At 60.6% G+C, this 55,441-nt stretch carries 56 protein-coding genes and 1 riboswitch (1 of these 57 cut by a window edge); of the genes, 20 read left to right on the top strand and 36 right to left on the bottom strand.

Going from position 1 to position 55,441, the window contains the following annotated elements; all coding sequences use genetic code 11:
* The 12 genes from ACUN0G_RS06825 to cobO all read right to left on the bottom strand — a co-directional run.
* A protein-coding gene (locus ACUN0G_RS06825; protein ID WP_445575526.1) for an MFS transporter crosses the window boundary here: on the bottom strand, positions 1–603 show its 5' portion. It extends 597 nt beyond the left edge of the window; 603 of the gene's 1,200 nt are visible here — the first part of the coding sequence; the start codon lies at positions 601–603; its stop codon lies off the left edge, out of view.
* Positions 604–665: 62 nt separating this feature from the next.
* Positions 666–1,070: a MarR family winged helix-turn-helix transcriptional regulator gene (locus ACUN0G_RS06820; RefSeq protein ID WP_063032418.1), complete on the bottom strand. Its 405-nt coding sequence runs from the start codon at positions 1,068–1,070 to the stop codon at positions 666–668.
* Positions 1,071–1,112: 42 nt separating this feature from the next.
* Entirely contained in the window at positions 1,113–1,841 is a 729-nt protein-coding gene (locus ACUN0G_RS06815; RefSeq protein ID WP_445572972.1) for an adenosylcobinamide-GDP ribazoletransferase, read from the bottom strand.
* A gap of 2 nt (positions 1,842–1,843) precedes the next feature.
* Complete coding sequence (gene cobC / locus ACUN0G_RS06810) at positions 1,844–2,419, bottom strand: alpha-ribazole phosphatase family protein (RefSeq protein ID WP_445572971.1); 576 nt, start codon at positions 2,417–2,419, stop codon at positions 1,844–1,846.
* Positions 2,416–3,471, bottom strand: coding sequence for a nicotinate-nucleotide--dimethylbenzimidazole phosphoribosyltransferase (gene cobT, locus ACUN0G_RS06805; protein ID WP_445572970.1), 1,056 nt, complete (start codon positions 3,469–3,471; stop codon positions 2,416–2,418). The genes cobC and cobT overlap by 4 nt, the downstream gene beginning before the upstream one ends.
* Positions 3,468–3,989, bottom strand: a complete 522-nt coding sequence (cobU, locus tag ACUN0G_RS06800) for a bifunctional adenosylcobinamide kinase/adenosylcobinamide-phosphate guanylyltransferase (RefSeq protein ID WP_445572969.1) — start codon at positions 3,987–3,989, stop codon at positions 3,468–3,470. The genes cobT and cobU overlap by 4 nt, the downstream gene beginning before the upstream one ends.
* Positions 3,990–4,740: 751 nt before the next feature.
* Positions 4,741–6,192 carry a cobyric acid synthase gene (locus ACUN0G_RS06795; RefSeq protein ID WP_445572968.1) on the bottom strand — a complete coding sequence of 484 codons (1,452 nt, stop codon included), beginning with the start codon at positions 6,190–6,192 and terminating at the stop codon, positions 4,741–4,743.
* Positions 6,189–7,178 carry a threonine-phosphate decarboxylase CobD gene (cobD, locus tag ACUN0G_RS06790; RefSeq protein WP_445572967.1) on the bottom strand — a complete coding sequence of 330 codons (990 nt, stop codon included), beginning with the start codon at positions 7,176–7,178 and terminating at the stop codon, positions 6,189–6,191. The genes ACUN0G_RS06795 and cobD overlap by 4 nt, the downstream gene beginning before the upstream one ends.
* Positions 7,171–8,079, bottom strand: a complete 909-nt coding sequence (gene cbiB, locus ACUN0G_RS06785; protein ID WP_421524999.1) for an adenosylcobinamide-phosphate synthase CbiB — start codon at positions 8,077–8,079, stop codon at positions 7,171–7,173. The genes cobD and cbiB overlap by 8 nt, the downstream gene beginning before the upstream one ends.
* On the bottom strand, positions 8,076–8,726 hold the full coding sequence (gene bluB, locus ACUN0G_RS06780) for a 5,6-dimethylbenzimidazole synthase (protein WP_177026428.1): 651 nt from the start codon (positions 8,724–8,726) through the stop codon (positions 8,076–8,078). The genes cbiB and bluB overlap by 4 nt, the downstream gene beginning before the upstream one ends.
* Positions 8,723–10,114 carry a cobyrinate a,c-diamide synthase gene (locus tag ACUN0G_RS06775; RefSeq protein WP_258344281.1) on the bottom strand — a complete coding sequence of 464 codons (1,392 nt, stop codon included), beginning with the start codon at positions 10,112–10,114 and terminating at the stop codon, positions 8,723–8,725. The genes bluB and ACUN0G_RS06775 overlap by 4 nt, the downstream gene beginning before the upstream one ends.
* On the bottom strand, positions 10,111–10,722 hold the full coding sequence (gene cobO / locus ACUN0G_RS06770) for a cob(I)yrinic acid a,c-diamide adenosyltransferase (protein WP_445572966.1): 612 nt from the start codon (positions 10,720–10,722) through the stop codon (positions 10,111–10,113). The genes ACUN0G_RS06775 and cobO overlap by 4 nt, the downstream gene beginning before the upstream one ends.
* 79 nt (positions 10,723–10,801) lie before the next feature.
* A riboswitch (cobalamin riboswitch) is annotated at positions 10,802–11,038 on the bottom strand.
* 99 nt (positions 11,039–11,137) lie between these two features.
* Here cobO and ACUN0G_RS06765 point away from each other — a divergent pair.
* Positions 11,138–12,451, top strand: coding sequence for a PQQ-dependent sugar dehydrogenase (locus ACUN0G_RS06765; RefSeq protein ID WP_258344278.1), 1,314 nt, complete (start codon positions 11,138–11,140; stop codon positions 12,449–12,451).
* Positions 12,452–12,584: 133 nt separating this feature from the next.
* Here the strand turns inward: ACUN0G_RS06765 and ACUN0G_RS06760 are convergent, their stop codons facing one another.
* From ACUN0G_RS06760 to ACUN0G_RS06740, 5 genes are all read right to left on the bottom strand, one after another.
* Positions 12,585–13,127: a C40 family peptidase gene (locus ACUN0G_RS06760; RefSeq protein ID WP_445572965.1), complete on the bottom strand. Its 543-nt coding sequence runs from the start codon at positions 13,125–13,127 to the stop codon at positions 12,585–12,587.
* A gap of 144 nt (positions 13,128–13,271) precedes the next feature.
* Positions 13,272–13,901, bottom strand: coding sequence for a C40 family peptidase (locus tag ACUN0G_RS06755; RefSeq protein ID WP_258344275.1), 630 nt, complete (start codon positions 13,899–13,901; stop codon positions 13,272–13,274).
* A 213-nt stretch (positions 13,902–14,114) separates the two neighbouring features.
* On the bottom strand, positions 14,115–14,819 hold the full coding sequence (hda, locus tag ACUN0G_RS06750; protein WP_076014749.1) for a DnaA regulatory inactivator Hda: 705 nt from the start codon (positions 14,817–14,819) through the stop codon (positions 14,115–14,117).
* Positions 14,820–15,036: 217 nt separating this feature from the next.
* Positions 15,037–16,110: an AI-2E family transporter gene (locus ACUN0G_RS06745; RefSeq protein WP_076014750.1), complete on the bottom strand. Its 1,074-nt coding sequence runs from the start codon at positions 16,108–16,110 to the stop codon at positions 15,037–15,039.
* Positions 16,111–16,163: 53 nt separating this feature from the next.
* Positions 16,164–17,204, bottom strand: a complete 1,041-nt coding sequence (locus ACUN0G_RS06740; protein ID WP_421525002.1) for a DUF2066 domain-containing protein — start codon at positions 17,202–17,204, stop codon at positions 16,164–16,166.
* Positions 17,205–17,563: 359 nt separating this feature from the next.
* Between ACUN0G_RS06740 and purM the strand changes: the two genes are divergently transcribed.
* From purM to ACUN0G_RS06720, 4 genes are all read left to right on the top strand, one after another.
* Positions 17,564–18,622 carry a phosphoribosylformylglycinamidine cyclo-ligase gene (gene purM / locus ACUN0G_RS06735; protein ID WP_063032448.1) on the top strand — a complete coding sequence of 353 codons (1,059 nt, stop codon included), beginning with the start codon at positions 17,564–17,566 and terminating at the stop codon, positions 18,620–18,622.
* Positions 18,622–19,272 (top strand): phosphoribosylglycinamide formyltransferase, encoded by a 651-nt coding sequence (gene purN / locus ACUN0G_RS06730; RefSeq protein ID WP_063032450.1) that lies wholly within the window; start codon positions 18,622–18,624, stop codon positions 19,270–19,272. The genes purM and purN overlap by 1 nt, the downstream gene beginning before the upstream one ends.
* 8 nt (positions 19,273–19,280) lie before the next feature.
* Complete coding sequence (locus ACUN0G_RS06725) at positions 19,281–19,994, top strand: DUF3108 domain-containing protein (protein WP_258344272.1); 714 nt, start codon at positions 19,281–19,283, stop codon at positions 19,992–19,994.
* A 253-nt stretch (positions 19,995–20,247) separates the two neighbouring features.
* Positions 20,248–20,436, top strand: coding sequence for a hypothetical protein (locus ACUN0G_RS06720; protein ID WP_008438187.1), 189 nt, complete (start codon positions 20,248–20,250; stop codon positions 20,434–20,436).
* 154 nt (positions 20,437–20,590) lie between these two features.
* Here ACUN0G_RS06720 and ACUN0G_RS06715 read toward each other — a convergent pair whose 3' ends face one another.
* From ACUN0G_RS06715 to ACUN0G_RS06685, 7 genes are all read right to left on the bottom strand, one after another.
* A complete protein-coding gene (locus ACUN0G_RS06715; protein WP_017479129.1) occupies positions 20,591–21,136 on the bottom strand; it encodes a DUF2058 domain-containing protein in 546 nt (181 codons plus the stop codon).
* Positions 21,137–21,161: 25 nt separating this feature from the next.
* Complete coding sequence (gene mazG, locus ACUN0G_RS06710) at positions 21,162–21,995, bottom strand: nucleoside triphosphate pyrophosphohydrolase (protein WP_445572964.1); 834 nt, start codon at positions 21,993–21,995, stop codon at positions 21,162–21,164.
* A gap of 139 nt (positions 21,996–22,134) precedes the next feature.
* Positions 22,135–24,378 (bottom strand): GTP diphosphokinase, encoded by a 2,244-nt coding sequence (gene relA, locus ACUN0G_RS06705; protein ID WP_010176475.1) that lies wholly within the window; start codon positions 24,376–24,378, stop codon positions 22,135–22,137.
* Positions 24,379–24,514: 136 nt separating this feature from the next.
* Positions 24,515–25,867, bottom strand: coding sequence for a 23S rRNA (uracil(1939)-C(5))-methyltransferase RlmD (gene rlmD / locus ACUN0G_RS06700; RefSeq protein WP_421552363.1), 1,353 nt, complete (start codon positions 25,865–25,867; stop codon positions 24,515–24,517).
* Positions 25,867–26,769 (bottom strand): cysteine synthase CysM, encoded by a 903-nt coding sequence (cysM, locus tag ACUN0G_RS06695; protein ID WP_445572963.1) that lies wholly within the window; start codon positions 26,767–26,769, stop codon positions 25,867–25,869. Before cysM ends, rlmD begins: the two co-directional genes overlap by 1 nt.
* Before the next feature lie 258 nt (positions 26,770–27,027).
* Positions 27,028–27,630 carry a tRNA-uridine aminocarboxypropyltransferase gene (locus ACUN0G_RS06690; protein ID WP_445572962.1) on the bottom strand — a complete coding sequence of 201 codons (603 nt, stop codon included), beginning with the start codon at positions 27,628–27,630 and terminating at the stop codon, positions 27,028–27,030.
* 6 nt (positions 27,631–27,636) lie between these two features.
* Positions 27,637–28,530: a LysR family transcriptional regulator gene (locus ACUN0G_RS06685; RefSeq protein WP_003210734.1), complete on the bottom strand. Its 894-nt coding sequence runs from the start codon at positions 28,528–28,530 to the stop codon at positions 27,637–27,639.
* Between the two features lie 244 nt (positions 28,531–28,774).
* Here ACUN0G_RS06685 and speB point away from each other — a divergent pair, with 244 nt between their 5' ends.
* The 4 genes from speB (at position 28,775) to ACUN0G_RS06665 (ending at position 33,171) form a co-directional block, all read left to right on the top strand.
* Positions 28,775–29,725 carry an agmatinase gene (speB, locus tag ACUN0G_RS06680; protein WP_003210733.1) on the top strand — a complete coding sequence of 317 codons (951 nt, stop codon included), beginning with the start codon at positions 28,775–28,777 and terminating at the stop codon, positions 29,723–29,725.
* Complete coding sequence (locus ACUN0G_RS06675) at positions 29,725–30,150, top strand: YybH family protein (RefSeq protein ID WP_445572961.1); 426 nt, start codon at positions 29,725–29,727, stop codon at positions 30,148–30,150. Before speB ends, ACUN0G_RS06675 begins: the two co-directional genes overlap by 1 nt.
* 21 nt (positions 30,151–30,171) lie before the next feature.
* Positions 30,172–31,677, top strand: a complete 1,506-nt coding sequence (locus ACUN0G_RS06670; protein ID WP_445572960.1) for a purine-cytosine permease family protein — start codon at positions 30,172–30,174, stop codon at positions 31,675–31,677.
* 111 nt (positions 31,678–31,788) lie between these two features.
* Positions 31,789–33,171 carry a sodium:solute symporter gene (locus tag ACUN0G_RS06665; protein WP_445572959.1) on the top strand — a complete coding sequence of 461 codons (1,383 nt, stop codon included), beginning with the start codon at positions 31,789–31,791 and terminating at the stop codon, positions 33,169–33,171.
* Positions 33,172–33,232: 61 nt separating this feature from the next.
* Here the strand turns inward: ACUN0G_RS06665 and ACUN0G_RS06660 are convergent, their stop codons facing one another.
* From ACUN0G_RS06660 to ptrR, 3 genes are all read right to left on the bottom strand, one after another.
* Positions 33,233–35,332, bottom strand: coding sequence for an FAD-dependent oxidoreductase (locus ACUN0G_RS06660; RefSeq protein ID WP_445572958.1), 2,100 nt, complete (start codon positions 35,330–35,332; stop codon positions 33,233–33,235).
* Between the two features lie 438 nt (positions 35,333–35,770).
* Positions 35,771–35,893 carry a PA1414 family protein gene (locus ACUN0G_RS06655; protein ID WP_003210728.1) on the bottom strand — a complete coding sequence of 41 codons (123 nt, stop codon included), beginning with the start codon at positions 35,891–35,893 and terminating at the stop codon, positions 35,771–35,773.
* A 137-nt stretch (positions 35,894–36,030) separates the two neighbouring features.
* Entirely contained in the window at positions 36,031–36,924 is an 894-nt protein-coding gene (gene ptrR / locus ACUN0G_RS06650) for a putrescine utilization regulator PtrR (protein WP_017479137.1), read from the bottom strand.
* Between the two features lie 104 nt (positions 36,925–37,028).
* On the opposite strand from ptrR, the gene ACUN0G_RS06645 reads away from it, so the two are divergent.
* Positions 37,029–38,237 (top strand): MFS transporter, encoded by a 1,209-nt coding sequence (locus ACUN0G_RS06645; protein WP_445572957.1) that lies wholly within the window; start codon positions 37,029–37,031, stop codon positions 38,235–38,237.
* On the opposite strand, the gene ACUN0G_RS06640 is transcribed toward ACUN0G_RS06645, so the two are convergent.
* The 3 genes from ACUN0G_RS06640 to ACUN0G_RS06630 all read right to left on the bottom strand — a co-directional run bounded on the left by ACUN0G_RS06640 (position 38,149) and on the right by ACUN0G_RS06630 (position 41,199).
* The gene (locus tag ACUN0G_RS06640; protein ID WP_445572956.1) at positions 38,149–39,591 is read right to left on the bottom strand and encodes an NCS1 family nucleobase:cation symporter-1; all 1,443 of its coding nucleotides are present in this window, start codon (positions 39,589–39,591) and stop codon (positions 38,149–38,151) included. The genes ACUN0G_RS06645 and ACUN0G_RS06640 overlap by 89 nt on opposite strands.
* Before the next feature lie 221 nt (positions 39,592–39,812).
* Complete coding sequence (locus tag ACUN0G_RS06635) at positions 39,813–40,220, bottom strand: DUF2177 family protein (RefSeq protein ID WP_445572955.1); 408 nt, start codon at positions 40,218–40,220, stop codon at positions 39,813–39,815.
* A gap of 142 nt (positions 40,221–40,362) precedes the next feature.
* Entirely contained in the window at positions 40,363–41,199 is an 837-nt protein-coding gene (locus tag ACUN0G_RS06630) for a CvfB family protein (protein WP_017479141.1), read from the bottom strand.
* A gap of 324 nt (positions 41,200–41,523) precedes the next feature.
* Between ACUN0G_RS06630 and ACUN0G_RS06625 the strand changes: the two genes are divergently transcribed.
* The 3 genes from ACUN0G_RS06625 to ACUN0G_RS06615 all read left to right on the top strand — a co-directional run bounded on the left by ACUN0G_RS06625 (position 41,524) and on the right by ACUN0G_RS06615 (position 43,569).
* Positions 41,524–41,703, top strand: coding sequence for a hypothetical protein (locus tag ACUN0G_RS06625; RefSeq protein ID WP_003210722.1), 180 nt, complete (start codon positions 41,524–41,526; stop codon positions 41,701–41,703).
* Positions 41,704–41,910: 207 nt separating this feature from the next.
* Positions 41,911–42,636, top strand: coding sequence for a TorF family putative porin (locus tag ACUN0G_RS06620; RefSeq protein ID WP_093200590.1), 726 nt, complete (start codon positions 41,911–41,913; stop codon positions 42,634–42,636).
* Positions 42,637–42,702: 66 nt separating this feature from the next.
* Complete coding sequence (locus tag ACUN0G_RS06615; protein ID WP_445572954.1) at positions 42,703–43,569, top strand: DUF6279 family lipoprotein; 867 nt, start codon at positions 42,703–42,705, stop codon at positions 43,567–43,569.
* A 3-nt stretch (positions 43,570–43,572) separates the two neighbouring features.
* Here ACUN0G_RS06615 and ACUN0G_RS06610 read toward each other — a convergent pair whose 3' ends face one another.
* Positions 43,573–43,962: a transcriptional regulator gene (locus tag ACUN0G_RS06610; RefSeq protein ID WP_421552367.1), complete on the bottom strand. Its 390-nt coding sequence runs from the start codon at positions 43,960–43,962 to the stop codon at positions 43,573–43,575.
* A 153-nt stretch (positions 43,963–44,115) separates the two neighbouring features.
* Here ACUN0G_RS06610 and ACUN0G_RS06605 point away from each other — a divergent pair, with 153 nt between their 5' ends.
* The gene (locus ACUN0G_RS06605; RefSeq protein ID WP_445572953.1) at positions 44,116–44,391 is read left to right on the top strand and encodes a hypothetical protein; all 276 of its coding nucleotides are present in this window, start codon (positions 44,116–44,118) and stop codon (positions 44,389–44,391) included.
* Positions 44,392–44,437: 46 nt separating this feature from the next.
* Here ACUN0G_RS06605 and ACUN0G_RS06600 read toward each other — a convergent pair whose 3' ends face one another.
* Complete coding sequence (locus ACUN0G_RS06600) at positions 44,438–45,784, bottom strand: DEAD/DEAH box helicase (protein WP_063034035.1); 1,347 nt, start codon at positions 45,782–45,784, stop codon at positions 44,438–44,440.
* A 193-nt stretch (positions 45,785–45,977) separates the two neighbouring features.
* Between ACUN0G_RS06600 and ACUN0G_RS06595 the strand changes: the two genes are divergently transcribed.
* Positions 45,978–47,276: a mechanosensitive ion channel family protein gene (locus ACUN0G_RS06595; protein WP_063032480.1), complete on the top strand. Its 1,299-nt coding sequence runs from the start codon at positions 45,978–45,980 to the stop codon at positions 47,274–47,276.
* A 49-nt stretch (positions 47,277–47,325) separates the two neighbouring features.
* Here ACUN0G_RS06595 and ACUN0G_RS06590 read toward each other — a convergent pair whose 3' ends face one another.
* The gene (locus ACUN0G_RS06590) at positions 47,326–47,970 is read right to left on the bottom strand and encodes a hydrolase (protein WP_063032481.1); all 645 of its coding nucleotides are present in this window, start codon (positions 47,968–47,970) and stop codon (positions 47,326–47,328) included.
* Between the two features lie 153 nt (positions 47,971–48,123).
* On the opposite strand from ACUN0G_RS06590, the gene ACUN0G_RS06585 reads away from it, so the two are divergent.
* Positions 48,124–49,029: a LysR family transcriptional regulator gene (locus ACUN0G_RS06585; RefSeq protein WP_421552370.1), complete on the top strand. Its 906-nt coding sequence runs from the start codon at positions 48,124–48,126 to the stop codon at positions 49,027–49,029.
* Here ACUN0G_RS06585 and ACUN0G_RS06580 read toward each other — a convergent pair.
* The 3 genes from ACUN0G_RS06580 to ACUN0G_RS06570 form a co-directional block, all read right to left on the bottom strand.
* Positions 48,974–49,855, bottom strand: a complete 882-nt coding sequence (locus ACUN0G_RS06580) for a carboxylate/amino acid/amine transporter (protein WP_445572952.1) — start codon at positions 49,853–49,855, stop codon at positions 48,974–48,976. The genes ACUN0G_RS06585 and ACUN0G_RS06580 overlap by 56 nt on opposite strands.
* A 203-nt stretch (positions 49,856–50,058) precedes the next feature.
* Positions 50,059–50,658, bottom strand: coding sequence for an FMN-dependent NADH-azoreductase (locus ACUN0G_RS06575; protein WP_421552371.1), 600 nt, complete (start codon positions 50,656–50,658; stop codon positions 50,059–50,061).
* A 151-nt stretch (positions 50,659–50,809) separates the two neighbouring features.
* The gene (locus ACUN0G_RS06570; RefSeq protein ID WP_421552372.1) at positions 50,810–51,124 is read right to left on the bottom strand and encodes a 3-phosphoglycerate kinase; all 315 of its coding nucleotides are present in this window, start codon (positions 51,122–51,124) and stop codon (positions 50,810–50,812) included.
* Between the two features lie 49 nt (positions 51,125–51,173).
* On the opposite strand from ACUN0G_RS06570, the gene ACUN0G_RS06565 reads away from it, so the two are divergent.
* From ACUN0G_RS06565 to ACUN0G_RS06550, 4 genes are all read left to right on the top strand, one after another.
* Positions 51,174–52,097 carry a LysR family transcriptional regulator gene (locus ACUN0G_RS06565; protein WP_003210710.1) on the top strand — a complete coding sequence of 308 codons (924 nt, stop codon included), beginning with the start codon at positions 51,174–51,176 and terminating at the stop codon, positions 52,095–52,097.
* 13 nt (positions 52,098–52,110) lie between these two features.
* Positions 52,111–52,914: an alpha/beta fold hydrolase gene (locus ACUN0G_RS06560; protein WP_445572951.1), complete on the top strand. Its 804-nt coding sequence runs from the start codon at positions 52,111–52,113 to the stop codon at positions 52,912–52,914.
* Between the two features lie 3 nt (positions 52,915–52,917).
* Positions 52,918–53,481: a peptidylprolyl isomerase gene (locus ACUN0G_RS06555; RefSeq protein ID WP_063032494.1), complete on the top strand. Its 564-nt coding sequence runs from the start codon at positions 52,918–52,920 to the stop codon at positions 53,479–53,481.
* A gap of 83 nt (positions 53,482–53,564) precedes the next feature.
* The gene (locus ACUN0G_RS06550; RefSeq protein WP_445572950.1) at positions 53,565–55,397 is read left to right on the top strand and encodes an ABC transporter ATP-binding protein; all 1,833 of its coding nucleotides are present in this window, start codon (positions 53,565–53,567) and stop codon (positions 55,395–55,397) included.
* The last annotated feature ends 44 nt before the right edge of the window (positions 55,398–55,441 follow it).

Genomic DNA, 55,441 nt, shown 5'->3' with positions numbered 1-55,441 from the left:
CAAGGCTTCGCGCAGAGTCTGTTGACCGGCTACCGCGGGCAGCGGACGGTCCTTGAGCATGGTTACCAACGGCACGATCAGCGCCACCATCACACCCAGCACCAGCAGCGCGGCGGACCAGCCGAGCCAGCCGATCAAACCGAGGGTGCCTGGCAACATGGCGAACTGGCCGAAGGAGCCGGCGGCGCTGGCGATACCCATGGCCATGCTGCGTTTTTCCGGCGCCACGGCGCGCCCTACCACGCCAAGGATCACCGAGAACGAGGTGCCCGACAGACCAATGCCGATCAGTAATCCGGCACTCAGGGACAGCGACCACGCCGAATCCGACAAGCCCATGAACACCAGGCCCAAGGCATACAGCACACCACCGATCATCACCACCTTGGCAGCGCCGAAGCGGTCGGCCAAAGCGCCGGTAAACGGCTGCGCCAGGCCCCAGATCAGGTTTTGCAAGGCGATGGCAAAGGCAAAGGTTTCACGGCCCCAGCCGAACTCGGCACTCATGGGCGCCAGGAACAGGCCAAAGCCATGCCGCACGCCCAAGGACAACGCGAGGATCAGCGCACTCCCCACAAGAATCCAGCCGCTGGTGCGCCACATCGAGGTCATTTCTTATTCTCCGGTCGCGGGTATATACCCGCTTGTCATCGAACAAACTCGCGTCAAGCGAGTTCATCCAGCAAGGCCAACAGGGTTTCGCGCTTTTCGGCGCCCAACTTATCAATCAATTTCTGCTGCGCCGCTTCCCAGGCCGGCAATGCCGCCGCCAGCCGTTCGTTACCTGCCTCAGTCAGCAGAACCAGGCGGTTGCGCAGGTCATCGCCCTCCACCAGTTGCACCAGGCCCTCGCCCTCCAGCACCCGCAAATTACGCCCCAGCGTGCTGCGATCCAGGCCCATGGCGTCGGCCAGGCTGGAAATACTCGGTTGATCGAGGCGCTGCAGGTTACACAGCAAAGAATACTGGGCAACGTTGATCCCGAAGCCGTCGAGAGCGCCGTCGTAATGCCTGCTGACGCCACGAGCGGCGCGACGCAGGTTAGTGCATAAACATTGGGAAGCAAGCATAGAGCGTGTATATACCCGGGATTAATGAAATGCAAGAAACTGTTACAGCGCCAGACCGACCAACACAGCCACTTCCAGCAACTCCAACAGCGCGCCGGCGGTGTCGCCGGTGGTGCCACCGAGGCGATTGACCATCAGTTGGCGCAAGCCGATAAAGCAAAGGGCCGCCAGCAACACGGCAATCCCGCCGCTGAAACCGCCGATCAGGATACACGCCAGACCGCTGAGGATCAGCACCTGTTGGCCGACGATGCGTGGCAAATGATCCGCCAAGGCCTGCCCCAACCCACCGGCACGCACATAGCGCGTGGTGAGAAACAGCGCCAGCATCGAAGCGCGGCCAATCAACGGTGCGAGGATCAGCGCGGCGCCGTTGTGCTGCTCGATCAACGCCACCAGCGCGGTGAACTTAAGCAGCAAAACCAGGCCCAGGGTGACCACCGCAATCGGCCCGCTGCGCGGGTCTTTCATGATGGTCAGGGTGCGCTCGCGGTCGCCGAAGCCACCGAGCCAGGCGTCGGCGCTGTCGGCCAGGCCGTCCAGATGCAAGCCGCCGCTAAGCAACACCCACGCAGTCAACAACAACGCGGCGTGCAGCAGCAATGGCGCGCCCATCAATACGGCGTTCAAGCCCCACAGCAGCAGCCCGAACAGCAGCCCCACCAGCGGATAAAACAGCAACGAACGCCCCAGTTCCTGGGACTGCGGCATACCCGGCAAGCGAATCGGCAGGCTGCTGAGAAACTGCAAGGCGATCCAGAACGGCAACATACTCAGATTCCTTCCCTTAATACGCCATCAGCCTCGACCTGCAGGCTGAACAGGCCACCGTGGCCGACTTCGACATTCAGCAGTTGCTCACGCGGCAAACCGCGCGCCTGGGCCAGCAGCAAACGCATGACTCCGCCGTGGCTGATCAGCAGCACTCGCTGGCCGTCATAGGCTTGATGCAAGCGCGCGACAGCACCCAATACACGCGCGGAGAACTGCGAAACCGGCTCGCCCTGGGGCGGTGTGAAACGGTAGGGATCAGCCCAGAACAGGCCCAGCGCGTCGGCGTCGGTCTCCATCAGGGCAGCGGCGCTCTGCCCTTCCCAGGCGCCGAAGTGTAGCTCCTGCAGGTCTTTTTCCAGGGTGACCGGCAGGTTCAGGCGCGCGCCCAGCTCATCAGCAAACCGTGCGCAACGTTGCAGCGGCGAGCTGACCAGTCGGTCCCACGGGCCCTGCTCCACCACCGCCCCACGCATCTGCTTCCAGCCCTTGGCCGTGAGCGCATCGTCCAGGCTGCCGCGCAAGCCGCCGCCCAGTTCGGTTTCGCCGTGGCGCAGCAGGTCCAGGTGCAAGGTCATGCCGGACGGTCCGCCACGGCCGCTTCGGCAAAGGTCGCCATCTGCCCGTGCAGCGCGCAGGCCAGGCGCAGCAACGGCACAGCCAGCGCGGCGCCACTGCCTTCGCCCAGGCGCAGGCCGAGCTCCAGCAGTGGTTCGGCATTGAGGCTTTGCAGCACGTGGCGATGACCAGGCTCGGCACCGCGGTGGCCGAACAGCAACCATTCACGGCAGCCGGGATTCAGGCGCGTGGCGACCAGCGCGGCGACCGTGCAGATAAAGCCGTCCACCAGCACCACGACCCCTTCTTGAGCACAGGCCAGGTAGGCGCCGACCAGCGCGGCAATTTCAAAGCCGCCGAGGTTGAACAGGGTTTTCAGGGCGTCACCACGGTCGCCTGCGTGCAGTGCCAGGGCGCGCTGGATGACGGCGACTTTGTGGCTGACACCCTGGGCGTTCAAGCCGGTACCGGGGCCGGTCAGGTCGCTGACCTCGCAATCCAGCAGCGCGCAGGCCAGGGCACTGGCGGCGGTGGTGTTGCCGATGCCCATTTCGCCGCCGATAAACAGTTGCGCTCCGCTCGCGGTGGCGCGGTGCACGCTGTCGCGGCCGGCTTGCAGGGCCAGGCGCCCCTGGGCTTCGGTCATGGCCGGGCCATTGACGAAGTTGGCGGTGCCAGCGCCGAGGTTGAGGTGGAGTACGCCGGGCAGGTTCAAGGTGGGGGTGATGGTGCCGAGGTCGACTACCTCCAGTTTCGCGTCCAGTTGGCGCGCAAGTACGCTGATGGCAGCGCCGCCGGTGACGAAGTTGTGGAGCATCTGGCCGGTGACTTCCTGGGGGAAGGCGGAGACACCTTCGGCGACTACACCGTGGTCGCCGGCGAAGATCGCGATCCACAGGTGGTCGACGCTGGGTTTGACCTGGCCCTGGAGGCCGGCCAGTTGGACGGCCACGGCTTCCAGTTGGCCGAGGGAGCCGGCGGGTTTGGTCAATTGCTGTTGGCGGGCCAGGGCTTGTTCGTGGGCTTGGGTGTCGATTGCTTTGCAGGGGTTGAGCCACCAGGTGTCGGTCATAACGCAGTACCTTTTAAAGTCAGGGGCAGGCCGGCGACGGTCAGGACAACGCGCTGACAACGTTCGGCCAAGGCTTGATGCAGCCATCCGGCTTCATCGACATAGCGGCGAGTCAATTCGCCCAGCGGGACGACACCCAGTCCGGTCTCGTTGCTGACAAAAATGATTTCTCCTGGGAGGGTGGCCAGGGTGTGTAGCAAGGCCTCGCGCTCGTGGTTGAGACGGTCGGGGTCTTCGAGCATCAGCAGGTTGGTGAGCCATAAGGTCAGGCAGTCGATCAGCAGGCAATGGTTCGGGCTGGCGTTTTCCTTGAGGACACGGGCCAGTTCGACGGGCTCTTCGATCAGGCCCCATTCGGATGGGCGGCGTTCGCGGTGGTGGGCGACGCGTGCGGCCATTTCGCCGTCCAGGGGTTGGCTGGTCGCTATGTAGGTGACGCTTAGGCCGCTGTCGGTGGCGAGTTTTTCAGCCAGGCGGCTTTTGCCGGAGCGGGCGCCGCCGAGGATCAACTGGAGCATGGGGTGTGCCTGTTTTTGACTGTGTGTATATCCGTTATTTAGGTAACGGCGACTATGGGTTCCGCTCTTACAGCGGCTCACTTTTGAACAGCGCAAAAGTAAGCAAAACGCTCTTGCCCCACCACTCGGCACCTCGCCTAGGCTCGGTGTGCCCTCACTCCGGCTTTGGACCGTGGGCCGCCGCGATGGGCCATCCTTGGCCCAGCGCGGCTAACCTGGCGTCCTGCCAGGTTACCCACGCTCCAAAGCCTGCGTTCGGCCAGCGTGGTTTAACGGGGCGCCTAAGATCAAAATCAAAAGCAAGAGCACAGCGGCCTACCGGCCGGCTTGAGTGTTAAAAGCAAAATCAAAATCTAAAGCGGGCACGGTCCAAATGTGGGAGCGGGCTTGCTCGCGAAGGTCGTTAACGATGACGCGGGCATCCTGATTCAACGCGGCGCCCTCAGGTTTTTCGCGAGCAAGCCCGCTCCCACAGAAAAGCAGAGCCACCCCGCTCGTAGCAGCTGTCGAGCGCCAGCGAGGCTGCGTGCTTTTGATCTTGATCTGCGGGCCCCATTAACCACGATGGCCGTGCCGGAGTGCGGGTATGCCGAGCCTAGGCGAGGCACCGAGTGGTGGGGCAAAGACCTTTTGGTTACTTTTGGCTGGGCCGGCATTCCGGGCGTTTGCCAAAAGTGACCCGCTGTAAGAGCGGAACCCTAAGCGGCCGTTACCGCAGCAACGGATATGTGCACGGTCCATTACAACCAACTCAAACCCCACACAACGAACGCAACAACCCGGTATCCAGATGCTGCTCTACCAAATCCGCCAACCGCTCAATATCCCGCTCCCGCAACCCGTGATAATCCACCGATTGCACATCTTCCAACCCAGCCCACCGCAACAACGCCCCACACGCCGCTGGGTTCTCAAACACCCCATGCAAATAGGTCCCAAGAACCTGCCCATCCTCACTCTGCGCCCCATCCCGACGCCCATCGTCCAACTGCACTGCAGCCCGCACCAAACCAGCGCCACTGGTTACGCCCGCGTGGATCTCATACCCACTCACCTCGGCATCCTCCAGCAACAACCGCCCTCGCACGTTACGCAGCTGCTTCTCCTCCTCCAGGGTCGTACTGAGCGCCAACAACCCCAACCCCGCACTCGACCCGCGAGGCCCTTCCAGCCCCAGCGGGTCATGCACCTGCTCCCCGAGCATCTGCAACCCACCACAAATCCCCAACACCTTCCCGCCATAACGCAGATGCCGCGCCACCGCCGTGTCCCACCCATTGGCCCGCAAATACGCCAAATCACTGCGCACACTCTTCGAGCCCGGCAAAATAATCAGGTCCGCCGCAGGAATCGCCTGCCCCGGCCCCACAAACTGCAAATCCACCTGCGGATGCAACCGCAACGGATCAAAATCCGTGTGATTACTGATCCGCGGCAACACCGGCACCACCACCTTGAGCACCTGCGCCGCCTTGTCGATCTGGCGCTGGTCGATACCGTCCTCCGCCTCCAGATGCAGGTCCATCACATACGGCAACACCCCCACCACCGGTTTGCCGGTACGCGCTTCCAGCCAATCCAGCCCCGGCTGCAACAGCGCAATATCCCCGCGAAACCGGTTGATGATGAAGCCTTTGACCCGCGCCTGTTCGGTGGGCGACAACAATTCCAGCGTGCCCACCAGGTGCGCAAACACCCCGCCGCGATTGATGTCGGCAATCAGCAGCACCGGGCAGTCCACCGCTTCGGCGAAGCCCATGTTGGCAATGTCGTTCGCCCGCAGATTGATCTCGGCCGGCGAACCTGCACCCTCGACCATCACCACCGGATACGCCGCACTCAACCGCGCATGAGAGGCCAGCACCGCTTGCATCGCGATGGCTTTGTAATCGTGATAAGCCACCGCATTCATGGTGGTCACGGCGCGCCCGTGGATGATCACTTGGGAGCCCGTGTCGCTGTTGGGTTTGAGCAGCACCGGGTTCATGTCGGTGTGGGGCGCCAGGTTCGCGGCCTGGGCCTGCACCGCCTGGGCTCGGCCGATTTCGCCGCCTTCGGCAGTCACGGCGCTGTTGAGTGCCATGTTCTGGGGTTTGAAGGGCACCACCGGGATGCCCTGGCGCACCAGCCAGCGACACAGCGCGGTCACCAACGTGCTTTTGCCTGCGTCGGATGTGGTGCCCTGCACCATCAAGGTACTCATGGGGCTTCCCTGTAGGCGCTCAGCGCCTGTTCCAGCCGTAACCAGTCGGCCTCGGTATCCGGCAGGCCGAAACGCAAGCTGCTGTTGTCGACAAACAGGCGCAGCAAAATACCGCGCTGGGCCATGAATTCATGCAGCTGCTCCGCCCGGTCCGTGATCATCCACTGGAACAACCCGCAGCCGCCCTGAGGTCGCAAGCCATGGCGTTCAAGTACGTCAAACAGACGCTGGCTGGCCGACTCGCAACGCAACCGCTGTTGCGCATGGCCGACGGTATCGCGCAGGCACACTTGCCCAAGCACCCGCGTCGGCCCGCTGACGGCCCATGGCCCTACCTGTTCGGCGAGCAGCTTGAGCAGATTGCGCTCGGCCAGCACGAACCCCAGCCGCACGCCGGCCAGGCCGAAGAACTTGCCGAACGACCGCAGCACGATCAGGCCGACTTGGTGGGCCTGACTTGCCAGGCTCAACTGCGGGGTGATGTCCATAAAGGCTTCATCCACCACCAGCCAGCCGCCGCGCTGGGCCAGGCGCGCATGCCAGTCCAGCAGGCGTTGCGGCGTCAGGCTCAGGCCGGTGGGGTTGTTGGGGTTGACCACCACCAGCACGTCGAGGCTCTCGAGGAAGAAGTCGACTTCCTGCTCCAGTACTTCGCGCACGATGTACCCGGCGCGACGCCAGGCTTCGGCGTGTTCGGCGTAACACGGCGACAGCACACCGACCTTGCCCGTCCGGCGCAGTCGCGGCAATAACTGGATCGCGGCCTGGGAGCCGGCCACTGGCAGTATGTGGGTGGCGCCGTAATATTCGCAGGCGGCCTGTTCCAGGCCGTCATCGGTTTCAGGCAGGCGCGCCCAGGCCCGCAGCGGGATGTCCGGGATCGGAAACGGCCATGGCGCCAGGCCACTGGACAGGTCCAGCCAATCGCCCTCTGCAATGCCGTATTGCAACGCCGCCTTGCGCAAGCGGCCACCGTGCTCAAGCATAAAATTCAGCCCCCACACACAGGATCAGCAACCAAAGCCACACGCCGCGTTGCACCAGTTGCCAGCCACGCTCGATGGAATCCGCATCCGCAGGCGGGCCTTCGCCCAGTTGCGGGCGCTGGTGCAGCTCGCCGTGATAAATCGCCGCGCCACCCAGCTCCACGCCAAGGGCACCAGCGCCTGCCGCCATCACCGGGCCGGCATTGGGGCTGTCCCAGGTCGGGCCCTGAGTGCGCCAGCATTTGAGGGCCAGGCGGGTTTTGCCCAGCAGCGCGTAGGTCAACGCCACCAGGCGCGCCGGAATGTAGTTGAGCACGTCGTCGATCTTCGCAGCAGCCCAGCCGAAACGCTCAAAGCGTTCATTGCGATAGCCCCACATGGCATCCAGGGTGTTGCTCAGACGATAGAGCACCACGCCGGGCACGCCAGCGACCACAAACCAGAACAAGGCAGCAAATACCGCGTCGCTGCCGTTTTCCAGCACCGATTCGGTGGCCGCGCGGGCGACTTCCGTATGGTCCAGTTCGCTGGTCTGGCGGCTTACCAGATAGCTGACACGCTTGCGGGCCTCGTCCAGGTCATCGCTGCGCAGCGCCTGCGCCACCGGCAGCACGTGTTCACCGAGGCTGCGCATGCCCAGGGCGCAATACAGCGCGAGGATTTCCAATACCCAGCCGATATACGGCGCCCACGACAGGGCCGTGGCCAGCAGCGTCAGCGGCACCACTGCGATCACCCACGCGGTGACGCCATGACTGCGCCAGCCACGGCCGCCGGAGTTGAAACGCTGCTCGATACGCCCGGCAAAATTGCCGAACGCTACCAGCGGATGCCAGCGCCTGGGCTCGCCCAGCAGCGCATCCAGCGCCACCGCAGCGACACTCAGCAAGGCCACACTCATTGACTCACTCCCCAAACATTCTCGTACAACATGTCACTCAGTGGCCGTGGTTCGGTCCAGCCTTCGAGCTGCAACATCGGTGCCGGGTAGAACTCGGTCACCGGGCCCAGGCACAACACGGCCAGCGGCTTGGCGCCGGGCGGCAGGCCCAGCAGGTCGGCCAGGGCCTGGGGCTCGAACAGCGAGACCCAGCCCATGCCCAGCCCTTCGACGCGGGCAGCCAGCCATAGATTCTGGATCGCGCAGGACAACGACGCCATGTCCATTTCCGGCAAGGTACGGCGCCCGAAGATATGCCGTTCGCGATCGTCCATCAACGCCGCCACCAGTACTTCGGCACAGTCGTTGATGCCTTCGACCTTGAGCTTCATAAACTGGTCGGAGCGCTCGCCAAGGGCTTCTGCGGTGCGTACGCGTTCTTCTTCCACTAGCTGCTGGATCTGGCCGCGCAGGTTGCGGTCGCTGATGCGGATAAAACGCCAGGGCTGCATCAAGCCGACGCTCGGCGCCTGGTGGGCGGCTTGCAGCAGGCGGTGGAGCAATTCAGGCGCGACGGTGCCACCGCTGAAGTGGCGCATGTCACGGCGTTCGGCGATGGCGCGGTAGACGGCTTCGCGGTCAGCTTCCGGAAAGGCGTTGTCCGTCATGGCCTCATCGCGGGCAAGCCCGCTCCCACCGTAGATTGCGTTTCAACTCGGTCAAGTGTGGGAGCTGGCTTGCCTGCGATGGCGGTCTCAAGGCTTGGCGCAAACAGGGCAGCCACCGCTGTCGGGTTGGACGGGAAGTAAAAGTGCACGTAGGACGCGGTCATCCGGCCCTGACGATAAACCGCCTCGGCGCCGCGCCCGCCATTCGGGCTCAGGCCCCGGGCAATCGGCTGCCATTCGGTGCTGGTCAACGAGTGATGATAAGTGTGGCCACGCAGCAGGCCTTCGGGCAGTTCGACGTTTTGCAGGGCCAGTGCCGCCAGACGTTTCTGCATCACGGCATCACCCTGGAGCAGGCCCACCAGTTCGGCACGGGTGCCGTCGACATCGGTGAGCGAGTCCAGCAGATAGAGCATGCCACCGCATTCGGCCAGCAGCGGCTTGCCGGCAGCGTGATGGGCGCGAATGGCGGCCAGCATCGGGGTATTTTCCGACAGCGCCTGGTGATGCAGTTCCGGGTAACCGCCCGGCAGGTAGAGGCTGTCAGCGTCGGGCAACGCGCGGTCGCGAATCGGCGAGAAGAAGCACAACTCAGCGCCCATCGCCCGCAGCAGATCAAGGCTGGCACCGTAGGTAAAGGCGAAGGCTTCGTCGCGGGCCACGGCAATGCGTACGCCGGCCAGTAACGGTTGGGTCTCGATCAACTCGGGTGCGGCGAATTCCACCGGCGGTGGCAGCGCTACCTCGCAACTGCTGCCCAAGGCCTGGGCGGCGGCGTCGAGTCGTAGATCAAGGTCGTTCAGTTCGCTGGCCTGCACCAGGCCAAGGTGGCGGCTGGGCAACTCAATGCCGGTTTCCCGGGACAGCGCGCCGTACCAGCGCAGGCCTTCGGTGAGGCTGCCTTCGAGCAATTGCGCGTGACGCAGTGTGCCGACGCGGTTGGCCAGCACACCGGCAAACGGCAGGTCCGGCTGGTAACGCGCCAGGCCCAATGCCAGTGCGCCGAAGGTCTGGGCCATGGCCGTGCCGTCGATCACCGCCAGTACCGGCACGCCAAAGTGCCGCGCAAGGTCGGCGCTGGACGGCGTGCCGTCGAACAAGCCCATCACGCCTTCGATCAGGATCAGGTCGGCTTCCCCCGCCGCTTCCCACAGCAACCGGCGACTTTCCTGCTCGCCCACCATCCACATGTCCAACTGATAGACCGGCGCACCACTGGCGCGCTCGTGGATCATCGGGTCGAGAAAGTCCGGGCCGCATTTGAACACCCGCACCTTGCGCCCCAGGTTGCGGTGCAAACGGGCCAGCGCGGCGGTGACGGTGGTTTTGCCCTGGCCGGACGCCGGTGCGGCGATCAGCACAGCAGGACAATGACGGGGCTGATTCAAAGTTCGATGCCTTTCTGCGCCTTGATACCGGCCTGGAAGGCGTGCTTGAGCATGCCCATTTCAGTCACGGTGTCGGCCATTTCGATCAATTCGGGTTTGGCGCCACGGCCGGTCACCAGCACGTGCTGCATCGGCGGGCGGGCCTGCAGGTCGCTGAGTACCTGGTCCAGGTCGAGGTAGCCGTGCTTGAGGGCGATGTTCAGCTCGTCCAGCACCACCAGGCCAATGGCCGGGTTCTGCAGCATTTCCCGGGAGACCGCCCAGGCGGCTTCGGCGGCCACGATGTCGCGCGCACGGTCCTGGGTTTCCCAGGTAAAACCTTCGCCCATCACGTGGAAGCGCACCTGCTCGGGGAAACGCCGGAAGAACATTTCTTCACCGGTGCTGTTGCGGCCCTTGATGAACTGCACCACACCGCACTGCATGCCGTGGCCCATGGCCCGGGCCAGCATGCCGAAAGCGGAGCTGCTCTTGCCCTTGCCATTGCCGGTGAGCACCAGCAGCAACCCGCACTCGTTCGGTGAATTGGCAATGCGCTCGTCAATCACAGCTTTTTTGCGCAGCATGCGCGCCAGGTGGCGTTCGTCACGATCAGGGGATTCAGTCATGGCAGCTCTCCGTTGGGGCTGGACAAAAACGGCGGGCAGGAAAAAGACAATACAGACAGCCAAGCATCGCCCACCGTGATGCTGTTGGATGGATCAGGCCGGTCTCCGGGCTCATGAGTGGCATGGGATGCCGAGGGTGCGCCTTCCCATATCGCGGGCGATACAGTGGCTTAAGGCACCGTCTTGACTCATTTACCGTTGCGGGGGCAGCGCCGGAATCGTGGCGGCACTGTAGAAAAATGCGCTCACTCACCGGCTTCCCTGTTTCACTCAGTCGGCGCGTACGCCACAGAGCACCTGAAACAAGCCGCGAAGGTTAGTGGGTTGGGGGTGGAGCGTCAATTAAAGCCGGACATGCGCGTGAACCATCGGGCCGCTGCGCTCCTCTACCACTACAGGTATTAAGGAGAAAACCATGCACAAGACCCGACTTGCCCTACTGATCATGGTCGCCGGCACCCTCGCCGCCTGTGGTGAAAGCTCGACCCTTCAGGTGTCCGACGGCACCGGGCCCTCGCCCAAACTGCCGGAGCCGAATAAAACCCTGATCCCCACGGTGAACATCGCCCCGGCCATCGGCTGGCCCGAAGGCGTCAAGCCAACTCCGGCCGCAGGCACCCAGGTGGCCGCGTTTGCCGAAGGCCTGGATCACCCACGCTGGCTGTACGTGCTGCCCAATGGCGACGTGCTGGTGGCGGAAACCAACGCACCGCCCAAGCCGGATGATGCCAAGGGCATTCGTGGCTGGGTGATGGAGAAAGTCATGGGCCGTGCCGGGGCCGGCGTGCCGAGCCCGAACCGCATTACCCTGCTGCGGGACGCCGACCACGACGGCGTGGCCGAAACCCGTACGGTGTTCCTGGAGAACCTGAACTCGCCGTTCGGCATGACGCTGGTGGGCAATGACCTGTATGTCGCCGATTCGGACAAATTGCTGCGCTTCCCTTATCAGCCAGGGGAAACCTCGATCAAGGACGCCGGCACCACCGTCACCGACTTGCCGGGCGGCAGCATTAACCATCACTGGACCAAGAACGTGATCGCCAGCAAGGACGGCAGCAAGCTGTACGTCAGCGTGGGCTCCAACAGCAACGTCGGGGAAAATGGCCTGGAAGCGGAACAAGGCCGGGCCGCGATCTGGGAAGTGGATCGCGCCACCGGCCAACACCGCATCTTCGCCTCCGGCCTGCGCAACCCCAACGGCATGGCCTGGGAACCGCAAAGCGGCGCGTTATGGACGGCCGTCAACGAGCGCGATGAAATCGGCAGCGATCTGGTGCCGGACTACATCACCTCGGTCAAGGATGGCGCCTTCTACGGGTGGCCATTCAGTTACTACGGGCAGCACGTGGATGTGCGGGTCACACCGCAGAACCTTGACCTGGTGGCCAAGGCGATTGCCCCGGATTATGCAGTCGGCCCGCACACAGCCTCGCTGGGACTGACCTTTGCTGATGGCAGCAAGTTACCGGCGCAATTCAGCAATGGCGCGTTTATCGGCCAACACGGTTCGTGGAACCGCAAGCCCCACAGTGGCTACAAGGTGATCTTCGTGCCGTTTGAGGCAGGCAAGCCAAAAGGCCAGCCGGTGGATGTGCTGACCGGCTTCCTCAACAGCGATGAGAAAGCTATGGGCCGCCCGGTCGGCGTGGTGATCGACAAGCAGGGGGATTTGTTGGTGGCAGATGATGTGGGGAACAAGGTGTGGCGGGTGTCGGCGGCTAAATAGCCCACTTCGCAAACACCGCAAAACAAATGTGGGAGCGGGCTTGCTCGCGAATACGGTGGATCAGCCGACAACCAGGTGACTGACACACTGCATTCGCGAGCAAGCCCACTCCCACATTGGGTTTCGTGTTTTCCTAGGGGTTTCGTGCCAGGTGCTCGGGTGGTAACACACGCTTGGCGCTCAGGTAGGCATTTTGCCAATAGGCTTTGGACAGCGTGTCCAGCTTCACCGTACCGCCGGTTTGCGGCGCATGCACAAAGCGGCCTTCACCCACGTAGATCCCGGCGTGGCTGACCTGCGAGCCGCCACCGGTGGCGAAGAAAATCAGGTCGCCGGTCTGCAGGTTGTTTTCGCTCACGTCCTGGGCGCGCATCACGATCAGCTCGCGGGTGGTGCGCGGCAGAGAGATGCCCGCCGCGTCACGGTAGACGAAACCGATCAAGCCACTGCAATCAAACCCCGAGTCCGGCGTGTTGCCGCCCCAACGGTAAGGCGTGCCGACCAGGCCCAGCGCACGAAAGAGCACGTCTTCGGCCGCAGGCGAAAAATTCTGGGTGGCGTAGGTATTGAACACCGGCTTGGGCTTGACGGCCACGGGCGCAGGCGGAGGACGGCTTGCGCAGGCGCTGAGCAGCGCGGCGCAAACAAGAAGAATTAGGCGGGCCGAGGTCGACATGGGCAGAACAATCCTGATCTGGATGCGGCTTTCGCTGCCGAACGTTGAAAAACAGAACGCGCAAGCAAAGCTCGCGCGGTCGATTTACAACAATGTCCAGGGATTCTAGCGCTTACACGTCAAACTTCAAGTATCACTTTAACTTTACTTGCTAGCGGTAACGGTAGTCGGGGCCATCGCCAGGGCGCGCTTGGCTTCGATGAAGGTTTTGCTCCAGTAGCTGTCACCCAGGTTGTCGACTCGCACACCACCGCTGCGGCGGCTGCTGGAGTGGATAAACTGGTTGTCGCCCAGGTAGATACCGGCGTGACTGACACGACCGCGACCAGCCGTACTAAAGAAAAGCAGATCACCGGGTTTGAGGTTGTTCCGCGCGACCAACGGTGCATCCACGTTGATCATTTCGCGGGTGGAACGCGGCAGATTCATGCCGGCTTCCTCGCGGAACAGGTAGCCGATGAAACCGCTGCAGTCGAAACCGGCTTCAGAGGTACCGCCGAAACGGTAACGGGTACCGATCAGGGACATGCCACGTTCGAGAATGCTGTCGGCCAGAACTGGAAGCTGGTAAGGCTTGCTGCCGGCGAAGTCGGCGAGTTCTTTTTCAGTTGCGATTTCTTCCTGGTAAACAGTGGAAGACTGCGACGCAACGAATTTTGCCTGGGACTGTTGTGCTGGTTTTTGCTGCTCAGCCACGTTTTGAGTGTGGGTGGCGCAACCAAACAACAGGGTAACGAGTGCGAGAGGCACGAGGGGTGCGAAGCGATTTAGCATGGGCACGACCGTGGCTGATGTGTAAAGAAGCCGAGACTATGCCTTCTATCACATCGATTTGCAAATTCAATCGTGATCTATGTGACTTCTTGTTTGAACTATGACATCTAAGCCCTTAACACCCTATAGCCCCCATTTGCATGGCCAAAATGGCTCAAATGCAGGTTTTCTGGCGCCTGGAATTTGCCGAAAGCCGCGATTTCAAAGGGCTGGCTACCAGCCGAGGGTTTCCTTCAGGAAGGGGATGGTCAGCTTGCGCTGGGCCTGCAAGGAGGCCTGATCGAGCTGTTCGAGCAAGTCGAACAGTGCACTCATGCTGCGGGTGCCGCGAGTGAGGATAAAATGCCCGACCTCGTCGGTCAGGTGCAACCCGCGGCGAGACGCACGCAGTTGCAGGGCACGCAGTTTGTCTTCGTCGGACAACGGGCGCATCTGGAAGATCAGCGCCAGGGTCAGCCGCGACTTCAAGTCGGCCAGCTTCACCGGCAACTCACGTGGCGAGGTGGACGCGGCAATCAACAAACGCCGGCCACTGTCACGCAAGCGGTTGAACAGATGGAACAGCGCCTCTTCCCAATCCGCCCGCCCCGCTACCGCGTGCAAGTCGTCCAGACAAACCAGTTCGTATTGCTCAAGGTTGTCGAGGATCTCGATACCACGGTCCAGCAGCTCCGCCAGCGGCAAGTAAACTGCCGGCTCCCCCATCTGCTCGAAGCGCAGGCAAGCGGCCTGTAACAAGTGGGTACGCCCCACGCCATGCTTGCCCCAGAGGTAGATCAGGCTTTCGGTCCACCCGGCGTCGGCTTCGCAGAGCCGCTCGACATAGCCGAGTGCAGCGGCATTGGCGCCTGGGTAGTAATTGATAAAGGTAGCGTCGTCACGCAGACGCACACCTAGGGGCAGCTGAATCGGTTTCATGCTGACTGAACGGCTCCAATCGAACCGTTAGTGACCTCTGTGTAAAGTTTGCAAAGTTTATACCCGTGACGCCGGGCGCACAATGCAGCAGACCACAAGCAAAATCAAAGGTTTGCGTTAACTTGTTGGATTTGGTGAAGATTGTTTGACGCAATGGCGAAACGCCAGAGCCGATAAACGACAAACCCGGCCTTGAGCCGGGTTTGTGATGATGCGGTTATAACTCCGGATCCTCGACCCCGGCGTACATGTCCGAGTCCTTGTACAGGTCGTGCACATGGCGCACCAGCACCATGATCACCGCCGCCACCGGCAGCGCCAGCAGGATGCCGGTGAAGCCGAACAACTCGCCGCCCGCCAGGATCGCAAAGATCACTGCCACTGGGTGCAGACCGATCCGGTCCCCCACCAGCAACGGCGTCAGCACCATGCCTTCCAGGGCCTGGCCGACCATGAACACCGCGACAATCCCGAGCATCGGGTACAGGTCGCCGTGGAACTGGAACAGCCCGGCCACCAGCGCCGCACCAATCCCGATCACAAAGCCCATGTACGGCACGATGGCCGCCAAACCGGCGATCAGGCCGATCAACAACCCCAGCTCCAGGCCGATAGCCATCAGCCCCGCCGCATAGATGATCCCCAGCGCCAGCATTACCAGCAACTGGCCACGGACGAAGGCGCCGAGCACCTCATGACACTCTCCGGCCAGGGAGACGATGCGCTCCTCGCGGTCCCGCGGCAGCAGGCCGCGGATTTTGGCCATCATGATGTCCCAGTCCCGCAGCAGGTAGAACGCCACTACCGGGATCAGCACCAGGTTGGTCAGCCAACCAATCAGCGCCAGGCTCGAAGCCGTCGCCTGGCTCAACACCACGCCGACGATGTCAGTGGTCTGGCCCATGTGCTCGCTGATGGCGGCCTTGACCTTGTCAAACTTCCAGAACCCGTCTGCCAGCCCCAGCTTGGCCTGCGCCCACGGCATGGCCGTGTGTTGCAGCCAGTCGAGCATCTGCGGCGCCAGTTCATAGAGCTTGAACAACTGCTTGGCCAGCATCGGCACCAGCACCAACACCAACGCCGTGATGATCAAGGTGAACAACGCAAACACCGCCACCACGCCCCAGGTACGGGACAGGCCGATCTTTTCCAGGCGATCCACCACGGGATCGAACAGGTAGGCCAGCAGTAACGCGACCAGGAACGGCGTCAGGATCGAATGCAGCAGGAACACAAAAACGCACAGCAGGACAATCCCGCCAAGCCACACCCAACGACGCGTATCCGCCATAAACCACTCCCTCTATTATTTGCTTCCTGCTTCTATATAAGAAGGAAGACCGCTTACCAATGAAAACGTAGCTGCGGCGTCGGCTCGACCGGTGCCGGTTGCGCGCCTTCCACCACCGGCTGCGGAGCCGGCGCTTCACCCGCCGGGATTTCCTGCAACTTGGCCAGGCTCAACTGGGTGCGCAACTGCTCGGCGCTGCCATTCACACGATAGACGATACGACTGCCATCCACCCGCACCGGCTGGGCCCCAAACGGCTCCAGCAAATGACCCAGGGCGGCGTAATGCTCCAGGTTCATGCCCTGCACTTCCAGCAACTGATCGCTGGTGGAAGCACCGGCCTTGACCGCAAAGCGCGGTGCCAGGCGTTCGCTGACAGCCAGCAGCACGGCGTCGGCCAGCGCAGCGGTGTCAGTACCGGTGGCGGTGCCCTGCTCGCTTTTATCCCCCAGCCACAGGCGCCATTTGGCCGACCATTGGCCGCCGTCTTCGCGGGCATGCACCGCCAGCAAGGCGTCGGCGCCGTAACGTTCGGACGCGGCACGCAGCGGCGTGGCGTCGGGGCTTTCAAGATTCGGGGCAGTGGCGACGATTTGTTCGTCCAGGTCACCCAGCGGCAGGCGCAAAGGCAAACCACGGTGCTGGGCCGCGCGACGCAGCGGTTGGGCGACGGCCTGGCCATCACCCACCAGGCTGCTGCCGTCGACGGAGTCGTTCAACCACCAACCGAGGATCGACGGCCGATTGCTGCCCCACAGCGCCAGGCCCGCACCACGCAAGGCGCGATCGGTACTGACGGGGTCGAAATCCACTTGCAGGCTTTCCGGAGGGCCGGCGTCGTAGCCGTATTGGCTGATGATCTGTTGCGGGTCCTTGCGAATCGCCGCCAGGCCCGGGCCATCGGCGGCCTTGGCGTCGCCGGTCAGGCGGATCACCAGGGTTTGCAGGGCACGCTGGGTAGCCTGGTCACGCTCCTGGGGAGATTGGCTGCTGACTGGCTCCAGCACTTGATAAAGGCCATTGAGGGTTTCGGCATGACTCGCCAGGCTGACCAACGACAAGCAGCCTACAAAAAAATATTTACTCAGACCCATGAAAGAAGATTCCCGAACGACAAATAAGCGGTTGGAACAGACCGCGTGAACACTGTTGAGCAAGGCTGTGACCACAGCGACCGGCAAAACATTCACAGGGCCTCGGTAAGTTTTTGTACTGTCATAACGATAGCGAGTTAAAGGCTATACCTTAATACGGCCCGTGACCGAGCCGATTAGCGATTTTTTTAACAGCTATTGCCCCAGCCCGTCGGCCCGAGGATGGCCGCTGCCCCTCAAGCCTGATAAAATCGCGCGCCTTCGCAGACCGTCAATGGCAGGCCATGCTGAAACTTCAGGTTTCGGTATTCCCGCCGCATTCGGTCGTTACCCCTGAATCCCCCCTAAAGGCCTGGATCATGAGCAAGCAACCCTCCCTGAGCTACAAGGACGCCGGTGTAGACATCGACGCCGGTGAAGCATTGGTCGAACGCATCAAGAGCGTCGCCAAGCGCACTGCGCGCCCCGAAGTCATGGGCGGCCTGGGCGGTTTTGGCGCCCTCTGCGAGATCCCGGCCGGCTACAAGCAGCCTGTATTGGTCTCCGGCACCGACGGTGTGGGCACCAAGCTGCGCCTGGCACTGAACCTGAACAAGCACGACAGCATCGGCATCGACCTGGTTGCCATGTGCGTCAACGACCTGGTGGTGTGTGGCGCCGAGCCGCTGTTCTTCCTTGACTACTACGCCACCGGCAAGCTCAACGTCGAGACCGCGACCCAAGTGGTTACCGGCATTGGCGCTGGCTGCGAACTGTCCGGCTGCTCCCTGGTCGGTGGTGAAACCGCTGAAATGCCAGGCATGTACGAAGGCGAAGACTACGACCTGGCCGGTTTCTGCGTCGGCGTTGTCGAAAAATCCGAAATCATCGACGGCTCCAAAGTCGCTGCCGGTGACGCCCTGCTGGCCCTGCCATCGTCCGGCCCGCACTCCAACGGCTACTCGCTGATCCGCAAGATCATCGAAGTGTCCGGTGCCGACATCGAAACCATCCAGCTCGACGGCAAGCCTTTGACCGACCTGCTGATGGCCCCGACCCGCATCTACGTGAAGCCGCTGCTCAAGCTGATCAAGGACACCGGCGCCGTCAAGGCCATGGCCCACATCACCGGTGGCGGCCTGCTGGACAACATTCCGCGCGTACTGCCTAAAGGCGCCCAGGCGATTGTCGACGTCGCCAGCTGGCAGCGCCCGGCAGTCTTCGACTGGCTGCAAGAGAAAGGCAACGTCAACGAAACCGAGATGCACCGCGTGCTGAACTGCGGCGTGGGTATGGTCATCTGCGTGGCTCAAGAGCACGTTGAAACCGCGCTGAACGTCCTGCGTGAAGCCGGCGAGCAGCCTTGGGTCATCGGTCAGATCGCCACCGCTCCTGAAGGCGCGGCTCAGGTTGAACTGAAGAACCTTAAGGCGCACTGATGCCTGCAACCTGTGATGTCGTGGTGCTGCTCTCCGGCACCGGCAGTAACTTGCAGGCCCTGATCGATAGCACGCGCACCGGCGACAGCCCGGTGCGCATCGCTGCGGTGATCTCCAACCGCAGCGACGCCTACGGCCTGCAACGCGCCAGGGACGCGGGTATCGACACCCGCTCCCTGGATCACAAGGCTTTCGAAGGCCGCGAGGCCTTCGACAGCGCCTTGATCGAACTGATCGACGCCTTCAATCCCAAACTCGTGGTACTGGCCGGCTTCATGCGCATTCTCAGCGCTGACTTCGTGCGCCACTACAACGGGCGCCTGCTGAATATCCACCCGTCCCTGCTGCCCAAATACAAAGGGTTACACACCCACCAGCGTGCCCTTGAGGCCGGCGACACCGAGCACGGCTGCAGCGTGCACTTTGTTACCGAGGAACTCGATGGCGGGCCTCTGGTCGTACAGGCAGTAGTTCCGGTAGAGTCTGAGGACTCTGCGCAGACACTTGCGCAACGGGTTCACACCCAGGAACACAGGATTTACCCGCTGGCTGTTCGCTGGTTCGCTGAGGGGCGGTTGATTCTTGGCGACCACGGTGCATTATTGGACGGTCAGTTACTTGCGGCCAGCGGCCACTTGATTCGAACCTAGGAGACTTTATGCGTCGCGCCCTGCTCTTCGCCTTTGCGCTGTTCGCCCTGCCTGCCGTGCAAGCGGCAGACCTTCACCCTTTCTCCGCCAGCTACACCGCCGACTGGAAACAGTTGCCCATGAGTGGTTCGGCAGAACGCAGCCTGACCAAAAATGACAACGGCAGCTGGACCTTGAATTTCAAGGCTTCGATGATGATCGCCAGCCTGACTGAAACCAGCGTGATTCGCTTCGACAACGATGCCCTGCAGCCGGTGAGCTACACCTTCGAACGCGGCGGCCTGGGCAAGACGAAGAAGATCAACCTCGACTTCGATCAGACGGCCAAGAAAGTCACCGGTTTTGAAAACAAGGACCCGGTCAACGTGGCCCTTCAAAGCGGCATGCTCGATAAGTCGACCTACCAGTTGGCACTGCAGCGCGATGTGGCAGCCGGCAAGAAAAGCATGAGCTACAACGTCGTCGAAGGCACTGATGTCGATACCTACGACTTCCGCGTGATCGGCCCGGAAAAGGTCCAGACCAAAGCCGGCTCCATCGATGCAATCAAGGTCGAGCGCGTGCGTGACCCGACTCAAAGCAAACGCATTACCCAAATGTGGTTTGCCAAGGACTGGGGCGGCATCCTGGTTGCCCTGCGCCAGGTCGAGACCGACGGCAAGGAATACAACATCATGCTGCAAGACGGTACCGTTGACGGCAAGGCTGTCAAAGGCAGCTGATCCTCAGCACAGTGAAAGAGCCTCGCGCATGCGGGGCTTTTTTTCGCCTGTCGCCTGACGCCAACATGAAACTTTTGTCATATAACTCAGCGCCCTGCGACGCAATGTCGCGGTTTCCGTAGGCTCGGGCGATTACTTCCATTTCTGTAAAGGTGTGTTGCAATTCCTGGTTATTTACTTAGCAAGCTAACAAATCATATAACAAAGGCCTGCGACGCCTTGCCGCAGATCAACCAGAGATTGGAGCAAGCAGATGACTGTAAAAGTAACTGAACGCGACGATGAACATATGTCCCATGAAGCAGTAGCCCACGGGATTCACATCTGGGATGTACACCAGCAAGACCTGCTGGTCGGCATGTTTCACGACGAGACCGAAGCTCATAATTATAAAAACGAGCTCGAGACCCTTGAGATGAAACGCCAGGCGCAAAGCTCCTGAAATTCTGAAATCCTTTAGGTAGCCAGCCCCACGCAGCTGGAGTATCTGAAAACACAAACCCCGCCTTTTGAGCGGGGTTTGTGTTTTTGGGGGTTGGGAGCCTGGGGGTGCTCCGCACCCCAACGGGGGACAAGCCCCCTCGCCACAAAAGGCCTTACCACATCAGGTCATCAGGGATCTGGTAGGCGGCGTACGGATCATCCTCATCCGGCACCTGGCTTTCGGTCAGGACGTTCATCTGGACGATACGCTCCGGCGCCCGCTCCTGGATCTTCAGCGCGGCTTCGCGCGGGATCACCTCGTAACCGCCACCGTGATGCACGATCGCCAGGGAGCCGTTGCTCAGCTTGTTGCGCATCAGCGTGTTGACCGACAGGCGCTTGACCTTCTTGTCGTCCACGAAGTTGTAGTAGTCCTCAGTGGTCAACTTGGGCAGGCGCGAGGTTTCGATCAGTTGCTTGACCTGGGCAACGCGGGCCTTGGCCTCGGCTTTTTCCTGCTGCTGACGGTTCAACTCCTGGTCGCGCTTGACCTTCTCGGCATGCGCTTCGATGGCCAGGCGCGCCTGGCTATCGTCGGCTGCAACCTGGCCTTTATGCACCAGGCGCTGCTGTTTCTGTTTCTCTTTGCCGACCTGCTTGGCCTGCTTTTGGTTGACCAGGCCTGCTTTGAGCAACTGGTCGCGAAGGGAAATGCTCATGGTGCTTACTCACTTGGGCAACGGCTCAGCCGCAGCTGGACAGATTCTTTTCCTGGCGTTTGGCTTCGCCCCACAGGGCGTCCAACTCTTCGAGGGTGCAATCTTCTATGGGACGGTGGGTCTCGCGCAATGCCTGTTCGATAAATCGGAAACGTCGTTCGAATTTGGCGTTGGCTAAACGCAGGGCCGCTTCCGGGTCGACCTGGAGGTGACGGGCCAGGTTGACCGCCGCAAACAGCAGGTCACCCACCTCATCCGCGATGGCTGCCGGGTCGTTATCGGCCATGGCCTCCAGCACTTCATCCAGCTCTTCGCGCACGTTATCCACCACCGGCAACGCGGCCGGCCAGTCGAACCCCACCTGCCCGGCGCGCTTTTGCAATTTGGCGGCGCGGGACAGCGCCGGCAAGGCCGTGGGTACGTCATCCAGCAGGGACAATTGCTGTGGCGCGTCGGACTTTTCCGCACGCTCCTCGGCCTTGATCTCTTCCCAGCGCTGCTTGACCTGCTCTTCGCTTAACTGCGGGATATCCAGCGGCGCGTACAAGTCACCCGTAGGGAACACATGCGGGTGACGGCGAATCAACTTGCGGGTAATGCTGTCGATCACCCCGGCGAATTCAAAGCGCCCTTCTTCCCGCGCCAGCTGGCTGTAATACACCACCTGGAATAACAGGTCGCCCAGCTCACCTTGCAGGTGATCAAAATCCCCGCGCTCGATGGCGTCGGCGACTTCGTAGGCTTCTTCCAGGGTGTGGGGGACGATGGTGGCGTAGGTTTGCTTGATGTCCCACGGGCAACCGTATTGCGGGTCGCGCAGGCGGTTCATCAGGTGCAGCAGGTCTTCAAGTGAATACATCAGTCAGTCTCTTTATCACCCCCTGTAGGAGCGAGCTTGCTCGCGAAAAACTCAGCAACGACGCGTTTATCCAGAAAGCACGCGTTATCGTTGACCTCCTTCGCGAGCAAGCTCGCTCCTACAGTAAAGCGCTCCCGATTTAGGGCGTGCGATTACGCCGGGTCTCAATGATGTTCGGCAACTGGGAAATACGCCCCAGCAACCGACCCAACGCGTCCAGCCCCGGAATCTCGATGGTCAGGGACATCAACGCAGTGTTGTCCTCTTTGTTCGAGCGGGTGTTGACCGCCAGCACGTTGATCCGCTCATTGAGCAGCACCTGCGACACGTCGCGCAGCAGGCCGGAACGGTCGTAGGCACGGATGACGATGTCCACCGGATAGGTCAACACCGGCACCGGGCCCCAACTGACCTGGATAATCCGCTCCGGCTCGCGCCCGCCCAATTGCAACACCGAGGCACAGTCCTGCCGGTGAATGCTCACCCCGCGCCCCTGAGTGATGTAACCGACGATAGCGTCGCCCGGCAACGGCTGACAGCAGCCAGCCATTTGCGTCATCAGGTTGCCCACGCCCTGGATCTGGATATCGCCGCGCTTGCCGGGCTTGTAGCCGGTGGCTTTACGCGGGATCAGTTCCAGTTGCTCGCTGCCACGCTCCGGCTCAACCAGTTGCTGGGCCAGATTCACCAACTGCGCCAGGCGCAGATCGCCAGCACCGAGGGCGGCAAACATGTCTTCGGCGATCTTCATGTTGGCTTTTTCGGCCAGCTTGTCGAAGTCCACCTGCGGCAGGCCAAGACGCGCCAATTCGCGTTCGAGCAAGGTCTTGCCGGCGGCGACGTTCTGGTCGCGCGCCTGCAACTTGAACCAGTGGACGATCTTCGCCCGCGCCCGGGACGTGGTGATGTAGCCCAGGTTCGGGTTCAGCCAGTCGCGGCTCGGCGTACCGTGCTTGCTGGTGATGATCTCGACCTGTTCACCGGTCTGCAGGCTGTAGTTGAGCGGTACGATGCGCCCGTTGATCTTCGCGCCACGGCAGTTGTGGCCGATCTCGGTGTGCACGCGGTAGGCAAAATCCAGCGGCGTGGCGCCCTTGGGCAGGTCGATCGCGTGGCCGTCGGGGGTGAAGATGTAGACCCGATCGGGTTCGATGTCCACCCGCAACTGGTCGGCCAAACCGCCGATGTCGCCCAGCTCTTCGTGCCATTCCAGCACCTGGCGCAACCAGGAGATTTTCTCTTCGTACTGGTTGGACCCGGCCTTGACGTCGGTGCCCTTGTAGCGCCAGTGAGCGCATACACCCAGCTCCGCTTCTTCGTGCATCGCATGGGTACGAATCTGCACTTCCAGCACCTTGCCCTCGGGGCCGATCACTGCCGTGTGCAACGAGCGGTAACCGTTTTCCTTGGGGTTGGCGATGTAGTCGTCGAATTCCTTGGGGATGTGCCGCCACAGCGTGTGCACGATACCCAGCGCGGTGTAGCAGTCGCGCATTTCCGGCACCAGCACACGCACGGCGCGCACGTCGTAGATCTGGCTGAAGGCCAGGCCCTTGCGCTGCATTTTGCGCCAGATGGAATAGATGTGTTTGGCCCGGCCGCTGATGTCGGCTTCAACGCCGGTGGCCTGCAACTCCGTGCGCAACTGGCTCATCACGTCGGCGATGAAACGCTCACGGTCCAGCCGCCGCTCATGGAGCAGCGTGGCAATCTGTTTGTATTGATCGGGTTCGAGGTAACGGAAGGACAAGTCCTCCAGTTCCCACTTGATATGGCCGATGCCCAGGCGGTGGGCCAGGGGCGCGTAGATGTCGAACACCTCGCGGGCGACGCGGTTGCGCTTTTCGTCGTCGGCGGTTTTCACCGCACGAATCGCGCAGGTGCGTTCGGCCAGCTTGATCAGGGCGACACGTACGTCGTCGACCATCGCCACCAGCATCTTGCGCAGGTTTTCCACCTGGCCCTGGGTGCCCAGCACCATGGACTGGCGCGGGCTGAGGCTGGCACTGATCGCCGCCATGCGCAGCACGCCGTCGATCAGCTTGGCCACCACGGTGCCGAAACGCTGGCTGACGGTGGGCAACTGAATATGCCCTTCGCGCACGCCGCGATACAGCACCGCTGCAATCAACGAATCCTGATCGAGCTTGAGATCGGCGAGGATCTCGGCTATTTCCAACCCGGTGCGAAAGCTTGAAGTGCCTTCGGCCCACAGGTTCTTGGCCGCATTGTCTTGCTGTTCAGACTCACGAGCGAACTCGCAGGCTGCTTTCAAGGCTTCACGGTCCAGTGCCGGGTCGACACTGATGGCATGATCCAGCCATGCCTCGAGATTGATACTGCCGTCGGTGTTGATCGGCTGGTGTGCTCTCACCTGTACCATCTTGCTTACCTTCCCTACGACGCACCTTTTAGTGCGTCAAAATCATCGCTGACCTGCTTTACAAAAAAAGCTTGTGCACGCTCCCTGGCAGGTCACAGGCCCAGGAGATGCAGGCCAGTCGGATTAAACGGGCATCCTAGCCCGCTTCAAATAACGCCATGGCCTCGACATGGGCCGTCTGGGGAAACATGTCGAGGATCCCGGCACGTTTTAGCCGGTAGCCTTGCTTGACCAACTCGACCGTGTCCCGCGCCAGCGTTGCCGGATTGCAGGACACATACACCAGGCGATCAGCCCCCAGGGTAGCGAGCTTGCGCACAGCCTCCAGGGCACCATCGCGGGGTGGGTCCAAGAGTACCGCAGAAAAGCCCTGTTTGGCCCACTCCGCGTCGGTCAAAGGCTGAGACAAATCGGCCTGAAAAAACTGCACATTATGCAAATTATTGCTGACGGCATTGTGTGCCGCCCGGTCCACCATGGCCTGCACGCCTTCCACCGCCACCACTTCCCGCACTTGGCGGGCCAGCGGCAAGGCGAAGTTGCCCAAGCCACAAAACAAATCCAGTACCCGCTCATCGGGCTTTGGCGCCAGCCATTCCAGGGCCTGGGCGACCATCGCCGCGTTGACCCCGGCGTTGACCTGCACGAAGTCTCCCGGGCGGTACGCCAACTGCAGATCCCACTGTTCCAGACGATAGCCCAAGGCCTGGTCCGGTTCGAAGGGTTGCGGCTGACCCTCTCCATGCAGCCACAATTGCGCTTCATGAAAAGTACAAAATTCCTGCAGGATCGTCAGGTCCGCTTCGGACAAGGGCGCCATGTGTCGCAACAGCACGGCGATCGACGACCCGCTGAACAACTCCACGTGCCCCAACGCCTGAGGTTTGCTCAAGCGTCGCAGCATGTTTGGCAACCGCTGCATGATCGGCTGCAAGGCCTGTACCAGCACCGGGCAATCGTCGATGGCGACGATGTCCTGGCTGGCCACGGCGCGAAAGCCGACTTCAAGTTTCTTCGCCTTGGCATCCCAGCGCACGGCCACGCGGGCGCGGCGGCGATAGCCGAATTCCGGCCCGCTCAAAGGCGCGGCCCATTCCTGGGGTTCGACACCGGCCACACGGGATAATTGCTCGGCGAGCATGCGCTGTTTCAGGGCAAGTTGTTCGTCATGGGGCAAGTGTTGCAGGCTGCAACCGCCGCAACGGCCGGCGTGCACACAGGGTGCCGGACGGCGCAGTTCGCTGGCGGTAAATACGCGCTCGGTGCGGGCCTCGACCACTTTGCCGTGGGCGCCCAACACCCGCGCTTCCACCTCTTCGCCGGCCAGCGCACCCACTACAAACCAGGTGCGGCCTTCAAAGAACACGATGCCACGGCCGTCATTGGCCAGACGTTCGATGGTCAGGCGCTGCTTCTTGCCTACAGGAATCTGCGGGGCGCGGCTGCCGCCCGTCGGTTGGAAGCGCAGGCCTCTCTCGTGCTTGGCCATCAGTTGGACGCGTCGAAAATGCCGGTCGACAGGTAACGGTCGCCACGGTCACAGATGATCGCGACGATCACCGCGTTTTCCAACTCCTGGGACAAGCGCAACATCCCGGCCACGGCACCACCGGACGACACGCCGCAGAAGATGCCTTCTTCACGGGCCAACCGGCGGGTGGTGTCTTCGGCTTCACGCTGGGCCATGTCGATGATGCGATCAACGCGAGCGGCGTTGTAGATCTTCGGCAAGTACTCTTCGGGCCAACGACGGATCCCCGGGATCGCCGAGCCTTCCATCGGTTGCAGGCCGACGATCTGGATCTCGGGATTCTGCTCCTTGAGGTAGCGCGAGTTGCCCATGATGGTGCCGGTGGTGCCCATCGAACTCACGAAGTGAGTGATGGTGCCCTGGGTCTGGCGCCAGATTTCCGGGCCGGTGGTGGTGTAGTGCGCCTCGGGGTTGTCGCCGTTGGCAAACTGGTCCAGCACCAGGCCACGGCCTTCGGCGGCCATACGCTCGGCGAGGTCGCGAGCACCTTCCATGCCTTCTTCCTGGGTGACCAGGATCAACTCGGCGCCATAGGCGGTCATCGCCGCCTTGCGCTCGGCGCTGCCGTTGTCGGGCATGATCAGGACCATCTTGTAGCCCTTGATCGCCGCAGCCATGGCCAGGGCAATCCCGGTATTACCGGAGGTGGCTTCGATCAGGGTGTCGCCGGGCTTGATCTGCCCACGCAACTCGGCGCGGGTGATCATCGACAACGCCGGGCGGTCCTTGACCGAACCGGCCGGGTTATTCCCTTCGAGCTTGAGCAACAAGGTATTGCTGGTATTGCCCGGCAGGCGCTGCAAGCGGACCAGCGGGGTGTTGCCGACGCAATCGGCGATGGTGGGGTACTGCAAGGTCATGGCGTATTCGCAATCCAGACTGCGGGGGCGACCATCATACCGGGAAAGGCTGGCGGGCCATATCACGCAAAGTGTGGTGCTTATGGCTTAATAGAATAAGCAGAATCTAGAGCCCGCAAACACGTAGTGAGACACACCCGATGTTTTTGTGTAGCAGCTGTCGAGCCCCCGCGAGGCTGCGTCGGGGGCGGCGCAGTCCTTTGCCTGGCGCGAGAGCGGCGGTGCGGCAGACGTAGCCTCGCTGGCGCTCGACAACTGCTACGGAGATTGCGTGCCGTGGTTGCGTCGGTACACTTCCTGCCCCATCGCGGCAATTTGCCCGTCGATCAGCGCCTCAAATGGTTTCAATAACGGCTCAAATAAGGTCGGGGCTTCAAGCACCTGCAACGCCTGCACAATGGCCTCCACCGTCGACAATGCCCCGGGGCCCGGCGCTTTGCGCAGCCGGTAACGGGACACGGCGCCTTCCGCCAGCGTCACTCTTGGCAATGCTGCCAACAACGGATTGAGGTGCAGCAACTTGCGCGCCTTGCGCCAGGTGCCGTCCGGCACTACCAGCAGCAACGGTTCGTCGGATGGCGTGTAGGCTTGCAACGGTTGTGCATCCTCGGCAGGGAATAACAATCGCGGCTGATACCCCGGCGGATTTAACAACGCCTGCAAATCCTCAAACACCTCCCCCACCACCAACTGCGCATTCACCAACCCCAGCGCCGCCAACCGCGCTGTGTTCAAGGCGTGATTGACCTCGCTCGGATGCTGCAACAGCAACACGCGGGTGCGGCTATCCAGGCTGGGGATCAGCGCGCACAGGCAATGGGTGATGGGCCGCAGGCAGCGGGGGCATTGGGGTCTGGACATGGGTTTTCAGGCCTGATTGAGCTGGGCTTTGAGTAAATCGCGGAAGGTCTGGATCAACGGCTCGCGGCTGCGACCCCGGCGCATGATCATCGAGAACGGCGCCTGGTAACCAAAGGTCGCCGGCAGCAGCACCCGCAAGTCTCCCTTGTCGGCCCAGGCCTGAGCGTAATGTTCCGGCAAGTACCCGATATAGGCGCCGGACAGCACCAGGATCAATTGCGCCTCCATACTTTCCACGGTGGCTGCGCTGTGCTTGAAGCCGTGACGCGCGAGTTCGGCCTGGCTCCAGTAACCACGACCGACCATGCGTTGCTGGGTGATCACCTGTTCGGGAATGCGCCGCTCGTTGAACAACGGGTGACGGGTGCTGCAATACAGCCAGTGCTGTTCACGGTACAGCGGCATGTAGATCAGCCCACTCATCCGGTTGGAAAACGCACCGATGGCCAGGTCCAGGCGATTGTCCTGGACGCCGAGCTGCAACTCGTAAGGACTCATCACCGACAGGTGCAAATGCACCGCCGGGTGTTCCTGGCTGTAGGCGCCGATCACTTCGGCAAACGGCAAGGCCTTGTCGCTGACGGTGGAGTCGAGTACGCCGAGTTTCAGGGTGCCGCGTAGTTCGCCTTTGAGCGCGGCGGCGTATTGCTCGAAGCCTTCCAGCTCGCCCAGCAGGCGCAGGGTTTCCTGATGGAACAGCTCGCCCTTGCTGGTCAGGCTGAACCCGCCCCGGCCGCGATGGCACAGCACCAGGCCCAACGCGGCTTCCAATTGGCTCATGTAAGTGCTGATGGCCGAGGTCGACAGGTTGAGTTCGTGCTGGGCATTGGCGAAACCCTGGTGCCGCACGACGCTGACGAAGATGCGCAGGAGTTTCAGGTCGGGCAAGGCGTTGGCCATGGGCTCTCCAGAGGCAAGCATAAAACCTGTGGGAGCGGGCTTGCTCGCGAATGCGGTGGATCAATCGAACCCTCCGTGACTGACACACCGTATTCGCGAGCAAGCCCGCTCCCACATTTGAACCGAGTTTACCTCAGGCATTAGTTTAGAAAAATCTGAACTAAGTATTTGCCCCTGCCGATTCTTCCCTTCCCGTGCATTTCGCAGAATCGGCCTCTAATAAACACAACGATGAGGCAATCCCGTGGACAAGATTTTCCACCAACCACTGGGCGGCAACGAAATGCCGCGCTTCGCCGGCATCGCCACCATGATGCGTCTTCCCCATCTGCAATCGGCCAAGGGCCTGGACGCCGCCTTTGTCGGTGTGCCCCTGGATATCGGCACCTCCCTGCGTGCCGGCACCCGTTTCGGGCCGCGGGAAATCCGCGCTGAATCGGTGATGATCCGCCCTTACAACATGGCCACCGGCGCCGCGCCGTTTGACTCGCTGTCGGTTGCCGACATCGGCGACGTGGCGATCAACACCTTCAACCTGCTGGACGCCGTGCGCATCATCGAAGAAGCCTACGACGAGATCCTCGAACACAACGTGATCCCGATGACCCTGGGTGGCGACCACACCATCACCCTGCCGATCCTGCGGGCGATCCACAAGAAACACGGCAAGGTCGGGCTGGTGCACATCGATGCCCACGCTGACGTCAACGACCATATGTTCGGCGAGAAAATCGCCCACGGCACCACCTTCCGCCGCGCCGTGGAAGAAGGCTTGCTGGATTGCGACCGGGTGGTGCAAATCGGCCTGCGCGCCCAGGGCTACACCGCCGAAGACTTCAACTGGAGCCGCAAACAGGGCTTCCGTGTGGTCCAGGCCGAAGAATGCTGGCACCACTCCCTGGCCCCCTTGATGGCTGAAGTGCGCGAGAAAGTCGGCGGCGGCCCGGTGTACCTGAGCTTCGACATCGACGGCATCGACCCGGCCTGGGCGCCTGGCACCGGCACCCCGGAAATCGGTGGCTTGACCACGATCCAGGCGATTGAAATCATCCGTGGCTGCCAAGGCCTGGATCTGATTGGTTGCGACCTGGTAGAAGTTTCGCCGCCGTACGACACCACCGGCAACACCTCGCTGCTCGGCGCCAACCTGCTGTACGAAATGCTCTGCGTACTGCCGGGCGTGGCGCACCGCTGATGAGCGCCCAGGCCGAGGTATTAAAAGCCGCGGCCGACCTGGTGTCGGCCTTCGCCCGCAATGACCGCGATGCCTACTTCGGTGCGTTCAGTGCCGACGCCAGCTTCGTGTTCTACACCCTCCCCCAGCCGCTGCTGAGTCGCGATGCCTACCAGGTGTTGTGGGACAGCTGGCGCCGGGACGAGGGGTTTGAGGTGCTGTCCTGCTCCTCAAGCAACGCTTTCGTCAGCCTGCACGGTGACGTCGCGGTATTTGTGCATGACGTGGCCACCGAGCTGCGCATGAACGGGGAGCAATTCTTAAGCCAGGAACGCGAGACCATTGTCTTCAAGCGACAAGGTGATCGCACACAACAAAAAGAAGGCCTGTGGCTGGCCTGTCACGAACATTTGTCCGCTATGCCGGAAGGGCTGCCGCCCCATTAGCCAATGTGATCGGAGCAGATCATGAATAATAAAAACAACGAAAACAGTATTCGCAACATAGAAACCAACGGCATCGAACAGATCCCGGACCACGAACGTACCGCCGGGCCGAAGGATTTGTTTCGCCTTATTTTCGGCGGTGCCAACACCTTTGCCACTGCGGTGCTGGGGAGCTTTCCGGTGCTGTTTGGCTTGTCGTTCCAGGCCGGCGTCTGGGCGATTGTGCTGGGCGTGCTGGTGGGTGCGGTGATCCTCGCGCCCATGGGCTTGTTCGGCCCGCTCAATGGCACCAATAACGCCGTGTCTTCCGGTGCGCACTTTGGTGTGCACGGGCGGATTGTCGGCTCGTTCCTGTCACTGCTGACCGCTATCGCGTTCTTCTCACTGTCGGTGTGGAGTTCAGGCGATGCGCTGGTGGGCGGTGCGAAACGTCTGGTGGGCTTGCCGGAAACCGACCTGACCCTGGGCCTGGCCTACGGCGTGTTTGCCATTCTGGTACTGACGGTGTGCATCTACGGCTTTCGCTTCATGCTGTGGGTCAACCGCATTGCAGTATGGGCGGCGAGCCTGCTGTTCCTGTTGGGCATCTTCGCCTTCGCACCCGCTTTCGACAGTCACTTCGCCGGCACCGTTGCCCTCGGCCAGACCGGTTTCTGGGCGGCGTTTATCGGTGCGGCACTGGTGGCCATGAGCAACCCGATTTCCTTCGGGGCGTTCCTCGGTGACTGGTCGCGCTACATCCCCCGGGAAACCTCGAAGATGCGGATCATGCTGGCGGTGGTGTTCGCGCAGATCGCGACGTTGATCCCGTTCCTGTTCGGCCTGGCCACCGCGACCATCGTGGCGATCAAGGCACCGGACTACATCGCATCCAACAACTATGTCGGCGGCCTGTTGGCGGTGGCACCGAGCTGGTTCTTCCTGCCGGTGTGCCTGATCGCGGTGATCGGCGGCATGTCCACCGGCACCACCTCGCTGTATGGCACCGGGCTGGACATGTCCAGCGTGTTCCCACGCCTGCTGTCGCGGGTCAAGGCAACGCTGCTGATTGGGGTGATGTCGATTGCCTTCATCTTTATCGGACGTTTCGCCGCCAACCTGGTGCAGAGCGTGTCGACCTTCGCCGTGCTGATCATCACCTGCACCACCCCATGGATGGTGATGATGATCATCGGCCTGATCGTGCGCCGGGGCTTTTACTGCCCGGATGACCTGCAAGTGTTCACTCGCGGCGAAACCGGCGGGCGCTACTGGTTCAGCCATGGCTGGAACTGGCGCGGCCTGGGGGCCTGGATCCCGAGTGCGCTGGTGGGCCTGTGCTTCGTCAACTTGCCGGGACAGTTTGTCGGGCCGCTGGGCAACCTCGCCAACGGCATCGACATCAGCTTGCCGGTGACGCTTGGGCTGGCCTCGCTGGTGTACCTGACGTTGCTTCGCGTCTTTCCTGAACCGGCTTCCGTCTACGGGCCGACTGTGGCGAGGGAGCTTGCTCCTGTTCGAGTGCGCACCAGTCGCGAGGCCGCCTGATGAATTGCCTGGAATGGATTGGGGCTGCTGCGCAGCCCAGCGGGAGCAAGCTCCCTCGCCACACAGCCCCCTTTAGCCCCACATAAAAAAGATAATCGGAGACCCGCCGTCATGGCTTTAGATCTATTCGTCGTCCTCATCTACGCCGCCGGCATGCTGGTGCTCGGCTACTACGGCATGCGCCGCGCCAAGACCCATGAAGATTACCTGGTGGCGGGCCGTAACCTTGGCCCGACGCTGTACATGGGCACCATGGCCGCCACGGTGTTGGGCGGCGCGTCTACCGTCGGCACCGTGCGCTTGGGTTATGTACATGGTATTTCCGGCTTCTGGCTATGCGCCGCGCTGGGTGCCGGGATCATTGCGCTGAACCTGTTCCTGGCCAAGCCGCTGCTGAAGCTGAAAATCTTCACCGTGACCCAGGTCCTGGAAAAACGCTACAACCCCATGGCCCGCCAGGCCAGTGCGGTGATCATGCTGGCCTACGCGCTGATGATCGGCGTGACCTCGATCCTCGCCATCGGCACCGTGCTGCAAGTGCTGTTCGACCTGCCGTTCTGGATCTCGGTATTGGTAGGCGGTGGCGTGGTGGTGGTGTATTCGACCATCGGCGGCATGTGGTCGCTGACCCTGACCGACATCGTGCAGTTCGTGATCAAGACCGTTGGCCTGATGTTTATCCTGCTGCCGATCTGCCTGTACCGCGTCGGCGGCTGGGATGAACTGGTGGCCAAGCTGCCCGCGTCGAATTTCAGCTTCACTGAAATCGGCTGGGACACCATCATCACCTACTTCATGATCTACTTCTTCGGCATCCTGATCGGCCAGGACATCTGGCAGCGGGTGTTCACCGCCCGTGACGAAAAGGTCGCCAAGTACGCAGGCACATTCGCCGGTTTCTACTGCATCCTCTACGGCCTGGCCTGTGCGCTGATCGGCATGGCCGCCCATGTACTGATCCCGGACCTGGACAACGTCAACAATGCGTTTGCCGCCATCGTCAAAGTCTCGCTGCCCGACGGTATCCGCGGCCTGGTAATCGCTGCCGCACTGGCTGCGATGATGTCCACCGCCAGTGCCGGCTTGCTCGCCGCCTCCACCGTACTGACCGAAGACCTGCTGCCACGCCTGCGGGGCGGTAAACAGTCGAGCCTGAAGATCAACCGCCTGTTTACCTTGCTGACCGGTATCGCCGTGCTGGGCATCGCACTGGTGGTAAACGACGTAATCAGCGCACTGACCCTGGCTTACAACCTGTTGGTGGGCGGTATGTTGATCCCGCTGATCGGCGCGATTTTCTGGAAACGTGCGACGACGTCCGGGGCGATCACCTCCATGACCCTGGGCTTTGTGACGGCGCTGGTGTTCATGATCAAGGATGGTTTGGATGCCAACACGCCGATCTACTACAGCCTGGGCGTGGGCCTGGTGAGTTTTGTGGTGGTGAGCTTGCTGTCGCGTCGCCCGGAGGCTGCAGCCGCTCGGGCGATCTGAAAGAACCGTCGAAAGAAGCTTTCTTCAGCGGGTGCGACGTCGGATGTCGCACCCGTTTTTTTTATTCCCACATTGCCGAAACTGCCGGCGCTCTTGCCTGGATGACGGCCTGGACCAAAGAGGCCCAAACCAATCCCTGGGTTGTACCTGCCGCGTAAGTTGCCCCCGCCACAATTCGGTTGTAGGCGGACCAATGAACGATTGAAAGTCCATCCACGGTGCCGGGCCTGGCACATTCGATAAGCTGCAAGTCGCCACGTTCGATCGCCCTGGCGTAGGACTGTGGAAAGTGCCGAGAAACAGCAGCCAGGCACGCCGCCCGTATCTGCTCCTTGTACTGCGGCGTCGAATCGGGCGGAACCTGCCCGCCGGAGACAAGAATGCAGTCCCCGTCCAACCGGCAATTCATGACACCGATTGGCAGATCGTACTGCAGCTTGAGTCCGCGCATCTCGACACCTTCATGACCAACGGCGCGAAGCTTGAAAAACCAGCCAATGATCGCAACTACCTCTGGCTCCTCTACCCCCATGGCGGTGACGACGAAGTGCTCTCTACTCAGATCAGCAATTTGAACCGGGCTTAGGCGCTGGGGCAGGAACTGAACCCCGGAGCGCTGCAAAAGCGACACCATCTCCTCCATAAGATGGCTGAACTCCAGATCGTAGCCCGACACCTCAATCGCCCGACATACCCCAGGGACGCCATACGTTGCCTGAAATTGCAGTTGACCGATCTCTGCCAGTTCACGTCCCGGCTTGCCACTCGGCCAAGGCCTGTTTTCGATGTCACGTTGCTCGCTGATCGCGGCCTCTACGCCGCTGGCGCCGTCCACATAGGCGCGTACGATCCGCGACCGCGCGAATCGCGCCAACGAAGGGTTGTCGGCCAGGAGCTTTTCAAACAGCTCGATGCCTGCTCGATTGCACTCAACGGCCAAGTGCTGGTTTCCGGGAGTCAGATAATCGTTATGCAGCGGCTTTGCAATCGTCTCCGTTGCTGACAGATGACGCATGTTCACCTGCTTGTGACTGGCGCCATCCCGCGCGTGATTTCCTCCGTAAACCATGACCTGATAATTCGCCAGGCGGAACATCACGGCTTGGAGCAGGCCGTTGATACCTCTGCCGATGATCGACACGCGCGGCGCACCGGCATCAGCATGCTGAGAGGGGATCGCCAATGAGTGTGCAAGATCGCGCCTGACAAGGCTGCGCAAGGCCATCAAGCTCAGTTGCACAGAGACCGCATAGTCGAGGTCGCAATGGCAGGCTTCGGTGGTGGCCGCCTGTGTCGTCAGCGTCGCCGGGTTGCGCCACGTGGAGACACAGCAGCCGAGCGCTTGTGCGCGCATCCGGAACGCATACAATGTCCGGGGGCCGTAGTCCAACACCAGTTGAGTGTCTTCAGCCGTTGCCAGGGCCTGCAACGCATCATCGCTAAAGACATCCGGCTTGGAGACACAGACCAGGCGAGCCTGTCTGTGCATACGTTGAATGAGGGTCCGATCTATGCGATGGGCGGATTCATCATTCAAGGACACGCATACGGCGACCGCATAGGCACCCTCCAGCGCGTCGAGCCAGTCAGCGGCAAATGAGACTCTACAATCGGAGGAGGCTTTCCCGATATTGCCCGCTACTCGATCACGTCGATCCAACACCTTGATCCGAACACCCGGATCTTGATCAAGCAGTAACTTAACAAGCGCTTTCCCTACATTGCCGTATCCCAGTACACAGATTTCACGGGGCATGGAGCCATCCGCCAGTGTCAACCAGTGCGCAATATAGGCGGCGACATGCGGCGCGTTAATGCCTGGCGTATTGATTACTTGAATATTGTGGGACTCGCAAAGATCCAGTCGCACCTTATCCAGACTCGCACCACGGCGGACTAAATGGAGGTTTCCAAATGGATGAGATATACGCCACTGGCCTATGATGTCGGCATCGATAACTTGGTCTGCAACAATGATGGTTGATGGGCGCAGAAGTCCGATCTGTATAAGCAGAGCTTGCTTGGATAATGTCGGAGGAAAAAACACTACGTTGCTGGGCGCGTCAGCCTTCCAGCCTCTCGATGCAGGTGCGATATGCAAGATATTTTCGGTGGTGGCGATAAGTGAAGCGGCGACTGGCGGAATGGAAGAGTACATCATAGTTTTGTCTCCAACTGTTCTGGCTTACTCATGCCCCGGAGAGCGGAACTGAATAAAGTTGGGGGAATGCATAAATGCAAACGATACAAATCTTTTCGTGATGGAACTCAACCTACGCTGATCTTTAGAATTCAATAAGCCAGTCAACTCTGATAAACAAGTAGTCCACTTCCGACGCTTAAAGCCAAAGCCTGACGGACGCGTACACGTTCGGACGACTTATCCGTATCACCGCGGCGTTATTAAACAAAACCCTGACGGGTTTTCTGAAAGCAGGCGTTTTGGGAAACTCACCAGATCCCAGAAACGAAAACGTCCGGCCATGGCCAGACGAAGAATAGAAGTACACAGCGACAGGTCATGATCAATCATGACTTCAATAGGTAGGCAAACCACCTGACCGCGCTCAAACAAACGTGCTTGAGCGCTTTCCAGGACTTACCTGCGACGCGGGCGACGCTGCTCGTCATCGGTGCGGATTGGCACCGGTTGCAGCGGTGGCTCGATCAAGCCGAGTGCGACGCCGAGGTCGTGCAGCCAGTTTTGCAGTTTCTCTTTCATGGTGCCCCCTTGGGGTAATGCCGAGCGGCTGGAATTCTGTGGCCGCTTCCTACAGATAGTAGTCTTAAGTCCTACATATTGCTTGAACGAAACCACAACGAACTATTACTGAATTGATCAAAATCCTGACGGATCGTTCAAGCGATCGCTCGGGTTTCGGATTCCGGTAGCACCTTGCCCTCTTGCTGCAGGTCAATCCACGCATTGAGGTTAGCGCCGAGCATGCCCTTACGCCACATCAACCAGGTGGTGGCGCTGGCAAATGGCTCCGCCAACGGATGAATGGACACGCTGTCCTTGCCCGGCAAGCTGTCGAGCATTGATTCCGACATCAGCGCCACCCCGGATCCGGCGATCACGCAGGCCAGCATGCCCTGGTAAGACTCAATCTCGATGGCCCGGCCCATGGCCACGCGGTCGTGGGAAAACCAGGCTTCCAGACGCGCCCGGTAGGAACAACTGCGTCGGAAAGTGAACACCGAGCGGCCGGCAACATCCTGCGGCCCACGCACGGGCGGGTGATCCGCCTCGCAAATCAGCAGCAGGCGCTCTTCGCACAGCGGGACGCCATCGAGGGTGGCCAAGGTTAACGGCCCGTCCACCAGCGCGGCATCCAGGCGCCCGGTGATCAAGCCTTCCAGCAGCTCACCACTGGGGGCCGACTGCACCTGCAGGTTCACCATCGGATACGCCTTGTGGTAACGCGCCAGCAGCTTGGGCAAATGAATCGCCGCCGTGCTGTACATGCTGCCCAGCACAAAGTCGCCGGCCGGTTGCCCGCCTTGCACCGCGCCATGGGCTTCGTCATGCAGGGCCAGCAGGCGCGCGCTGTAGTCCAACAGCACTTTGCCCGCGGGAGAAAGCTGCAAACGTTGGCGCTCGCGTACAAACAGTTCGACGCCCAGCTGTTCTTCCATTTGTTTAAGCCGGGTCGACAAGTTGGACGGCACCCGATGTAAACGCTCGGCGGCACGGGTGATGGAGCCCTCCTCGGCCACGGCCTGGAAAATCCGCAATTGACTAAACTCCATCACCTTTCTCCAAAACTGAACAAGTTACTCACTATTATTCATTTTTACAGAAAGTCAATCCGCTTTAGCCTGATGGTCACTCGCTGCTCCCAGGAAAAAACATCATGTCACCGCTGATCCGCTTACTCGCCAGCTTTATCGCCTTGATGATGGCCATGGGCATTGGCCGCTTCGCACTTACCCCGCAAATGCCGCATTTACTCAGCGAAGGCCAGATCGACCTGACCGGCGCCGGGTTGATCGCGGCGGCCAACTACCTGGGCTATTTCGTCGGCGCGGTGGATTCGATATTCGCTCGCAGCCATCACCATGTGCGCGGGCGTTTGTACGGTGGGCTGTGGTTATGTGTGCTGCTGACCCTGGCGTCGTACTGGGCCCATGGGTTCTGGCCGCATCTGCTGTTGCGCTTCGGTACCGGCGTGGCGAGCGCCTGGGCGTTAGTGATGATCACCAGCCTGAGTCAGCCGCTGGCCATTGCGGCCGGGCGCCCACGTTTGGGTGCGCTGGTATTTGCCGGGCCTGGGCTGGGGATTCTGTTGACCGGGCTGCTGGCGCTGGGCTCCAACCTGCTGGGACAGGATTCTGCGACCTTGTGGCTGGTGTATGGCATCGTCGCGCTGGTCATGCTGCTGGCAATCCTGCCGTTCCTGCCCAAGCCTTCCGCCACCGGCTCGCCCGTTGCCAGCCACACCGACGTGGCCAGCAACGGCAGCATCACCCACCTGTGCTGGATCTACATGTTGTACGGCCTCGGCTACATCATCCCGGCGACGTTCCTGTCACAGATGGCCAGCGCGCAATTCAAAGGCGCCTGGCAGGCGGACCTGTTCTGGCCCTGCTTTGGCCTGGCTGCCGCGATTGGCGTGGTGGTCGCGAGCTTGCGCCGCAAGGACCCGGACACCACCCGTCGCTGGCTGATGACCACCCTTTGGCTGCAAGCAGCCGGGGTGTTTGCGTGCCTGCTGGGCAACGGTTGGGGCCTGGCGTTGGGAGTATTGCTGTGCGGCGGGCCATTCCTGGCGTGCATGCAACTGGTGATGGCGCGCTTGCGTGAGGTCGCCCCCCACGGCTACCAGCGCAGCACCGGGTTGCTGACTGCCAGCTTTGCAATCGGCCAATTGAGCGGGCCGTTGCTGGCGTCGGTGAGCAGCCACCTCAGCGGTGGCCTGCAACCGGCGCTGGTAGTCGCCGGCGCCGGATTATTAGTGGCCGGATCGATACTGGTCAGCCGGCAACCATCGGCACAGGCGCACGCACCTGTTCACGCCGCGCCAGCACCAGGAAAAACAGCCCACCCAGGAAGCAGCCGGTAAACCAGGCGAAGTTGGCCATGCCCTGCAGCGCCGGGGTAAAGGTGATCGCGACGCCCACCAGCGTCGCGGGCACCAGTGCCTTGACCGCCGTCCAGTTCACACCGCCGTCAAAGTAGTAGTGCCCGCTCGGGCTGTCATCGAACAGCGCGTCCACATCGATCTTCTGCTTTTTGATCAGATAGAAATCCACCAGCAGAATCCCGAACAACGGCCCGATAAATGCCGCGAGGATGTCGAGGGTGTAGTGGATCATCAACGGGTTGTTGAACAGGTTCCAGGGTGTAATGAAGATCGAGGCCACCGCCGCAATCATTCCACCGGCACGCCAGCTGATTTTGCTCGGTGCCACGTTGGCAAAATCAAAGGCCGGCGAGACGAAGTTGGCCACGATGTTGATACCGATAGTCGCCGTGACAAAGGCAAATGCCCCCAGCAACACGGCCATGTCGTTGTCGATGCGCGAAACGGTGGCAATCGGGTCGTGGAGCATTTCACCAAACACCGGCAAGGTGCCCGAGACGATCACCACGGTGACCAGGGAGAACGCCAGGAAATTTACCGGCAAGCCCCAGAAATTGCCGCGACGCACATCCTTCATCGTGCGGCAGTAGCGGCTGAAATCACCGAAATTCAGGGTTGGCCCGGAGAAGTACGAAACCACCAAGGCGGTCGCCACGATGATTTGGCCAAACGCCTGCCAGCCTGACAGCGACTTTTCCGCCAGCGTAAAGCTGATATTCGCCCAGCCCGCCTTCCAGACGATCCAGCCGGCCAGGGCAAACATCACCGCATAGACGACGGGCCCCGCCCAGTCGATGAAACGACGGATGGATTCCATGCCGGCCCAGAACACCAGCGCCTGGAGCGTCCACAGGCTGAGGAAACCAAACCAGCCCAGGTACGACAGCCCAGCAAAATGCGGCTCTGCGTATACCGCCATCTGTGGGAAAAAGCGCAGCACCACAATGATCAGTGCGCTGGATGCCAGGTACGTCTGGATCCCATACCAGGCCACCGCGATCAAGCCGCGAATCACTGCCGGGATGTTCGCCCCAAAAACCCCAAAGGCCAACCGGCAGATCACCGGGTACGGCACAGCCGCCTGCTGGCTCGGCTTGGCCACCAGGTTGGCGATCAATTGCACAATGCAGATACCGGCGAGCAAGGCAATCAACACCTGCCAACTCGCCAGCCCCAGGGCAAACAGGCTGGCGGCGAATACGTAACCGCCGACGCTGTGCACGTCGCTCATCCAGAAGGCGAAGATGTTGTACCAGTTCCATTTTTGCGGCAGCGGTCCCAAGTCCTGGTTGTACAGGCGCGGGCTATAGCCTTTGGGCAATTGTTCGGTCATCGCAGGGCTCCTCGTAAATACCGGCCTGCCACCCGCGACGGGAGTGCGTACGGGAGGCGGCATGGTTTGTATACGAGTTGATGAGCAGAATGCGTGCCAATGAATTAAAACTCGGCACAATCCGTCTGGGACAACGGTCTTCAGAAGGTTACACAATGGCGCAGGGATGATTAGACGGTGCAGGCTCGCTCAGGGATGGTGCAGACCAATCCTGTACACAATCAATTGTGCACCCTGCGTGCACATTGATAGCCCACGGTGCAGCTAACTGCACTGAGGAAGGTGCCCCAAGCGATGTCCATGACGGCCAGCCCGGCAGACCATCCTTGCAAGGTCGCCCAATTGCTCAAGTCATAGGTGCCGTAAGCCACCAGCCCCAGCAACGCGCCAAGCCGCGCGGCACGTTGCCAGCCGCCGCTCGCCAAAGCCGGAAGGACGACAAACACCAGACAACCGAATACATAGAGGAGATAGAACGCCACAGCCGGGAACAGGCGCGGCTGATCGAGCATCAGTGGGCCGAGCAGCGCTTTGTAGGTCGGCCCCATGAGGACGCCGAGCCACAGGCCGTCAAGGATCAGAAAGGCGAGCAAGGAACCAAGGTAGGCGAAGAGTGTTTTCCTGGACATGGTCGTGACCCTTGTAGGAGCGAGCTTGCTCGCGATGGTCGTCAACGATAACGCGCCCAGTCTGAATGAACACGTTGCCTTGACGTTCTTCGCGAGCAAGAACCAGGCGTCCCCCTCGCTCCTACAAAAGAGCAAACCGCGATCAGCTTAGTTCAATGCGATCCGCGTGAATCACGATGTGACCCTGCTTGTAGAGGGCACCGATGGCCTTCTTGAAGTTGCCCTTGCTGACACCGAACAAACTGCTGATCACTGCTGGATCGCTTTTATCGCTGACCGGCAAGGTGCCGTTGTTGTCACGCAACTTGGCGAGAATCTTCGAGTTCAGGCTGGAGGCCGCTTCTTCACCCACAGGCTGCAGGCTCAGGCTGATATTGCCGTCGGCGCGGATTTCCTTGATGAAGCCTTTCTCTTCCTTGCCCGGGCGCAGGAACTTGAATACTTCGTTCTTGTGGATCAGGCCCCAGTGCTTGTTGTTGATAATGGCCTTGAAGCCCATGTCGGTGGCTTCAGCCACCAGCAAGTCAACTTCCTGGCCGACCTTGTAGGTGGCCGGGGTCTTGTCCAGGTAGCGGTCAAGGCGTGCGGTGGCGGTGATGCGCTTGGTGTGTTTGTCGAGGTAGACGTGCACCACGCAATACTCACCGGCAGTCAGCTGACGCTTTTCTTCGGAGTAAGGCAGCAGCAAATCCTTGGGCAGGCCCCAATCGAGGAATACACCGATGCTGTTGACTTCAACCACTTTCAGACTGGCAAATTCACCCACCTGTACTTTTGGTTTTTCGGTGGTCGCGATAAGTTTGTCATCGCTGTCCAGATAAATAAAAACGTTGAGCCAGTCTTCATCTTCACTGGGAATATCTTTGGGGATATAACGGTTGGGCAAGAGGATTTCGCCCTCTTGATCACCATCCAGGTACAAACCAAAGTTAGTGTGTTTAACCACTTGCAAGCTGTTGTAGCGCCCGACTAAAGCCATTTCAAATACCCTCATTGCGTGGGCGGCATTCTACCCGAGTTGACGGCGGCGGTCCCGTGTAGCGGCGTACGGCCCTGAAAAATCATGGGTTTGCCGGGCAGCGCCCCGCTCGTCAGATGATCAGCCTGAATTCTGCCGGCGCCCCGGGCATGTTTTCTTCCCGGGTTTCGATTTAAAACAGCGAGTTAGGTGACTATTTCAATCATTCATTGCAGACAATTCATAAGTCCGCCGTATATTTCAGGAGGATATTTGCCAAGCAATTGTCAAGCATTTCATGTACGATGCATGGCCAAGTTAATTTTCTACAGGTTAGTGGCCGCCATGCGCGTAAAAGCATCCAACAGCAAAGCAAAGCCAGCTCCCGCCGTTGAAACCAGCGAATCGATCAACAGCCAAATCGCTGCATTCCTCAAGCAGGGCGGCGAAATCCAGCAGATCGCCAAAGGCGTAAGCGGCCAGACTTTCGGCCCGTCCAAGCAGATCACCCTGGGTAAAAAGTAATACTGGCGCATCACACCTGGTCCCTAAGCGCTTTGCCTTTCAAGGCGCTAGGACTAGAGCCCGCAACACCCTCTGATCCACCCCCTTTTACACCAATCGACGAACGGGCTTCATCTGCGAACCATCGCCGGTATGCTTGCACACGTCTAGATCGGGCATTTGCCTGATATTTCCCGTTACTGCTCCTCGCTTTTCATGGAGTGAAGCATGCTCAAATCCTGCATTTTCCTGGCCGGTGCCCTGTTGGCCAGCCCCCTCGCCGAAGCGCAGGTTTTCCAGCGTGAATTGGGTGATTTCGACCTGAAATTGGGCACAACACCTAGCCGAAGCATGGCTCAAGGCCTGGTAAAGCCCACCGCCCCCGGGAGCGACTCGTTCCACGGCGGCCTGGACCTGAGCCACGGCAGCGGCCTGTACCTCGGCCAGTTCTCACCGAGCATGGGGATTTCCCCTACCAGCAATCTGGAAGTCGATTCCTACCTGGGCTTCAAGCGCCCTTTTGACCAGACCCTGGGTTATGAGCTGGGGATGATTCACTACAGCTATCCCAAGCTGAGCCCCCTCGACAGCCAGGAGTTCTACGGCGGCCTGACCGTGCTGGGCAACCGCTTCGGCGCCTCCTTCAGCAACGACCCGGATCGCCAGGACAGCACCTTGTTCGCCGACCTCGGCGGCACCAAGCCGTTCGGCATCGGCGTCAGCATGAAGTACACCACCCACCAGTTAGGCACCCCGGTGTCGGTTGCCGATGGCAGCTCCATCCGCAGTTTCAGCGATTGGTCGGTGCAATTCTCCCGGCCATGGATGGGTGTCGACCTGAACCTGATCTACAGCGACTCCAGCCTCAGCGGCGGCGATTGCTCGGCCTACTCCGGACACAACTCGCAATGCGACGGGCTATTGACCTTAAAAGCAGAGCGAGCGTTTTATTGATGAGCTGAACTGTCGCTGCACTGACGGGTTCAGATGCAATAACCTCGTCTGCGCAAGGACTCGCCCATGCTGCGTCGCTTAAAACTTCTGGTGATGTTGCTGACCCTCAGCCTGGTGCTTGCCGGCTGCAATCGGGTAGGCCTGGCCTATCGCAATCTGGATGTGATCATCCCCTGGACCCTCAGCGACTACCTGGAGATGAATGCCGGGCAGAAGAGTTGGTTCAACGACACACTCAAGGAACACCTGGCCTGGCATTGCACCACCCAGTTGCCGGGCTACCTGGACTGGCTCGACCGCCTGCAACAAATGGTCGACACCAACCAGGTGACCGACGCCGCCCTGCAAACCCGTACCGCCGAGGCCAAGCAAGCCATTGCCGAGAGCGCCCGGGCGATCACACCGTCCGCCGTCGAGCTATTGCAGGGGCTGGACGACCAACAAGTAAAGGATATGGAGCAAGCATTCGCCAAGGACCTGCGCAAGCGTCAGGACGAATACCTGAAACCGCCCCTCGAGCAGCAGATCAAAGAGCGCGCCGAGCGCATGAACAAGCGCCTCGATGCGTGGCTCGGGCCGTTAAGCGCCAGCCAGCAGAATCGCGTCACCGCCTGGTCGATCGCCTTGGGTGAGCAGAACCAACAATGGATTGGCAACCGCGCCCACTGGCAAACGCTGTTTATCGCAGCGGTCAAAGATCGCCACAGCAGCGATTTCCCACAGAAGATCGAGCAACTGCTGGTAGACCGCGAAAGCCTGTGGACGCCGGAATATCGCCAGGCCTACGCCCAGACCGAAACCGCAGCCCGCAGCCTGATCGTCGACCTGATGGCGGAAAGCACCGTGCCGCAGCGCCAGAAGCTCACGCAGAAGATCGACAAGGTGCGCAGCGACTTCAAGGCCCTTAAATGCCTGAAGGCTGGCACCCCGTAGACATCAGGCAATCTGTGCTTTCGAAGCTACTTCATCAAACGTCGCCGGATCCAGCGCATCCGCCTGTTCGTCCAGCACCTGCCGGGGGTGATTATTGCCGGGGATGCTGCTGTCGATCAGGCTCAGCAGCTGTGAGCCGCGCGGGGTTAGTTTGAAATTCTCCCCATTGCCGCACTCTTCCTCTGACCTCGACTCAATAAAGCCGTGCTTGAACAACAACGCCTCGTAATCCGCTGCGGTCTTTTTAAACTCATCAAGGTTACCGATGGGCTCTCCAGCGTTAGCCCTTTCAGCGGCTTCCTCCTCGGCATATTTACGCGGGGCGAAGTTGGCGCCACCGTTCTGTACCTCATGCAACAATCGTTCGATCAAATCCCAATCGTAAGTCGTCATCCTGATTCCTCCTGAAGGCACACGAAATAGGCCCTTCAAAGGTGTGACATGCCGGGCCATCGTCCGTTCAGCCTAGTGGACAGGCGCAATTTCGCTGAACTTTTAAGCGCTCGCGGCCCTCAACCGAACATCATCGCCATGGAGGTCCGAATCATGAAAACCCTGCTGAATATGGCCGTCGCCGCCACGCTGCTTGCCGCCCTGCCCGCCTGGGCCTGCACGCCGGAAGAAGCCACCGCCAAACGTGAGCAACTGGCCGAGGAGGTGACCAAGCTCACCCAACAGAATCCAGAGAAGGCCAAGGAGATCAACGAAGAGCTGCAGAACATGAAGCTGGAAACCGCCAGCGCAGACCTGCCCGACAAGTGCCAACTGATCGACCAGCGCCTCACAGAACTGAAAGAAGCGACCGGCAAAACTAAAAACTAAGGCGAAAAAAAACCGGACATTGTCCGGTTTTTTTATGGCTCAAGCCTTACTCGGCAGCCGGTGCTTCCGGCTTGCGGCGCTTCAAAGGCGCCATGCCGTCCTTGCTGACCAACGACAGATTGTCGGTCTTTGGACGGTTGGCAATCTTGCGCTTGGTCGGCGACTTGGCACCGGCCTTCTTCTTGTCGCCCTTGGCGTCGACCTTTTTCTTCTTCACGCCAACAGCCTTGCCCGACGCCTTGACCTTCTTCGGCCCGCCGTAGGTGCCTTTGACTTCCTTGATGGTGCGGCGCTCGAACGACTGCTTCAAGTAGCGCTCGATGCTCGACATCAGGTTCCAGTCGCCATGGCAGATCAGCGAGATCGCCAGGCCATCGTTGCCGGCACGCCCGGTACGGCCGATACGGTGTACGTATTCGTCGCCGCTGCGGGGCATATCAAAGTTGATCACCATGTCCAGGCCATCCACGTCCAGGCCGCGGGCGGCAACGTCGGTGGCGACCAGGATCTTCACGCCGCCTTGCTTGAGGCGGTCGATGGCCAGCTTGCGGTCCTTCTGGTCTTTCTCACCGTGCAGGACGAACGCCTTGTACTCCTGAGCCACCAGGCGACCGTAGATGCGGTCGGCCATGGCCCGGGTGTTGGTGAACACGATAGCCTTCTGATAGGTCTCGTTGGCCAGCAACCAGTTGAGGATCTGCTCTTTGTGCACGTTGTGGTCAGCGGTGATGATTTGCTGACGGGTGGTCGAGTTCAGGTCGCTGACGTTGTTGACCTGCAGGTGCTCAGGGTTATTCAGGACCTTGGCGACCATGTCGCGCAGGGTCGAACCACCGGTGGTGGCCGAGAACAGCATGGTCTGCTGGCGGTTCACGCACTCTTGCACCAGGCGCTGCACATCGTCGGCAAAGCCCATGTCGAGCATGCGGTCGGCTTCGTCGAGCACCAGGACTTCAACTTCCTTGAGGTCCAGGTTGCCGGCGTTCAGTTGTTCGATCATCCGGCCCGGGGTGCCGATCAGGATGTCCGGCACCTTGCGCAGCATGGCAGCCTGGACCTTGAAGTCTTCGCCGCCGGTGATCAGGCCGGACTTGATGAAGGTGAACTGCGAGAAGCGCTCCACTTCCTTCAAGGTCTGCTGGGCCAGTTCGCGGGTTGGCAGCAGGATCAGGGTCTTGATGCTGACGCGGACTTTCGCCGGGCCGATCAGACGGTTAAGAATCGGCAGGACGAAAGCGGCGGTCTTGCCACTCCCGGTTTGAGCCGTCACCCGCAGGTCACGCCCTTCGAGCGCGAGCGGGATGGCCGCTGCTTGCACAGGCGTTGGCTCGACAAATTTAAGCTCGGCCACGGCTTTGAGCAGGCGTTCGTGCAGGGCGAATTGGGAAAACACGGGTGCTACCTCGAAGAAATACAAAAAAACAGCTGCATAGGGTAACGGTTTCGGGCGCTCAGGCCGAGTTTCTTTACGCGAACTGCGTTAATCAGCCGCTTTTTTGTCAGGGAATTTGTCCACAACGACAACTTTGACTGACTTAAATGCTCTAATCGCCCCGTCACGTCCTACAGAAGAATCGCGTTTACCCATGGATATCAAACAGCTCTGGCTCAACGTCAAAGACCTTTGGGGCACCCTCGACGAACATCCGCTGCTGCATTCCAGCCTGGCGCTGGTGGTGTTGCTGGTGGTGGCATTGCTGCTCGGACGAGTGGCGCGCTACCTCATCCTGCACGCCGTCAAGTTGCTGGGCCGGCAACCCGCGCTGCACTGGCTCAACGACCTGCGGCACAACAAAGTCTTCCACCGCCTGGCGCAGATGACGCCGTCACTGGTGATCCAGTTTGGCCTGTACCTGGTGCCGGACTTGAGCAAGACCGCCACCCTGTTCATCGGCAATGTCGCCCTGGCGTTCACCATCCTGTTTATGGTGCTGGCGATCAGCGCCCTGCTCAACGCCCTGCTGGATATCTACGCCCGCACCGAACACGCCCGCACCCGCTCGATCAAGGGCTACGTGCAGTTGGCGAAAATGGTGCTGTTCGTGTTTGGCGCCATCATCATCGTCGCCACGTTGATCGACCGCTCGCCACTGCTGCTGCTTTCCGGTCTGGGTGCAATGTCGGCGGTGATTCTGTTGGTCTACAAGGACACCCTGCTGTCGTTCGTCGCCAGCGTGCAATTGACCAGCAACGACATGCTGCGGGTCGGCGACTGGATCGAAATGCCCCAGGTCGGCGCGGACGGTGACGTGGTCGACATCACCCTGCACACCGTCAAAGTGCAGAACTTCGACAAGACCATCGTCTCGATTCCCACCTGGCGCTTGATGTCCGAATCCTTCAAGAACTGGCGTGGCATGCAAGCCTCAGGTGGCCGGCGGATCAAGCGCAGCCTGTATATCGACGCCAGCGGTGTGCGTTTCATCCGCGACGACGAAGAGCTGAGGCTTTCCCAGGTACACCTGCTGACCGACTACATGAGCCGCAAGAAGGCCGAACTCAAAGCCTGGAACGAAGCCCAGGGGAATGTCGCCGCGATGTCGGCTAACCGTCGGCGCATGACCAATATCGGCACCTTCCGCGCGTATGCCTTGGCCTATCTGAAAAGCCACCCGGAGATTCAGCCGAACATGACGTGCATGGTGCGGCAGATGCAGACCACGGCCCAGGGCATTCCGCTGGAGATCTACTGCTTCACCCGCACCACCGCATGGGCCGACTACGAGCGGATCCAGGGCGATATCTTCGACTACCTGCTGGCAGTACTGCCGGAGTTTGGCTTGAGCCTGTACCAGCAGCCGAGTGGCGGTGACTTGCGGGCGGGGATGTTGCCGGCGGTATTGGGGGCCAGTCACCTGCCCCCGGCGGAAAAGGCAGTGATGTAACAACAAAAAACGGCACAACCTGCGTTGTGCCGTTTTTTTGCGTTCAGCCTTACTTGACCTGACGCTGCGGCGCGCCATGCACCATGGTGTAGGCGTAATCCACGCCCATGCCGTAAGCGCCGCTGTGCTCCAGGACCAGGCCCATCACCGCGTCGTAAGTCTCTTTGTGAGCCCAGTCACGCTGGTACTCCAGCAGCACTTGCTGCCAAGTGACCGGTACCGCGCCGGCCTGAATCATCCGTTGCACCGACATGTCATGCGCTTCTTTGCTGGTGCCGCCGGAGGCGTCGGTGACGATGTATACCTCGTAGCCTTCGGCCAGGGCTTCCAAGGCCGGGAAGTTCAGGCAAACCTCGGTCCACAGGGCCGCCATGATCAGCTTCTTGCGCCCGGTGGCCTTCACCGCTGCCACCAATGCCTTGTCTTCCCAGGAGTTCATAGACGTGCGCTCAATCGGCTGCTGGTCCGGGAACACATTCAACAGCTCCGGCCAGATATAGCCGCTGAAGCTCTTGGTCTCAACCGAGGTCAGGATGGTCGGCACATTGAAGATCTTGGCCGCCTTGGCCAGCGCCACCGTGTTGTTCTTCAGGGTCTGGCGATCGATCGACTGCACGCCAAAGGCCATCTGTGGCTGGTGGTCGATCAGGATCAGGGTGGAGTTGGTTGGGTTGAGCAATTCGCGAATAGACATGGTGACTTCCTTTTAATGTTTTCGATTCGGTAAGGGGTGCGTTCAGCGCCGCTGTGAAGCTTTGCTGGCGGCTTGGAAGTAACTTTACGGGCTGGATAAAATCGAGACAATTACCTAAAATCGAGAATCATTGATTCTAAAAAAGGGACAATCATGGATCGCATTGAATGCATGCGCGCGTTTGTCGTCACCGTCGGCGAGAACGGCTTTGCGGCTGCCGCGCGGGCCATGGACGTACCGCGCTCAAAAGTCAGCAAACAGATTCAGGCGCTGGAAGAAGCCATAGGCGTGCAACTGCTTCAGCGCACCACCCGCAGCCTGCATTTGACGGAGGCTGGGGCCGAGTATTTTGAAGCGGCGCGTGAAGTACTGGCCGCCCTGGACGAGGCCGAACAGCGGGCCAGAGACGGCATCGGGGAGTTACGGGGAGTGTTGCGGGTCAATGCGCCGATGTCGTTCGGACTGCATCGCCTGGGAAAATTGATTCCGCTGTTCCATGAACAGCATCCACATATCGAACTGCAGTTGGTGCTCAGCGACCAACAGGTCGACCCGGTACGCGGTGGTTTCGACGTGACTATCCGCATCGCCAGCATGCCCGACTCAACGATGATCGCCCGCCAGCTCGCGCCGGCGCCACGGGTCATGGTGGCCGCGCCCGCCTACCTGGCACGCGCGGGCATACCGCAAACCCCGCAAGACCTGCGCCAGCACCAGTGCCTCAATTATGGGTATCTGCAAAGCGGCGTCAGCCTGCAACTGAGCAAGGGCCAGGAAACCCAGCGGGTCAACGTTACCGGCCCTCTGCACGCCAACAACGGCGACCTGCTGGCCCAGGCGGCAGAAGCTGGGATGGGCATCGCCCTGTTGCCGGATTTTATCGTCGAAGACGCCCTGAACGCCGGGCGCCTGGTGCCGGTGCTCTGCGAATGGCAGGCGCCGGCAATTACCATCAACGCGGTTTATTCGTCCGCGCGACGCGTGCCGCAAAAGACCCGCGCGTTCATTGATTTTTTGGTGACGCAATTGGCGCCGACGACCGCAGGCCCAACCGGCTGATCCACACCGCCGCCAGGATCACCGAACCACCCAGGAACAGCCTGCCCAAAGGCTCGTGCTGATTCCAGATCAGCAAGTTCAGCAACAACCCCACTGGCACATGCAGGTTGTTCATCACCGCCAATGTGCCACCGTTGACCATGCACGCGCCCTTGTTCCACCAGTACATGCCCAATGCTGTGCTGACCAAGCCCAGGAATACCAGCACGCCCCATTGCAACGGCGCTTCCGGCAGGAAGTTGGCCTTGCCGAACATCAGGAACGCTGGCAACGCCACCGCCAATGCGCCGAGGTAGAAGTAACCAAAGCGCCGGTAGTGCGGCAGATCACTTGGATGACGCGCCACCAAGTGCTTATAAAGCACCTGCCCGGCGGCATAGGTGAAGTTGGCCAGTTGCAGCAGCAGGAAGCCCACGAAGAAGTTCGGAGTGATCTGGTCAAAGCGGATCACCGCCGCTCCACTCACCGCTACCAATGCGGCCACCAGCGCCCACGGATTGAAGCGGCGGTTCAAGGCGTCTTCGATCAGGGTCACGTGCAACGGCGTCAGGATGGTGAACAGCAACACCTCTGGCACCGTCAGTACTCTGAAGCTTAAATACAGACACACGTAAGTCACGCCAAACTGCAGCGCGCCGATCAACAGCATGCCGCGCATGAATGCCGGTTCTACCGAGCGCCAGCGGGTCAGGGGGATAAACACCAGCCCGGCCAACAACACGCGCACCAGCACCGCGAAGTAACTGTCGACGTGACCGGCCAGGTATTCGCCGATCAAGCTGAAGGAAAACGCCTGGATCAGCGTTACAACAAGTAGATAGCCCATGCTCGCCTCATTTTGAATGGGCGCGACATTAGCGGTTTTCCAGGCTTTACGAAACTCAAGGCAAAAAAAACCCGACCTCGCTAAAAGCGTCAGTCGGGCGGGAGCACTCAGGAGCAAAAAGTGCAAAGGGAGGTTCGATACGCGTACTTGAAGGGTTGCGTGGAGCTATCTAAACAGCGAGCGATTATCTGACGATTAACATCTCACGCCACTTGGGCGAGCAGTGCCTTGGCCTGGTTCACGCCTTTTTCCTGGAAGTCACCGCCCAGGTTCACCCCTTCGGCGTGAATGAACGTGACGTCGTGGATGCCGATAAAGCCCATGACCTGACGCAGGTACGGTTCCTGGTGATCGGTGCTACCGCCGGCATGAATGCCGCCGCGGGCGGTCAGCACAAAGGCGCGCTTGTCGGTCAGCAGGCCCTGGGGGCCAGTGGCGGTGTACTTGAAGGTCACACCGGCACGCAGCACATGGTCGAGCCAGGCTTTAAGGGTGCTGGGAATCGCGAAGTTGTACATCGGTGCGGCCATCACCAATACATCGGCGGCCAGCAGTTCATCGGTCAGTTCGTTGGAGCGATCCAGGGAAGCCTGTTCGAGCGTGCTGCGCTGTTCGGCAGGTTTCATCCAGCCGCCCAACAGATTGGCGTCCAAGTGCGGCACCGGGTTGATGGCGAGGTCACGCACGGTGATCTGATCAGCCGGGTGGGCGATTTTCCATTGGCTGATGAATTGTTGGGTCAGTTGGCGGGAGATTGAGTCCTGCTGACGGGCGCTGCTTTCGATGATCAGAACACGGGCCATGATTATGTAAGCTCCATCGGTGAATGCTGTAAGGCGATGGAGTGAAGGTTAATCAGAGCCCGTTCGATTAAAAAGCGTAAAAAATTGCTATAACCCATCTAGAAATTTGTTTATAAGCGGAGTATTGCTGTGGGCTTCCTCCGCTTTTGCCTTATTTCGGTGCGCAGGTCAGCTGGATACGCATCTTGATAATGGCACGGCTGAAATTGACCGTGGTATTGGTGGTTTTCCCTGCTGCGACCGTGACCTTGCGGGTGCGCGGGGCTTCCGGGCCGTTGGTAAAGCGTACCTTGCACTCCGCGTCATTGGGGCCGTAGTTGGTGAGTTGGATCGAACTGATGTTGCTGTCGACGTCCGACGCGCGGTAATCGATCTTCACGCCCTGAATGTCTTTCGTCACATCAGTACTGAATGCAAACGCACTCAACGGCAGCAGCGTCAGCAGCACACAACAGAATTTTCTCATTCGGCAGTCTCCAATAAGGACCGCCAGCTTAGGACAAGAGGAGCTCATCTTGAAAGCGCCCCGCGTTACCCTTGATCAATGGCGCACCCTGCAAGCCGTGGTGGACCATGGTGGCTTCGCCCAGGCGGCCGAAGCGCTGCACCGCTCGCAATCCTCGGTAAGCTACACCGTGGCCCGCATGCAGGACCAACTCGGCGTGCCGCTGCTGCGCATCGACGGGCGCAAGGCGGTGCTCACCGAAGCGGGTGAAGTACTGCTACGCCGCTCCCGGCAACTGGTGAAAAATGCCAGCCAGCTCGAAGACCTGGCCCACCATATGGAACAAGGCTGGGAGGCCGAAGTGCGGCTGGTGGTCGACGCGGCCTACCCCAACGCCCGTCTGGTACGCGCCCTCACCGCCTTTATGCCGCAAAGCCGTGGCTGTCGGGTACGCCTGCGTGAAGAGGTGTTGTCCGGTGTCGAAGAGCTGTTGATGGACGGCATGGCCGACCTCGCGATCAGCGGGTTCATCATTCCGGGTTACCTGGGGACGGAAATGAGCGACGTCGAATTTGTCGCCGTGGCCCACCCCGAACATCCGCTGCACCAACTGCATCGAGAACTGAGCTTCCAGGACCTGGAAAGCCACATGCAGGTAGTGATCCGCGACTCCGGCCGCCAGCAGCCACGGGACGTCGGCTGGCTCGGTGCCGAACAGCGCTGGACCGTCGGCAGCCTGCCCACCGCCGCCACCTTTGTCAGCAGCGGCCTGGGTTTTGCCTGGTTACCCCGGCACCTGATCGAACGCGAACTCAAGGAAGGCCTGCTCAAGCTACTGCCCCTGGAACGAGGTGGCAGCCGCAACCCGACCTTCTATCTTTACTCGAACAAGGACAAACCCCTGGGCCCGGCCACGCAGATTCTCGTCGAGTTGCTGCGCACCTTCGACACTGCCCCACTGGACGCGCCGTTCGCCGCACCGCAGCAAGCCTGAACAAGGAGTTCCCATGGCCTATTTCGAACATGAAGGTTGCACCCTGCATTACGAGGAATATGGCCATAGCTCACCGCTGATCCTGATCCACGGCCTGGGCTCCAGTTGCCTGGATTGGGAGCTGCAAGTGCCCGTATTGGCGCAACACTACCGGCTGGTGTTGGTAGATGTGCGCGGTCATGGACGCTCCGACAAACCCCGGGAGCGCTACAGTATCGCGGGCTTCACCGCCGATTTGGTGGCCTTGATCGAACACCTGCAACTGCCCCCGGCCCACGTGGTCGGCTTGTCCATGGGTGGCATGATCGCCTTTCAGCTGGCGGTGGATGAGCCACAAATGCTCAAGAGCCTGTGCATCGTCAACAGTGCGCCTCAGGTCAAGGTTCGCACTGCCGGCGATTACTGGCAGTGGGCAAAACGTTGGAGCCTGGCGCGCGTTCTCAGCCTGAGCACCATCGGCAAAGCCTTGGGCACTATGCTGTTTCCCAAGCCCGAACAAGCCGAACTACGGCGCAAGATGGCTGAACGCTGGGCAAAAAACGACAAACGTGCTTACCTCGCCAGCTTCGATGCGATTGTTGGCTGGGGCGTACAGGAACAACTTTCGAAAATCTCCTGTCCAACCCTGGTCATCAGCGCCGACCACGACTACACCCCCGTGGCGCAGAAAGAAATCTATGTAAAACTGCTGCCCGATGCGCGGCTGGTGGTGATCGAAGATTCCCGCCATGCCACGCCGCTGGACCAACCCGAACACTTCAACAACACCCTGCTCGATTTTCTCAAGACAGTCGAAACCACAACCCAGGATCACTGACCCATGCTGAAAAAAATCGCCTTCTTTGCCGGTTCCGTACTGTTCGCTGCCAACCTGATGGCGGCGGAACCCGCCAAGGCCCCTCACGTATTGATCACCACCACCAATGGCGACATCGAGATCGAACTGGACCCGGTCAAGGCCCCGATCAGTACCAAGAACTTCCTGGCCTATGTCGACAAAGGCTTCTACACCAACACCATTTTTCACCGGGTAATCCCGGGCTTCATGGTGCAGGGCGGTGGGTTCACGTCGCAAATGTCGCAAAAGCCGACCGAAGCACCGATCAAGAACGAAGCCAGCAACGGCCTGCATAACGTGCGTGGCACCCTGTCGATGGCGCGTACCAACGACCCGAACTCCGCCACCAGCCAATTCTTCATCAACGTTGCAGACAATGCCTTCCTCGACCCGGGCCGTGATGCGGGTTACGCGGTGTTCGCCAAAGTGGTCAAGGGTATGGACGTGGTCGACATCATCGTCAACTCGCAAACCACCACCAAACAGGGCATGCAGAACGTGCCAATCGATCCTGTCCTGATCAAGTCGGCCAAGCGCATCGACTGAAGGCTACAGGGAGTTTCGCGCGGTGCCCCCGAGGCACCGCGCACATTTGAACAGGAGAGCCCGCCGCGCGGGCGTCATACCTAATGCTCTATCGTCGTTTTGAACAACTGATCGACATCTTCCGCGACGCTCCCAGCGCGGCCCCTCCCGATAAAGTCCTGCCCTTCTACATCTATTACCTGCGCCAGGTATGGCCGTGCTTTGCCGCCTTGCTGGTGGTGGGCCTGATCGGCGCGCTGATCGAAGTGGCGCTGTTCAGCTACCTGAGCCGCATCATCGACCTGGCTCAGGGCACGCCGCCCGCCAACTTCTTCCAGATCCACGCCACCGAGCTGATCTGGATGGCCGTGGTCGCCCTGCTGCTGCGCCCGATCTTCGGCGCCCTGCATGACCTGCTGGTGCACCAGACCATCAGTCCCGGAATGACCAGCCTGATTCGCTGGCAGAACCACAGCTATGTGCTCAAGCAGAGCCTGAACTTCTTCCAGAACGACTTCGCCGGGCGCATTGCCCAGCGCATCATGCAAACCGGCAACTCCCTGCGCGACTCTGCGGTGGCCGCCGTGGACGCGATCTGGCACGTGGCGATCTACGCCATCAGCGCCCTGGTGCTGTTCGCCGAAGCGGACTGGCGCCTGATGATCCCGCTGATCACCTGGATCATCGCCTACAGCCTGGCCCTGCGGTACTTCGTGCCACGGGTCAAGGAACGCTCGGTGATTTCCTCCGAGGCACGTTCCAAATTGATGGGACGGATTGTCGATGGCTACACCAACATCACCACCTTGAAGCTGTTCGCTCATACGAATTACGAGCAGAACTACGCCAAGGAAGCCATCGTCGAGCAGACCGAGAAAACCCAGCTGGCCAGCCGTGTCGTGACCAGCATGGACATCGTGATCACCACCATGAATGGCCTGCTGATTGTCTTCACCACCGGGCTGGCCCTGTGGCTGTGGACCCAATCCCTGATTTCGGTGGGCGCCATTGCCCTGGCCACCGGCCTGGTGATTCGTATCGTCAACATGTCCGGCTGGATCATGTGGGTGGTCAACGGCATTTTCGAAAACATCGGCATGGTCCAGGACGGCCTGAAAACCATCGCACAACCGCTGGCAGTGACCGACCGCGAGAATGCCCCGCGCCTGGAAGTGCCCCATGGCGAGGTGCGGTTCGATCAAGTGGATTTCCATTACGGCAAGAAGAGCGGAATCATCAGCGGCCTGAACCTGGACATTAAACCGGGTGAAAAAATCGGCCTGATCGGTCCGTCCGGCGCGGGTAAATCCACCCTGGTCAACCTGCTGTTGCGCCTGTACGACCTGCAAGGCGGACGCATCCTGATCGACGGCCAGAACATCGCCGAAGTCGCCCAGGAAACCCTGCGCGAACAGATCGGCATGATCACCCAGGACACCTCGCTGCTGCACCGCTCGATCCGCGACAACCTGCTGTATGGCAAGCCGGACGCTACCGACGAAGAGCTTTGGGCCGCCGTGCACAAGGCCCGCGCCGACGAGTTCATCCCGTTGCTGTCGGACGCTGAGGGCCGTACTGGCCTGGACGCTCACGTCGGTGAACGCGGGGTCAAACTCTCCGGCGGGCAACGTCAGCGCATCGCCATCGCCCGGGTACTGCTCAAGGACGCGCCGATCCTGATCATGGACGAAGCCACCTCGGCACTGGATTCGGAAGTCGAAGCCGCAATCCAGGAAAGCCTGGAAACCCTGATGCAGGGCAAGACGGTAATCGCCATCGCACACCGGCTTTCAACCATTGCCAGAATGGACAGGCTGGTGGTGCTGGAAAAAGGCCAGATTGCCGAAAGCGGCAGCCATGCCGAATTGCTCGCACATGGCGGTTTGTATGCACGATTGTGGCAACACCAGACCGGCGGGTTCGTCGGAATAGACTGATTCCGTTGGTTAACTGCGACCTCAATTCCGAACAATTCTGACAG

The sequence above is a fragment of the Pseudomonas sp. 32A genome (genome assembly GCF_052682255.1).
The sequence above is the reverse complement of the archived record's forward strand: the minus strand, read 5'-3'. Positions and strand labels throughout refer to the sequence as shown.

Coding starts and splice junctions, on each gene's coding strand:
- ACUN0G_RS06670 (WP_445572960.1), top strand. CDS start 30,172: ATGAATAATAAAAACAACGAAAACAGTATTCGCAACATAGAAACCAAC.
- mazG (WP_445572964.1), bottom strand. CDS start 21,995: ATGTATTCACTTGAAGACCTGCTGCACCTGATGAACCGCCTGCGCGAC.
- ACUN0G_RS06755 (WP_258344275.1), bottom strand. CDS start 13,901: ATGCTAAATCGCTTCGCACCCCTCGTGCCTCTCGCACTCGTTACCCTG.
- ACUN0G_RS06560 (WP_445572951.1), top strand. CDS start 52,111: ATGGCCTATTTCGAACATGAAGGTTGCACCCTGCATTACGAGGAATAT.
- ACUN0G_RS06595 (WP_063032480.1), top strand. CDS start 45,978: ATGGATATCAAACAGCTCTGGCTCAACGTCAAAGACCTTTGGGGCACC.
- ACUN0G_RS06685 (WP_003210734.1), bottom strand. CDS start 28,530: ATGGCCAACGCCTTGCCCGACCTGAAACTCCTGCGCATCTTCGTCAGC.
- ACUN0G_RS06555 (WP_063032494.1), top strand. CDS start 52,918: ATGCTGAAAAAAATCGCCTTCTTTGCCGGTTCCGTACTGTTCGCTGCC.
- ACUN0G_RS06570 (WP_421552372.1), bottom strand. CDS start 51,124: ATGAGAAAATTCTGTTGTGTGCTGCTGACGCTGCTGCCGTTGAGTGCG.
- ACUN0G_RS06725 (WP_258344272.1), top strand. CDS start 19,281: ATGCGTCGCGCCCTGCTCTTCGCCTTTGCGCTGTTCGCCCTGCCTGCC.
- ACUN0G_RS06630 (WP_017479141.1), bottom strand. CDS start 41,199: ATGGCTTTAGTCGGGCGCTACAACAGCTTGCAAGTGGTTAAACACACT.
- ACUN0G_RS06655 (WP_003210728.1), bottom strand. CDS start 35,893: ATGAAAGAGAAACTGCAAAACTGGCTGCACGACCTCGGCGTCGCACTC.
- ACUN0G_RS06620 (WP_093200590.1), top strand. CDS start 41,911: ATGCTCAAATCCTGCATTTTCCTGGCCGGTGCCCTGTTGGCCAGCCCC.
- cobO (WP_445572966.1), bottom strand. CDS start 10,722: ATGACTGAATCCCCTGATCGTGACGAACGCCACCTGGCGCGCATGCTG.
- ACUN0G_RS06715 (WP_017479129.1), bottom strand. CDS start 21,136: ATGAGCATTTCCCTTCGCGACCAGTTGCTCAAAGCAGGCCTGGTCAAC.
- ACUN0G_RS06665 (WP_445572959.1), top strand. CDS start 31,789: ATGGCTTTAGATCTATTCGTCGTCCTCATCTACGCCGCCGGCATGCTG.
- ACUN0G_RS06615 (WP_445572954.1), top strand. CDS start 42,703: ATGCTGCGTCGCTTAAAACTTCTGGTGATGTTGCTGACCCTCAGCCTG.
- ACUN0G_RS06675 (WP_445572961.1), top strand. CDS start 29,725: ATGAGCGCCCAGGCCGAGGTATTAAAAGCCGCGGCCGACCTGGTGTCG.
- cobU (WP_445572969.1), bottom strand. CDS start 3,989: ATGCTCCAGTTGATCCTCGGCGGCGCCCGCTCCGGCAAAAGCCGCCTG.
- cysM (WP_445572963.1), bottom strand. CDS start 26,769: ATGACCTTGCAGTACCCCACCATCGCCGATTGCGTCGGCAACACCCCG.
- bluB (WP_177026428.1), bottom strand. CDS start 8,726: ATGACGGACAACGCCTTTCCGGAAGCTGACCGCGAAGCCGTCTACCGC.
- ACUN0G_RS06605 (WP_445572953.1), top strand. CDS start 44,116: ATGAAAACCCTGCTGAATATGGCCGTCGCCGCCACGCTGCTTGCCGCC.
- ACUN0G_RS06580 (WP_445572952.1), bottom strand. CDS start 49,855: ATGGGCTATCTACTTGTTGTAACGCTGATCCAGGCGTTTTCCTTCAGC.
- ACUN0G_RS06610 (WP_421552367.1), bottom strand. CDS start 43,962: ATGACGACTTACGATTGGGATTTGATCGAACGATTGTTGCATGAGGTA.
- cbiB (WP_421524999.1), bottom strand. CDS start 8,079: ATGAGTGTGGCCTTGCTGAGTGTCGCTGCGGTGGCGCTGGATGCGCTG.
- ACUN0G_RS06745 (WP_076014750.1), bottom strand. CDS start 16,110: ATGGCGGATACGCGTCGTTGGGTGTGGCTTGGCGGGATTGTCCTGCTG.
- purN (WP_063032450.1), top strand. CDS start 18,622: ATGCCTGCAACCTGTGATGTCGTGGTGCTGCTCTCCGGCACCGGCAGT.
- ACUN0G_RS06815 (WP_445572972.1), bottom strand. CDS start 1,841: ATGTTGCCGTTCTGGATCGCCTTGCAGTTTCTCAGCAGCCTGCCGATT.
- ACUN0G_RS06625 (WP_003210722.1), top strand. CDS start 41,524: ATGCGCGTAAAAGCATCCAACAGCAAAGCAAAGCCAGCTCCCGCCGTT.
- ACUN0G_RS06765 (WP_258344278.1), top strand. CDS start 11,138: ATGCACAAGACCCGACTTGCCCTACTGATCATGGTCGCCGGCACCCTC.
- ACUN0G_RS06720 (WP_008438187.1), top strand. CDS start 20,248: ATGACTGTAAAAGTAACTGAACGCGACGATGAACATATGTCCCATGAA.
- cobD (WP_445572967.1), bottom strand. CDS start 7,178: ATGCTTGAGCACGGTGGCCGCTTGCGCAAGGCGGCGTTGCAATACGGC.
- ACUN0G_RS06635 (WP_445572955.1), bottom strand. CDS start 40,220: ATGTCCAGGAAAACACTCTTCGCCTACCTTGGTTCCTTGCTCGCCTTT.
- ACUN0G_RS06795 (WP_445572968.1), bottom strand. CDS start 6,192: ATGAGTACCTTGATGGTGCAGGGCACCACATCCGACGCAGGCAAAAGC.
- cobC (WP_445572971.1), bottom strand. CDS start 2,419: ATGACCTTGCACCTGGACCTGCTGCGCCACGGCGAAACCGAACTGGGC.
- ACUN0G_RS06740 (WP_421525002.1), bottom strand. CDS start 17,204: ATGGGTCTGAGTAAATATTTTTTTGTAGGCTGCTTGTCGTTGGTCAGC.
- ptrR (WP_017479137.1), bottom strand. CDS start 36,924: ATGGAGTTTAGTCAATTGCGGATTTTCCAGGCCGTGGCCGAGGAGGGC.
- ACUN0G_RS06645 (WP_445572957.1), top strand. CDS start 37,029: ATGTCACCGCTGATCCGCTTACTCGCCAGCTTTATCGCCTTGATGATG.
- ACUN0G_RS06585 (WP_421552370.1), top strand. CDS start 48,124: ATGGATCGCATTGAATGCATGCGCGCGTTTGTCGTCACCGTCGGCGAG.
- purM (WP_063032448.1), top strand. CDS start 17,564: ATGAGCAAGCAACCCTCCCTGAGCTACAAGGACGCCGGTGTAGACATC.
- ACUN0G_RS06660 (WP_445572958.1), bottom strand. CDS start 35,332: ATGATGTACTCTTCCATTCCGCCAGTCGCCGCTTCACTTATCGCCACC.
- ACUN0G_RS06590 (WP_063032481.1), bottom strand. CDS start 47,970: ATGTCTATTCGCGAATTGCTCAACCCAACCAACTCCACCCTGATCCTG.
- ACUN0G_RS06760 (WP_445572965.1), bottom strand. CDS start 13,127: ATGTCGACCTCGGCCCGCCTAATTCTTCTTGTTTGCGCCGCGCTGCTC.
- cobT (WP_445572970.1), bottom strand. CDS start 3,471: ATGACCGACACCTGGTGGCTCAACCCCTGCAAAGCAATCGACACCCAA.
- ACUN0G_RS06550 (WP_445572950.1), top strand. CDS start 53,565: ATGCTCTATCGTCGTTTTGAACAACTGATCGACATCTTCCGCGACGCT.
- relA (WP_010176475.1), bottom strand. CDS start 24,378: ATGGTACAGGTGAGAGCACACCAGCCGATCAACACCGACGGCAGTATC.
- ACUN0G_RS06820 (WP_063032418.1), bottom strand. CDS start 1,070: ATGCTTGCTTCCCAATGTTTATGCACTAACCTGCGTCGCGCCGCTCGT.
- rlmD (WP_421552363.1), bottom strand. CDS start 25,867: ATGGCCAAGCACGAGAGAGGCCTGCGCTTCCAACCGACGGGCGGCAGC.
- ACUN0G_RS06690 (WP_445572962.1), bottom strand. CDS start 27,630: ATGTCCAGACCCCAATGCCCCCGCTGCCTGCGGCCCATCACCCATTGC.
- ACUN0G_RS06575 (WP_421552371.1), bottom strand. CDS start 50,658: ATGGCCCGTGTTCTGATCATCGAAAGCAGCGCCCGTCAGCAGGACTCA.
- ACUN0G_RS06640 (WP_445572956.1), bottom strand. CDS start 39,591: ATGACCGAACAATTGCCCAAAGGCTATAGCCCGCGCCTGTACAACCAG.
- hda (WP_076014749.1), bottom strand. CDS start 14,819: ATGAAACCGATTCAGCTGCCCCTAGGTGTGCGTCTGCGTGACGACGCT.